Below are 56,601 nucleotides of genomic sequence, written 5' to 3'. Positions count from 1 at the left end.
GCGCGACGACCACGATCTCCTCGGCCGGGCGGCCGCGAGCGGGCGCACCGACGTGCTCGGGCCCGCGGGCCTGCTCGGCCTCCAGCGTGCCGTCGGCAACGCCGGGACCGGCGCGCTCGTCGACGAGGACCGCTCCCCGGTGCACGACGTGGTCGGCTCCGGCGGCGGCGCGCCGCTGCCCGCCGACACGCGCGCGGACATGGAAGCCCGCTTCGGCCAGGACTTCGGCGACGTGCGGGTGCACAACGACACCGCCGCGCACGAGTCCGCGCGCTCGGTCAACGCGCACGCGTACACGGTGGGCTCGAACATCGTGTTCCAGCGCGACAAGTACGACCCGTCGTCCGACGCCGGCAAGCACATGCTCGCCCACGAGCTCACCCACGTGGTCCAGCAACGCAGCGGCCCCGTCGACGGCACCGACGCCGGCGGCGGCATCCGCGTCAGCGACCCCTCCGACCGCTACGAACGCGAGGCCGTCGCCACCGCCGACCAGGTGATGTCGGCGCCGGGCACGCCGGCGGTGTCCCCGTCGGCCCCCGCCGTGCAGCGCGCCGAGGAGGCGCCCGCGGAGGAGGAGACGCCCGAGGAGCCGGCGGCCCAGACCTTCGTCCAGCGCGCCGAGGAGGAAGAGGCGGCCGAGTAGACCCCGCGGATGTGACACGGCGTTGGTCGCGCCCCGGGAGCAGGGGCTGCTGCCGAGGTCGGAGTCCGAGCCGCCGTAGCCGGCACTGCGCTCCGGACCGGAGCCGACATCGGTGCTCGCCGGGTCGGTGTCGTTCTGGTCGGGCGTGGCGTCGCTCGGGTCGGAGATCCCGTCCCGGCTCGTGTCCACATCGGACGAACCGCCGGGCTCCCAGCCGAGGCCGGCGACGGGGCGGAGCCGGAGCTGGAGCCGGAACCGCCGTAGCCCGCGTCGCCCTCCGGGCCGTCGCCGATGTCGCCGCTGGCCGGGTCGGTGTCGTTGTGGTTGGGCGTCGCGTCCTCCTGGTCCGGAACCCCGGTCCCGGTCCGGCAAGGCGGCGCGGCGCGCGGCCTCGGCCGCCGCGGCCCGCTGCAGCGCGGACTCCTCGGCCTGCCGGCGAGGCGCCTCCTGCGATTGTGCGCCATCCAGTTCTCGGTCCGCGCGGTTGCGGTTGTCAGCCCCATGCCGACCATTTACCCGAGCCCGTCGGCGTGCCAGGGTGGGCCGGTGTCCTCGATCATCGCCCTTGCGGGCAGCCCGTCGGCCGACTCGCGCACGGTGGCGCTGACCGAGCAGCTGGCCGAGTGGCTGCGCGGTCACGGCCACGCGGTCCGGGTGGTGCGGGTGCGGGACCTGCCGGCCGAGGCGCTGCTCGGCGCGGACGCCGGTGATCCGGCGATCGCGGAGGTGATCGCGGCGGTGGCCGAGGCCGACGGGGTCATCGTGGCCTCCCCGGTGTACAAGGCCGCGTACTGCGGGGTTCTGAAAGTGTTGCTGGACCTGCTGCCGCACATGGTGTTGGCCGGCAAGGTGGTGCTGCCGGTGCTCACCGGCGGCGGCCCGGTGCACATGCTGGCCCTGGACTACGCGCTGCGGCCGGTGCTGCAGGCGCTCGGCGCGCACCACGTGGTGCCGGGCGCTTTCGTGGTGGACAAGCACATCGAGCGAACCCCGGACGGCGTGCGCCTTGCGCCGGAGGCCGAACCCGGCCTGACCCGGGTGGTCGACAAGTTCTCCGCCGCGCTTACCTGAACGTCCACCCTGGAATATCCAATGTGGACGATCAGGCCGGGCCGAGCAGGAGGTCGGCCATCGCCGAGCCGAGCCATCTCTCGTAGCGGTCCCAACTCCAGCCGCGGCGGTTGACCAACCGGTCGGTCAACTCGGCCGCGGTGAGGGTCCACAGGATGTCGGCCGCGGTCTGGACATCGAGCCCGTCGCGCAGGCCGAACCGCTTGGCCACGTGACCGGCGATGCCCCGGGTGGCGGTGGCCCGTTCGGTCTCGATGGTGTCGGCGAACGTGCGCAGGTCGTGATCTCCGGTGGCGGCCTGAGCCAGCATCGCGGTGATCAGCGGGAGGACGCGCTCGCCGAGCACGCGTCCCATGACGGCGTACCGAGCCAGGCACTCGCGGCCGTCGCCGGCCTCGAGCACGGCGCGCGCGATGGGCCGTTCGGCCATGGGGATCGCCTCGTCGTCGCCGGCGAGGGTGACGTCGTAGACGGTCTTGAGCAGCACGGGTTTGCCGCCGACGAGGTTGTAGATCGTCTGCACGCTGACCCCGGCCGCCTCGGCGACGGTGGTCAGCGTCGTGCGGAGATAGCCGCGCTGGGTGAACAGGTCCCGCGCGGCGTCCAGGATGCGCCCGCGGGTCGCCGCGGTCTGCTCGTCACGCAGCCCCATCGAGTAGCGGCGGGTGCCGGCCACACAATCTCCTTGACTTTGGTTGGAATTATCTTCAAACTGATTGAACGCAATTCCATCGTATCCGAGGACGGTACCTCATGACACCTGCGGAACGCGCCGCGGCCGAGATCTTCGAGATCTTCACCTCCGGCGACTACGAGCGGATCCGGGACCTGGTCACCGACGACTTCGTCGACCACGGCGCCCCGCCCGGCCTGCCACCGGGCCCGGACGGCTACATCGGCGTGCTGCGCTTCCTCAAGGAGGTCATGCGGATCCGCTACGAGGTGCACGACGTCGTGGCCGCCGGCGACAAGGTGGCGATCCGCGCCACCGTGCACGGCGTGCACAACACCGACCACCTCGGCGTGGCGGCGACCGGGAAGCCCTACGCCATGCACACCATGCACCTTTACCGCGCTGAGGGCGACCGGCTGGCCGAGCACTGGGGCGTGCGCGACGAGCACGGCGTCCTGGTCCAGGTCGGCGCGCTGCCCGCGCCGACCCTCCCGTCACCCCTGGCCGTTCGGCACCGATAACCAGGTGGTGTGGAGAGGGGGAAGCGAGGTGACGGAGTCGCTTCTGGAGCGGGAGCCGGCGCTGGCGGTGTTGCGGGAGGCGGTCGCCGAGGCGCGCGCGGGTCAGGGTTCGGTCGTGCTGGTCAGCGGGGAGGCCGGTGTCGGGAAGTCGAGCCTGTTGCGGGCGTTTGCCGACGAGGTGCCGGTGGGGGTGCGGATGTTGCGGGGGGCGTGTGACGACCTGTTGACGGCTCGGGCGTTGGGCCCGGTGCGGGATGCGGCGGCGGGGACCGGTGGTCCACTGGAGACGGTGCTGGCGGCCGGTGGCGGGGACGGGGTGTTCGACGCGGCGTTGGCCGAGCTGTCCGGCCCGGTGCCGACGGTGCTGATCGTCGAGGACGTGCACTGGGCCGATGACGCCACGCTGGATGTGCTCGGTTACCTGGGTCGGCGGGTGGAGGGGTTGCCGGCGGTGGTGGTGGTGACCGTCCGGGACGGTGGTGCGCCGGCGGGGCATCCGGTGCACCGCTGGCTCGGCGGTCTGACCGGTGGTCGGGTGCGTCGGGTCGTGTTGGCTCCGTTGTCGGTGGCCGGGGTGGGGGAGTTGGCCGCCGATACGGGGTGGGATCCGGTGGCGCTGCATGCGTTGACCGGGGGCAATCCGTTCTTCGTCACCGAGGTGTTGGCGGCGGCGCCGGGGGAGGTGCCGGACACGGTGGCCGATGCGGTGCTGGCTCGGGTGCGGCGGTTGTCGAGGGTGTCGCAGGAGGCGTTGGCGCAGTTGGCGGTCATCCCCGGAACCGTGGACTTCGAGCTGGTCGACGCGGCACTCGGCGGCCGGCTCGACGCGTTGGCAGAGGCCGAGGAGCACGGGATCCTGCAGGTGCATCCGGGTGGGGTGGCGTTTCGGCACGAGTTGGCCCGGCAGGCGATCGAGCTGAGCCTGTCGGTGCTACGGCGGCGGGCGCTGCACCGGACGGTGATCAAGGTGTTGCGTTCCCAGGCCCGGCCGGATCCGGCTCGGCTGGTGCATCACGGGTCCCGGGCCGGCGACACCGACACGGTGCTGGCGTATGCCACGCGAGCCGGCCGGGAGTCGGCCGCGGCCGGGTCGCACCGTCAGGCGTTGGCGCACTTCGCGGCCGCGGTGCGGCATGCCGATCGGCTCGCGCCGGCCGAGCGCGCCGCCCTGCTGGACGACTATGCGTGGGAGCTGCACAACGCGCACCGTTTCGCCGAGGCGCTGGCGACGGGGGAGCGGGCGGTGACGCTCTACACCGGACTGAACGATCCGGTGGCGCTGGGTCAGGCGGGGGTGCGGCTGTCCCGGCTGTACTACCTGGCCGGCGACACGGGGCGGGCCGAGGTCGTGGCGCGGGCGGCGGTCGCGGCGCTGGAGCCGGCCGGCTCGGCGGCGGCGATCGCGTACGCGACCACGTACCACGGCGCGATCCTCGCCCTGGCCGGCGATTCCCGGGCCGAGCCGACGCTGCGGCGAGCGCGGGATCTCGCCGAGTCGGCGTCGCGGATCGACCTGGTCGAGCTGTGCCTGAACTACCAGAGCCTCGCCGAGTCCACTCTGGACACTGATGGCCGGATCGCGCTGCTGCGGCAGAGTCTGCGGCTTGCGCTGGCGCACGGGCATCACGAGCACGCCGCCCGCGGCTACACCAACCTCGCCGAGCTGCTGTACCGGCACGGCCGCCTCGCCGAGCTGGAACGCTGCCTGGCCGACGGGTTGGCCTTCACCCGGGATCGCGGATTCTGGTCGCACGCCTACAACCTCGAAGTCCACCAGTGCCTCCTTCGGATCCGCCGCGGTGACTGGACCGGTGCGGAGACCGGCCTGGCCGCGCTGGCCGAGCGGGACGAGGATCCGGGGATGCTGCGCCTCTACGCCGAACCGGTCCATGCCCGGCTTCGGGCCAGGCGCGGCTCGGCGCGGGTCGGCAAGGTGCTCGCGAAGGCCTGGCAACGGGCGCTGCGGCAACGGTCCCTGACCGCGCTGGCGCTCGCGGGCACCGCGCTGATGGAATGGGCGTGGCTGTCCGGTGAGCCGAAGCGGGCCGCCACCATGCTCGAGCAGTGGGCGCCCCATGCCGGCCGGCCCGGCGCCGAGCCGGTGACCGGCGAGCTGCTGCGCTACGCCGCCCGCGCCGGCCTCGCGGTGGCACCCGCCATCGGCTGGGAGCCGGCCGGCGACCCGTACGAGCACGCCCTCGAGCTTGCCGACACCGGTGAGACCGAGCCGACCCTCGAGGCGCTACGGATCCTCGACGATCTCGGTGCCACCGCCGCGGCCACCCTGGTCCGCCGCCGGCTGAAAACCCTTGGCGTGCGGACGATCCCCCGCGGCCCGGCGGCCAGCACCCGTGCCCACCCCGCCGGCCTGACCAACCGCCAAGCCGACGTCCTCGACCTGCTCGCCGGCGGTCTGACCAACGCCGAGATCGCCGACCGCCTCGTGCTGTCCGTCCGCACCGTCGACCACCACGTCTCCACCATCCTCAGCAAGCTGGGCGTCTCCTCCCGCCGCGAAGCCGGCGCCCTAGCAAGATCCCTGGCCACCACCTGACGCCCCGCATGCGGCTACCCCAGCGCGGGACATGCCCGGGATCGCGATCCCAGCTCTGCCCCTACCCAGCCCCCACCGCTCCACGGGGGGCGAGCCCACGTCCATTTTACCAGCGGAAACGGGGGGGAAGATCGAATTGGGTGGGGTTGTGGATGGGTGGGGTGGGTGTGGACAACTCGGGGTTCGGGGAGGCGGGGACTTGCGCGGAGTGGCGGCGTATGGCAGTGACGGCCTCGGCGACCCTGGTGTGGTCGGTGCGGTGGTTGAGCACGCAGATCCGCGCGGTGTACTGGCCCTTGACGCGGGTGCTCGACAGGAAGACCCGGCGCTCGGCGTTGACGCGGTCGAGGACCGCGGCGGTGATCTCCTCGCCGGCCCGGTGCCGGAAGGTCACGGTGGACAGTTGGGGCGGGGCGAGCACGGTGAGGTTGGGGTCGGCGGACAGCTCGCGGTGGACGTACTCGGCGAGGTCGAGCTTCTCGTCCAGCGCGGCGCGGAAGGCGTCCACGCCGTGCAGGTGCAGCGGCAGCCACAGGCGCAGCCCGCGGAAGTCGCGGGTGAGCTCGGGGCCGTAGTCGGCGAAGTCCGGCAGCTCGGTCTTCGGCATGTCCCGCAGGTACTCCGGATCGTGCCCGCTGTGCGCGTCGCGCAGCGTGTCGCCGTCGCGCACCAGCAGGCAGCCGGTGCCGAACGGCAGGAACAGTCCTTTGTGGGCATCGAGGATGACCGAGTCGGCCCGGTCGATCCCGCGCAGCCGCTGCCGCCCGCGCTCGGTGAGCTGGAAGAAACCGCCGTAGGCGGCGTCGATGTGCAGCCACAGCTTCTGCGTGGCGGCGATGTGCGCGATGGCGGCGAGCTGGTCGACGACGCCGGTGTTGGTGGTGCCGGCCGTGGCCACGACGCAGAACGGCCGGCGCCCCGCGCCCCGGTCGACGCTGATCATCGTGGTCAGCGCGGCCAAATCCATCCGCAGGTGCGGGTCGACCGGAACCACCCGCACCGCGGCGGGCGGGAAACCGGCCAGGCGCAGGGCCTTGGCGATCGAGTGGTGCGTCTGCTCGGTGACGTACACGGTGCCGCGGGCGAAGTCGGAGCCGAGCATCGCGTGCCGGGCGGTGATCATCGCCGACAGGTTGGCCATGGAGCCGCCGGTGGTCAGGATCCCGGCCGCGGACGCCGGAAGGCCGACCAGGTCGGCAAGCCAGCGCAGCAGGTCGGCCTCCAGCGCGACCAGGCCGGGCGCCGGGTACGCGATCCCGGTGTAGCGGTTGAGCACCCCGGCGAGCAGATCGGCGACGGCCGCGGCGACGATCCCGCTGCCCGGGACGAACGCCATCAGGCCGGGGTTGCCCGGGTTGACCCCCTTGGCGGCGGCCCGGTCCAGCACGCCGAGCAGCTCGGTGACCGGCCGGCCGCGCGCCGGCGGCGCCCCGCGGAGCGCGGGATCGGCGAGCAGCTCGGCCACCCCGTCGCTGTCGGTGATCGGCTCGTCGGGCAGCCGGTCCACCACCCCGACGACGTAGTCCACGGCCGCGGCCAGCAACGCGCGCAGCTCGTCCCCGGCCGGCTCCAGCGGGCGCGCCCCGACGGCGTTGCGCTGCATGGCAGTCCTCCTGGCATCGACGGATGCCAGCACTGTCCCCTTCCGGCGGGCGGTCGGACATCGGTAACGGATGCCTAATTCGGCGCGCCCCGGTCACCGATCCACCCCCGGCGGGTGGGTCCGGGCGGCCTCACCGGTTGGCCAGGGCGGCCAGGAACTCGCGCAGGGTCTGGTGGGTGGCGGGGGAGCTCCACAGCTCGAGGACCCGCGGGTCGTCCAGCGGGCGGGTGGCGTCGATGCGGTCGCGGGTGGGCCGGTGCAGCTGCTCCTTGCTCAACGCGTAGACCGCGGCGGGGGTGGTCGCCAGCCGCTCGGCCCGCAGCAGGGCCGCGGACAGCAGGTCGTCGGGCTCGACCACGTCGTGGATGAGGCCGAGGCCGCGCGCGGCGGCGGGGTCCATGACGCGGGCGGTGAGCACCAGCTCGGACGCCGCGGCGCCGACCGCGTGGCGCATGATTTCCATTGGCACGGCGGGGAAGGGGACACCGGCGGCCAGCTCGGTGAGGCCGATGGTGCCGGCCGACATCAGCCGGACGTCGCACGCGGCGGCCAGCACGCAGCCGCCGGCAAGGGCGTGCCCGTTGACGGCGGCGACCACCGGGCGGGGATGGTCGAAGAGGGCGAGCGCGGCGGTGCTCAGGGCGGGAAGGAACTCGGCGACGTAGGCCGGGCCGCCCTCGACGATGCGCTTGAGGTCCACTCCCGCGGAGAAGCACCGGCCGGCGCCGGTGAGCACCACGGCGGCCGCGCCGGCCACCCCGGCCAGGGTGTCCGGGAGCGCGCCGAGCAGCTCCAGGTCCAGGACGTTGACCGGCCCGCGGTTCAGGCGCAGCACGGCGATGCCGGCGTGGTCGGTCACCTCGATCATTGGGCGGATTGTAGGTGTGGCACCGGGACGCCGGCGGCACGGCGACGAGTTTCGTCGAATGTGGACATAGTAAGGCCGGCGAACGAAGAAACCAGGCCTGACTTTTGGTTGAAGTCTTCACAAGTCCGGTGAGCGGGGTTAGCCTTCGGCTCACCCTCCTTCCCCCCGACACACCCCCTGGCCTCGTGATTTCCGCGGCGTGAGCCGCGTTGCGAAAGGTGGCATCCCTCATGGATGACAATGGGAACGGACCTGCTCGGTTCAGCCGGCGCGACGTGTTCACGGCCTCCGCCGGGGCGGCCGCGATGATCGGCGCGGCGGGGCTGCCGGTGCTGGCCACGGCGACGCCGGCACTGGCCGACAGCGATCACGGTGACCGGCACGGGCTGCGGGTGGAGCCGCTGATCCCGGCGCGCAACCGGGGGATCATCCTGTTCAGCGTGCGGGACCGGATCGCCGCGGCCCCGGACGACAGCGGCGTGCCGTTCGGCTTCGAGCGGGTACTGGCCCGGCTGGCCGAGATGGGCTACAAGGAGATCGAGTTCGCCGGCTACAACCAGCACACGTCGATTCTCGGCCGGCAGATCACGCCGCGGGAGATCCGCAAGATCCTCGACGACAACGGGCTGATCGCCAACGGCACGCACAGAACGATCGACCCGGACACCTTCGAGCAGGAGATGGACATCGCCCAGGAACTGGGCATGCGCAACATCGGCACCGGCGCCGACCCGGTGAACAGCCCGTACAAGGCCGACTGGGACGCCGCCGCCGACGTCTGGAACGAGCTGGGCCGCCGGGCCAGGGCGCGGGACCTGCGGCTGTACACCCACAACCACGACATCGCCTACAGCTTCCTGCTGGACACCGGCCCGCTGGACGCCGACGGCAAGCCGACCCGCTCGTCCGGGCTCCGCCGGCTGGAGTACTTCTTCGGCCTTGCCGACCCGCGCTACGTGTTCTTCGAGATGGACATCTTCTGGGCCTACGTGGCCAGGTTCAAGCACCGCACCTACACCGACCGGTTCGGCCGGACGCAGACCGACCTGTTCGACCCGATCCTGACGGTCGCCCCGCGCACCAACCGGTTCCCGCTGTTCCACGCCAAGGACGGCGACCGCAACCCGAACGTCCCCAATGGACACGACATGGTCCCGCTCGGCGAGGGCGACATCAACTTCCAGCAGTTCTTCCAGACCATCGGGGAGCAGGACTTCCACCACGCCAACTGGGAGCAGGACAACGCTCCCGGCGGCACGGCGAACCCCGGGCAGTCACTGACCTTCGCCGCGCTGAGCTACACCAACATGTCCGAGCTGACCATCTACCGCCGCTGATCACCATCCGCACGGAGCACCCCATGGCACCCCGCTGGCCACCAGCGGCAACAACTCCTGGGCCAGCCAGTCCGTCGCCGTCGACCAACCCCCGCGGCCACCGCCTCTACTCGTGTTCACCTCCGTACCCGGCGGCCCGACCACCGGCCTGCTCAACCTCAACCGGGTCGAGTTCGGGGCCAGCGCCGCCTGAGATGCCATGAAGGGGCCCTTGAGGACGCCGGGCCGTCTGAAAGGGTCCCTTCGCGGCACTGCCCTACGGAACGCGGGCCATCCGCAGGAACTCGTGGATCGGTGCCGCTTGGCCGGCCGGGAAGTGGCCGACGCCGGGTAGCAGGTGGACTGTCGCATGTGGAGCGGTGGCGGTCAGCCGCCGTTGGGTGTCGGCGGAGTCGAGGACCGCGTCCTTCTCGCCGGCGATGACCAGGGTCGGCATGGTGAGCCGGCGCAGGGTGGCGTCGTCGAAGACGGGCAGGCCCCGCCGGGGGCGGAAGTGGCGCTGGACGAGTTGCATGAACTCCAGGTACTTGGCCAGTTGCGGGGTTGGAGCGGTCTCCTGTGGGCGGCCGAGGTAGAGCCGCAGCGCCGTGCGCCTGCCCCACTTTCCGAACGGTAGCAACAGGAGTACCAGGAGCAGCACGCCGTACTTCTGCCGGCCGATGCCGCCGGGGCACAGCAGGGCGAGGCGCTCGACGCGGTCGGGGCGGCGGGTGGCGTAGTCGACGGCCAGCCAGCCGCCGAGCGACGCGCCGACGATCGACACGGTCGACAGGCCGAGGCCGGCCAGCACGTCGTCGAGCCATCCGGCGTAGGCGTCCGATCCCAGCGGTGGCCGGGCGGGCGCGCTCAGCCCGGGCTCGCCGATCACGTCGACGGCGTAGACCCGGAAGTCCCGCGCCCAGGTGACCACGTCGCCCATCCACATGACGGCGTTGGTCGTCGAGCCGTGCAGGAGCAGCACCGGCGGCGCCTCCTGGGGACCGCTGACCACGACGAAGGTGTCCCCTTGGCGGGTCTGGACGTGCCGCCGCTCGTGCCGAACCGGCCAGGAGTCGAGCAGCTCCCGGTACCGCTGCTGGACCAGCCGCTCGCCCCGCTCCGAGGAGTAGATGTCGGTCATTTGCTCTCCAGCACGACGTTGACGAGCCTGAGCAGCTCCGCGCTGCTGTCCGGCCCACCGATGATGATGATCTTCATGCTGCCCCGTTCCTCGTCGTAGGTCGTCTCGACGCGGAGGCGCTCGTCGTCCTCCGGTCGGCTGTTGGCGGAGCCGAGGAGCAGGGTGCTCAGCCGGCTCATGGTGTTCGGGTCGATCGCGTCGATCAGCACGATGCTGGTCACCTCGACCCGGCGCTGCCGCCGGACCGGCTCGGGCTCGGCCACCGGGCCGCCGGTCAGTGCCTCGAGGTCCGCCCGGGAGATCCGGTACTGCTTGCCGATGCGGACCGCCTTGAGCCGCCCGTCCCGCACGTAGTTGCGCACGGTTTTGACATGCAGGCCGAGCAGGTCGGCCACCTGCTCGACCGAGTACCACTGCTCAGCCACCCTCGCTCCCTCCGTATCGTTCCGTAAGTTACTCTAACACGGTCTTCAGAGAGAGCAATAGAGGAATTTAGTGGCAATCAGAACGATCGGTGGAGGCGGATCCAGCGGTAGCCGTAGCCGTTGAGATCGATGGCGGTCAGGTCCACGCCGGTGCCGTAGTCGGCATCGGCGGCCAGGCCGAGCGGGGTGGAGTCGCCGGCCAGCCGCGGATCGAGGGAGCAGTGGCACGGGTCGGGGGACAGGTTGTGCAGGAACAGGGTTCGGCCGCGCTGGCCGGTGGCGGTGTGCACCAGCACGTGTGGTTGGCCGGAGTCGAGGACCTGGTGCTCCCCGGTGCCGATCTCCTCGCATTCCCGGCGGGTGTGCAGGATCCGTTCGAACCAGGTGAGCAGGCTGTTCGGGTCGAGCCGCTGCTCGGTGACGTTGATCTTCGGGTAACCGTACGGGCCGGCGCCGATCGGCGGCGCGATCAGCTGCTCCGGCTCGGCCCTCGAGAAGCCGGCGTTGTCGGTGTGGGACCACTGCATCGGGGTGCGGATGGCCTCGCGCTCCGGCCGGGACAGATCCTCGCCCATGCCGATCTCGTCGCCGTAGCGCAGCACCGGCGTGCCCGGCATGGTCAGCTGCAGGCTGTAGGCCATCTCGAGGCGGCGCCGGTCGCCGGCCAGCATCGGCGCCAGCCGCCGGCGGATGCCCCGGTCGTAGAGCCGCATGTCCGGCTCCGGGCCGAACGCGGCGAAGACGTCCTCCCGCTCGTCGTCGGATAATCGCCCGAGGTCGACCTCGTCGTGGTTGCGCAGGAACGTGGCCCACTGGGCATGCCGGGGCAGGTCCGGCAGGCGGTCGAGGACGGCGCGCACCGGGCCGGCGTCCTCGCGGGCCAGCGCGAGCATGATGGCCTGGTTGAGCCGGAAGGCGAACAGCATCATCATCCGGGTCGGCTCGCCGTCCCCCTCGCCGAAGTACTCCAGCAGCTCCTCGTCGCCGACGTTGGCCTCGGCAAGCAGCACGGCGTCGGCCCGCCGCCAGGACACGGTCTCGCGGATCTGCCGGAGCAGGCCGTAGTCCGGCCAGGTGGTGGGTTCGTCGGGCCGGCGCGACTCCACGAGGAACGGCGCGGCGTCGATGCGGAAGCCCGCGACGCCCAGCCGCAGCCAGTACCCGATGATCTTGTAGATCTCCGCGCGGACCTCGGGATTGTCGGTGTTGAGGTCGGGTTGCCAGCGGTAGAAGCGATGCCGGTACCAGGCGTCGGCGACCGGGTCGTGGGTCCAGGTTTCCTTCTCCACGCCGGGAAACGCGGTGCCCAGCCACCGGTCGGGCGGCTCGGTCTCCGACCAGACGTACCAGTCGCGGTACGGCGAGTCGGGGTCGGCGCGCGCCGACTGGAACCACGGGTGCTGGTCGCTGGTGTGGTTGACGACCAGGTCGAGCATGATCCGCAGACCCAGCTCGTCGGCCTGGTTGAGCAGCTCGGAGAAGTCGCCGAGGCTGCCGAACCGCGGGTCGATGGTGTAGTAGTCGGTGATGTCGTACCCGCCGTCCAGCCGCGGCGACGGGTAGATCGGGTTCAGCCAGATGGTGCCGACGCCGAGCCGGGACAGGTAGTCCAGCCGGCTGATCAGCCCGGGCAGATCGCCGATGCCGTCGCCGTTGGCATCCTGGAACATGGACACGTCCAGCGAGTAGATGACCGTGTTGCGGTACCAGCGCTCCACCGTGCACACACCGTCCCGTCGAGATGATCAGTGGCCGTCGTCATGCGTCGGCGAGGGTTACCACCTTGGGCCGCCGATTAACGGGCCGGATGGCGGGTATGCCCCAAGGCATGGCCAGCTCGCTCGATGACACCCTGATCGGCATCTACCTCAACGACCACCTTGCCGGCGCCATCGTCGGCACCGACCTGGCCAAACGCCTCGCCGCCGCGGAGCGCGACCGGCCCGGCGGGCAGGCGCTCGCGCGGCTGGCGGACGAGATCGACGAAGACCAGGCGGCGCTGCGGGACATGATGGCCGCGCTGGGGGTGCCGGTCCGGCGCTACAAGACCGTGGCCGCGTGGGCGGCGGAGAAGCTCAGCCGGCTCAAGCCCAACGGCCGGCTGCTGGCCAGGTCGCCGCTGAGCGCCGTGCTCGAGCTGGAGGCGTTGCGGCTCGGCGTGGAGGGCAAGGCCGCCGGGTGGCGCACGCTGCGCGCCAGGGCAGAGCGGGACCCGAGGCTCGACCCCGACCGGCTCGGCGAGCTGATCGACCGCGCCCACCGGCAGATCGACGAGCTGGAGCGGCTGCGCGTGCGCACCGCGGCCGAGGTGTTCGGGGGCGAGGTCGAACCCGTGCGGGGCGTGCCTCGGCCGGCGTCCGGCACAAGCTCGGCGAGCTGACCGGCCGCCGCTCCGAGAACGACAGGGTTGCGGCCGCTCAGCCCCGGCCGATCCGGGCCAGGAACGGGATCAGGGTGGTGAGGAAGTCGTTGTCGGGGCTGGCGGAGTTGGGGTCGTTGTGGGCATAGGTGTCCTGGCGGTTGACCAGGGTGAGGTGGCGGTCCGGGATGCCGGACTGGGCGGCGAGCACCCTGGCGGCGGTGAGGACGCCTTCGCCGCCGAGGGCGGCGCCGAAAGCGTAGATGGGTAGGTGGCGGCCGAGGTCGGCGCCGTGGATGGCTTTGACGCCGAGGATCTGCTGGGCGGGGTTGGCGTTTCCGGCGGCGACGGCGCCGGCGTCGATGGTCAGGCGCAGGGGGTGGTACCAGGCGCTGCCGTCGATGCCGGTGAGGCCGGTTCCGGAGATCATGGCGGCGTAGCGCTGGATCGGGGTGATCTCGCCGGCCCGGTCCCACCCGCGCGGGTCGCCGCTTGCGGCGAGGCGGCCGGCGTGCACCTGGGCCGCCCGCAGCGCCGGCGGGGAGGTCTCGGTGTCGACCGCGTAGCCGAACTGGGCCTCGTTGGTCGCGGGCACCGGCGGCTTGAGGTTGGCCGGCAGCAAGGGAAAGGCCTGCCCGAGGGACGGGCCGTTGGGGTTGATGACGGTGCCGGTCGAGCCGGTGGCGGAGAACAGCCCGAGGAACGGCGCCGGGATGCCGCCGAAGGCCAGCCACGGCGTACCGGTGCTGAGGTTCTGCAGCGCCTGGCTCGCCTGCTCGGGGGAGACCGGGGTCGGGTTGCTTCCGCCGTCGATGTAGACCAGACCGTCGAGCTTCCGCGCGCCGGGCCGGCCGTTGAAGTCCCAGGTGGCGTACGCGGTGGTGATCGATCCGCCGAGCGAGTGGCCGCCGAGGACGACCCGGCGGCCGCGCTCGGCCGCGGCGGTGACGACGCGGTGCAGGTCCTCGATCTCCACGTTCATGCCCCAGCCGCGGGCAAACGGGACGGCCGCGTCCGGGACCGGCTGGAAGTGCTCGGTGATCGCCGGGTTGACCAGCCAGCCGAGGTAGTAGTCGAAGAACTGTTGCTGCGTCACGGCGTTGCGCTTCGCGGCGTCGAGCAGCGAGTGGTCCTCGAGCCGGTTCTCCCGGCGCTCCACCGACCAGACCTGCCACCGGCAGCGGGTGCTCCGGACGATGTCCTGCGCGATCGGTTTGAAGTATCCGGCGCCGGCCGAGGTGCCGGGGTTGAGCACCAGGACGTTGCGGGCGCGCGGCGATCCCACCTCGAGCACGCCGACCCGGTCGAGGTCGTCGGGGGTGGCGGGGTCGTCGAACCCCGGCAGCCACGAGAACCTGACGTCGTCGCAGCCGTGCCGGAGGTCGTCCGGCGCGGCCACGGCGCCGGACGGTCCGACGACTCCCGGTGCCGCAAGGCCGATCGCGATGGTCAGCATGATCCGCCGGAGTCCCGTGCGCCGCATGGCTGTGACGCTATTGGCTGCAGACGGCGCCGCTCAACGACGGCCTGACGAAATTGGTCGGGCCGCCTTGTGCCGGCGCACAACGGTCACGGGATCCCGACGGCGAGGTAGGCCAGCGCCAGGTGGCGGGCGGTGGTGAGGTCCAACCCGGTCAGCTCCTCGACCCGGCGCAGGCGGTAGGAGACCGTGTTGCGGTGGACGTGCAGCGCCTCGCTGGTCGCGGCGTGGTTGTAGTCGTGGGCGACGAAGGTGCGCAGGGTGCGCAGCAGCTCGTCGTGGTCCGGGTCGGCCAGCGGGTCGACGACCCGGGACCGCAGGCGGTCCGCGATGCCCGGCTGCCGGCACAACAGGACCTCCATCAGGTGGTCCTCGACCCGGATCCGGCCACGCAACCCGACCCGGCGCCCGTATTCGGCGAGCAGCACCACGTCCTCGCGGGCGCCGCCCAGCTCGCCCGGCGCCGCCGGATTCGCCACCACCAGCAGGATGTCGGGATCCTCCCCGATATCCGCGAGGGTGAGCGGGGTGCCGGTCAGCCCGACGACCCGGCCTCCGTCGGTGACGGCCAACCGCCAACCCTGGCGCCGCAGCCGGGCGGCCACCGTGGCGTGCCGCCGCGCGGGCTGCGCCGGCAGGACGACGGCGAACGGTGCGTAGGCGGGCTCCACCCGCACGCCGAGGTGCTCGGCGAGCTCGAGCCCGCGCTGATCGAGCGGAACGCCGCCGCTGAGCCGGTCCAGCAGGTCCCGCGTCCGCCGCTCCTCCTCCGACACCAGCGCGTCCCGCTCGGCGAGGTAGGTGTCGGCGACGCCGGCGGAGATCCGGTCCACGTACTGCATCAGCAGCTCCGCCGCGTCCACCAGGGCGTCGGTCTCGTGCTCGCGGGCATGCCTGCGGATCAGGCCCCACCCGACCTGGCGTCCGACGCCGAACGCCCGGAGGAGGTCCTCGAGCCGCACCCCTTCGCTGGCCCGGGCGCGAGCCCAGTCCCGCAGCGGTTCGAAGTCCTCGTCCGTCGGCGCAACCCCGGTCGACAGCCAGCGCCACCACCGGCGCAGGTTGCGCCGAACGCCCTCGAGGACGTCGGCCTGGGAGTCGCCGGGCAGCCGGTCGAGCGCGGCCACCTCGGTGCGCAGCGCGCCGGCCATCTCCCGGCTGGCCACGTCCAGCGGTATTCGGGCGACGATCGCCGCCACCTCGGCGTAGGCCGTGCTCCGGTCTCGATCCGTCATCGCACGCTCCCGGGCTCCTTCCGACCGACCGTAGCGGTTCGCAACTTTGCATAGAGTGGCGGCAATGGACGCAAACGGCACGAGCATGCGGGCGGCGCGGTGGCACGCGGCGCTGGACGTGCGCGTCGAGGACGTTCCGGTGCCGCGTCCCGGCCCCGGCGATGTGCTCATCCGCGTCGAGCGGGCCGGGATCTGCGGCACGGATCTGGAGGAGTACGTCGCCGGGCCGGTGTCCATTCCGGTCGGTTGGCCGCATCCGATCTCCGGGCGGCAGGCGCCGCTGATCCTGGGCCACGAGCTGGTGGGGACGGTGGAGGCGGGGCCGATGGCGGGCGCCAGGGTGGTGCCGAACGTCGTTGTCGGATGTGGACGGTGCTGGTGGTGTGTCCGGCGCCAGGAGATGCTGTGCCCCAAGCTCGGCGTGCGCGGTCTCAACGACGACGGCGGGTTCGCCGAGTTCATCGTGGCCGAGGCGGACACCTGCGTGCCGGTGCCCGAGTACGTCGACCCGGACGTCGCCGCGTTCGCCGAGCCGGTGTCGGTCGCCATCCACGCGCTGTCGAAGGCCGAGCCGCTTGCCGGACGGGTCGTGGCGGTGAACGGCGCCGGGGTGATCGGTCAGCTCGTCGTCCAGCTCGCGCTGGCCGGGGGAGCGGTGGCCGTGCTCGCGGTGGACCCGGTGCGGGTCCGGCGCGAGCTGGCCAGGCACTGGGGCGCGCAGGCCTGCCCGCCGGACGAGGCGCCCGAGCGGATGGCCGCGCTGTCCGGCGGGCGCGGCGCCGACGTGGTGCTGGAGTGCTCGGGGGTGCGCGGGGCGCTGGCGTCGACGATCGAGCTGTCCCGCCCCGGCGGAACCGTCGTGGTGGTCGGCATCCACGCCGGCACGGAGCAGATTCCGTTGCTGCCGTTGGTGTTGGAGGAGCGGCACCTGGTGGGCAGCGCGGGCCACCTGTGGGATGTCGACGTCGCGTCGGCGGTGGCGCTGCTGTCCCGCGGCACGCTGGACGTCCTGCCGCTGCGCTCGGCGGTCGTCCCGCTCGCCAAGGTGGTCACCGACGGGTTCGAGCGGCTGCGCACCGACAAGGACGTGTTCAAGATCCTGGTCGACCCGTCACCGGAGGGCGTTGACGGCGCGGGCGACGACCAGCGCGACGGTCACCAGTGACACCGCGGACTGCAGCATCATGGTCAGCTTGGCCCACCGGGACAGCGGCATGACGTCGGTCGGGCTGAACGCGGTGGCGTTGGTGAACGACAGGTACAGGTAGTCGACGAACCGCGGTTCCCAGTCGGCGGGCGCCAGCGACTTCTCGGTCATCTGCACGAACTCGAAGTCGGGCAGCTCCCGGCGCCCCACCGCGCGCGCCGCCGGGCCGCCGCGGTCCAGCTCCCAGTACCACAGGGCGAACACGATCACGTTGGTCAGCCAGATCGACGCTCCCGCGCGCAGCAGCTCGGCGGCGTCGGCGCCGCCGGACCCGGTGACCAGCCAGTCGACCAGCAGGCCCACCGACCAGGCGTTGGCGATGCTGATGACGGCGATCAGGCCGAGGCTGACGCCCCGCAGCACCGCGGACTCGCGGCTGATCCGTCCCGGGTTGGCGACCAGGACTACGGCGAACAGCGCCAACTCCAGCCCCGGCAGGATCCACCCGGTCAGCCCGACCAGGTGCTCGGGCAGGCTCACCTGCAGCGCCACCGCGACCACGACCGACACCGCGGCCGGCCACCGGTGCTCCCCACGCGTCGGCCGCCGCCACGCCGGGGGAGCCTCGTCCGCCGCACTCACGCCGGCATTAGAGCCCAATCCGGTGCCGAGAACAAATCGTCACCCCCGCGCATCAGTACACATGAGACCCGAGCGTGGGAGGAGTGGTTGTGGTTCGACGAACAAGGGCACGAGCCGGCAGGATCGAGAGGGCGGTCATCCGGTCACCGGGCGGACGTGGTCAACCGGTCTGGCGTAATCATCAGGCTGCCCAGGATCTCCGCGGACCGATCGGCTTCGGCCGGTTGCTTGATCTGGACGTACACCCGGAAACCGTCGCCGGTGAGAGCTGCCTCGGTCACGGTCCACGGGCCGGGGCAGTCGCTCCGTCTGTGCACGATGGCCGGCATCGACCCGAACGTGCCGGCCTGGGCGGTGATCTTGGCGCATCCCAGGTCCACGGTCGATGTCTCCTCCGGCGGCAGCTTCGCGCTGAGATCCCGGGTGATCCCGACGAACACCCCTGGCGCGTCGCTGTCCGGCCGCCGCCAGGACGCAAGATCGCCGGACACCTCAAGGGCGGGCTGCGAGCCGTCCGTCAGACCGGCAACCGTGGGCGACCATCCGTCGTCGCGCTTCTGTCTCGCCCAATCATCGGGGAGGTCCACGGAGATCACACCGGCCGCGTCAGAGACCCGGGTCGTGTCCTTCAGGGTGAGCCAGTACCAGGTGAGCGACGCGACGGCGCCCAGCGAGCCGGCGAGGACGAAGGCCAGCGCCATCGTCACCCAGCGGCGTTGCCGGACCCGGGTCACGGGTTCGGTGACCGTGTCTACTTCGGACACACGGGTGATCTCGCATAGTCCGAAGTGGATCCGACATCGGCGGCTTTCAGCTCGGCGGCGAACGACTCGGCGTCCGGCCACCGCCGGTCGGGATTACGCTCCAGGGCGCGGAGCACCACCGCGTCGACGTCGACGCTCACCGTGGGCCGCAGGCTGCTGGGCGGGACGTCGGCGGCGCGGTCGTGGGTCGTCCCGGTGAGCAGGTGGTAGGTGAGCGCGCCGAGCCCGTACACGTCCGCGCGGAGGTCGATTCCGCCGCCGGGCACCGCCTGCTCGGGCGCCATGTAGCCCGGTGTGCCCGCACTCAGCGAGATCCCGGAGGAGTGGGCGGCTGCCTTGGCCAGCCCGAGATCCGCGAGGAGGACCCGTTCCTCGCCGCTGTGACCGCTCTGGAACAGCACGTTCGAGGGCGTGATGTCGCGGTGGATCACGCCGATGCCGTGCAGCACGGCCAACGCCCTGGCCACCTCGTTCGCGATGCGCAGCGCCTCGGGGATCGGCAGCGGCCCGCCGGCCAGGCGGTCGGCCAGCGTGCCACGGTCGGCGTAGGCCATGACGAAATAGGGCCGGCCGTCGTCCAGCTCGCCGATGTCGAAAACGCGGACGACCCGATCGGAGTCGGCTCTGCGCAGGATCCGCGCCTCCTCCACGAACCGGTCCCGGACATCGAGCGAATTGATCCAATTGTCGGCGAGCACCTTGATCGCCACGCGCGCATCGAGGTTTTCGTCTTCCGCCAGCCACACCGTCGCGAATCCGCCCGAACCCAGCCACTTCAGGACGCGATACCGGCCGATGCGTTCGAGCTGTGACACGCCCGTATCATTTCAAAGCCCATCACCGTGGAAGGACCGGACCGTGGACTCCGATGACGAGGACCGTTTGGTCGAGCGCGCCAGGCGTGGTGACCGGGCGGCGCTCGAGGCGTTGCTGGCGACCATCCGGCCGTCCGTGTTGCGGCTGTGTGGCAGGGTGCTGCCGCATCCGCACGACGCCGAGGACGCCTGCCAGGATGCTCTGCTCGCCATCGCCACGAACATCACCAGGTTCGAAGGGCGGTCCCGCTTTCGCACCTGGGTTGGCGCCGTCGCGTCCAACGGCGCCCGGCAGACCTACCGCACGCTCAAACGGCGCGCGAGCGAGCAACCCACCGGCGAGTTGCCGCCGGTCGCGGACGGCCGGACCACCAGCGTGATCGCCGGAACGCGGATTGACCTGCTGGAAGCGCTGGAACGCCTCGAGCGCGACCGGCCCGACCTGCTGGCGCCGGTCGTCCTGCGGGAAATCGGGCAGCTCGAGTACGCCGAGATCGCCGACCGGCTGAACCTGCCTATCGGCACGGTGAAATCGCAGATCCACCACGCCCGGCGGCACCTGCGCGCGACCCTCGCCGCCCAGCCCGGGTGATCGGCGATGTCCTCCCGCGCGGCCGCCACCGTCCTGTTGTGCTGCACGCTGCTGGCCACTGCCTGCGCCGCCGAACCCGAAGACCTGCCCGGCAATGCGGTCCCCCTGACCGGCAGCAGGACATTATCTCCCGCACCGCCCAAGGCCCCGGCGTGCACCGTCGAAGACGTCGTGGTCGAGGGCTCCCGGACCGACAAGCCGCGAGTCACCGTGCCAGAACAGTGTGCGCCGCCGACTACGTTGCAGGTCAAGGATGTGATTCCAGGGACCGGCCGCGAGGTCACGAGCACCTCCGGCCTCAGCCTCATCTACCTGCTGTTCACTTGGTCCGACGGCAAGGAAATCAACGTGCTGGACCGGCAATCCGGCGGCGATGATGGGGGAATCGGGATACAGAAGCTCGAGGACTCCCCGTTCCCCGACGGGTGGGAAGAGGGACTGATCGGCGCCCGACAAGGCGCTCGCCGGCTCGTGATCGTGCCACCGGACAAGGGGTACGGCCCTCAGGCGGAGCTCATGCCGCTGACCCGTGGCGACCCCGTTTGGATCAAGCCGAACGAGACGCTGGTGTATGTCATCGACCTCAAGGAGGTCTACGCGGTGTTCCCATCCGGCTGAAGCTGTTCGAAATTTCGGATGCTATGCGGCTAATCGAACAGGGAGGTACGCTCGGGCAGGCCCCGGGTGTCCCTGCTGTTCTCCTGGCTGTCATAGGGGTGAGTGCTCATGGCACGGCGTTCCCGTCGATCGTGGTTGTCCATGGTGGTCATGTCGGTGGTGGTGATGCTGGCCGCCGGCCTCGTCTCGGTGAACTCGGCGACCGTGGCCAGCGCGGCGGGCACGTTCACCAACCCGCTGGTCCAGCGCGGACCGGACCCGTGGATGCAGTACTTCAACGGGTTCTACTACCTGGCCACGACCACGTGGAACAACACCATCACGATGCGCAGGTCGCGGACGCTGGCCGGGATCGCCACCGCTCCCGAGACGGTCGTCTTCCGGCTCACCCGGCCCAACGCCGCGGGAACCATGTGGGCGCCGGAGTTCCACCTGCTCGACGGGCCCAACGGGCGGCGCTGGTACATGTACTACACGGCCGGGCGGGAGCCGTTCGACCTGAACTCCCAGCGCATTCACGTCGCGGAAAGCGCCGGCCTCGACCCGATGGGGCCGTACACGTTCAAGGCAGACATGCTCGACCCGGTGCAGAACAACACCTGGGAGCTCGACGGGAGCATCCTTCGGCTCAACGGCCGGCTCTACCTGCTCGGCACGTTCTTCAACGGCTCGCAGCCGGCGTTCATCCGCCCGCTGTCGAACCCGTGGACGGCCAGCGGCACCCGCCGGATCCTGTCCAACCCTACGTTCAGCTGGGAACGGGTCGGCGGCGCGGTCAACGAGGGCCCGGAGGTCATCCAGCGCAACGGCCGGACGTTCATCGCGTTCTCCGCCAGCCACTGCTCGACGCCGGACTACAAGCTCGGCCTGCTCACCTACAACGGCGGCGACCCGCTCAACTCCTCGTCCTGGGTGAAGTCGCCCCAGCCGATCTTCACGCGCAACGACGCCGCCCGCGTCTTCGGCCCCGGCCACAACGGGTTCTTCAAGTCACCCGACGGCACAGAGGACTGGATCGTCTACCACGCCACCAGCACGCCCGGCGGCTGCGACCTGAACCGCAGCACCCGCGCCCAGAAGATCACCTGGAATGCCGACGGCACCCCCAACTTCGGCCGACCGGTCGCCCTCGGCACCCCCCTCCCCGCACCCTCGGGCGAACCGGCCGAGTAGCTACCCGAGCCGGCTGCTCGCCTCGCGAAGCAGGTCGTCGACGCGCCGGGTGTCCGGCAACCCGGCGCGTTGCATCAGCGCCTTCGCCCGCGCCAGCAACGGTTGCGCGACCTCCGCCGCCTCGCGCGCGTCGAGTTCGGTCGGGTGCCCGTCGCGCAACAGGCCGGCCACCCGGGGATCGTCCAGCGCCGCCGATCCCAGGTACCGCAGGCACCGTGCCTCGCCGTGCGCGTCTCCGATGTGGACGAACAACGTGATTGCCCATTGCCACAAGGGCACAGCCCCGAGCGGCAGGCCCAGCTGATAGGCGAGGACCACCCCCTGCAGCTCGACCGCCTGGGCCTTGCTACCGAGGTCGCCCCGGTCGTCGGCCATTCGCTCCGCCAGCCGCAGGTAGTCGAGCGCCTCGTCCGGCAGGTCCCGCCGCATGCACAGCGCACCGAGGGCGATCAGCGCGGCGGTGACATCGGTGCGGTCCTCGGGTTTCCGCGTCACCACAATGCGCTCTAGCTGGCCCTTGGCTCGCAGCACTGCCATCTCGTCCGAACCGAGCATGGCCAGCCAGGCCCGTTCGACCTGCTGCCGCACGGCCAGCTCGGCGGCCGCCGGACCGCTGACCCGGCTCGCGTACTCCGCCGCGACGTCGAGCATCCGGCCCGCCTGGGCACGCCGGCCGGCCATCCGGTGTGCGATCGCCATCCGGATCGCCGCCGAGCCGGCCAGATCAAGTCGGCCGGCCCGCTCGGCCAGCTCGCGCACGGCGTCGTTGACCGCGAGAAGGCCCTCGGACAGCTGCTCCCGCACGTACCACACCTCGAGCGCACGCGCGATGCTCGCCAGGTCGTCGATCACCAGTTCCAGCAGGCGCTCGTCGCGGTAGCCGTCGGTGTCGAACAACGGCCGCAGGCTTGGCTCGGCGTCACCGAACCAGTCCGTGGCGATCGCGTCGGAGGTGAGCCGGGCCGCCCAGCGGGTGACCTGTTGCGCGTAATGACGCACCAGAGCCGGCACCGCCTCCCGCGCGCGTGCCCCGCGATCCTCCTCGGTGGTCGTGGCGCCAAGCGTGCGCCGGACCTCCACAGGCAGCCGGTAGCGGCCGTCGGATTCCTCCACCAGGTTGCGGATGCGCAGCTCCTCCAACGGATCACCGGACACTTTCCCGCGTGCGGTCAGGACTGCCGAGATCGCGTCCCTCGTGCGCGCGGTGACCGGCAGCTCGGCGAGCACGTGCAGCAACCACAACGCATCGGCGGACAGCCCGGCCCGGACATCGTCGACACTCGGCTCGGCCGGCCAGATCCGCACAGTGCTGTGTGGAACGAGCGTGCCGAGCGTCGACTCGCCGGCGATGATCAACCACCGCGGTCCGGCGGGTGGCTTCATCCGGATCACCGGCTCGACGTCCTCGGGTGCCGCGGCGTTGTCGAGCAGGACGATGTCGTACCGCCCGCTGGCCCACCCGGCCGGACGCGGGTTTGACCGGCCGTGCAGGTCGTACCGGATGATCCTGTTGGGCTCCACGCGTCCGGAGTCGATGAGCCTGGCGATGACGGCGCCGGCGACGGTCGAGGTGCCTACCCCGCGCGGGCCGGCGACGACGAGCATCCCGGTGTCGCGCACCAGTTCCAGGCCCCGTTCGACTTCGGGATCCCTGCCGTGCAGGGCGGTGGGCCGGCGCCAGGGGGACGGTCCCAGCGCTATCGGCGGCGGGGTCGTGGCGGAGGAGCGGTATCGCCAGCTCCGCACCAGGAGGGCCAGCGTGGTCACGGGTGCCAGCACGACCAGGATCAGCAGCCCGAACAGGGCCGCAGCCCGGCTGAACCCCCCGGGCTGGGAACCGAGCGCGTCTCCGGCGGTCGACAGGACCAGCCAGCAGATGAGGGCAACCAGGACGTACCGGAGGCCCCTGACGGAGTGGGGTTCGAATAGCCCGCCCTCCCTGCCGGTGGCGGGGCGCTTGGCCGGGGCATCGTCGGGGTCGGCCTGGCGGAAGGCCGGGGCGGCGTCGGCGAGGGCGACGAGAAGCCTGCGGGCGAAGGCGCCGTCCGGGGAGTGCGCCGGAAGGCGGAAGTTGGGCGCCGCGTCGGCGAGGGCCACGAGGAGCCCGGGTGGCTTACGTCCGTCGCGCATCGTCGCCTCCCTTGGCCTCATCCTGCGCGCCGGGAAGCAGCCCGAGCGTGTAACCCGCCACCTTCTTCACCGCAATCGGCGCCGCGGCCCCGATGCCCACCGCGACAAGAGCGTTCGGGATGTAACCCGCCTGCGCCGCGGCGGCGGTCACCACGGTGGCAATGATGAAGTGCAGCAGGGTCGCAATCCAGTACGGTCCCGCTCCAGGGCCGTACGGTTCTCGCCACGGCCACCCCTTGGCGTGCTGAGAAGCTTCCAGGAGAACCAGCGCCCGGTTCATCGCGGCGCCCGCGAGCCCCCACAAGGCGTACTGCCACATGCGCAGACCGTACCCGCTGGCATCGGCCGAGTGTTCAACGGTTGAAGCGGCCACGCTTCTCCATTCGAATTGCGCAATGCCAGTGTGCCGCAAACCAGCGAGCGTAGGGCTCCGGGCAGGATCCTCATCCTGACGATCACCGTTGTCGTTCTCGTGATCCTGATCCTCATCGCGATCCTCTAGCTGATCACCTGCAGGATCGGGCGGTTGCCGGCGTTGGTGCGGCTGTCGAGGGACACGGCGAGTCCGGTCGTGGGCTGGGCGAGCGCAATCGTGGCGATGCAGTCGCCGGCGTGCTGGGCCTGCACGTGTGCGGTCACGTCGAGCGGGACCAGCGCGACCACGTCGAGCAGCGCCTGCGGGGAGCCGATCTCCCCGTCCCACCAGTTGTCGTACGCTGCGTCGGCAGCCTTGTAGGCGTTGGCCGTCAGATGATCCAATCCCGTCGCCACGGCCGAGGCCAGCCCGGCGTCGCCGGTCAGCCCGGTGCCGGCATCGCGTAGGCGGCGGCCATCGTGCGTAGCGGGTAAAACTGGCGGTCATGCGCCCCGAGACGCTGCCGAGCGGCAGGTCCGGCCACAGCCCGCCGGCGCCCGGCGCCATCGTCGAGCGATACTGGTCGGCGGTCGATCCGGTCTGGGTCAGCTTGGTCGCACACGGCTCGGTGGACGGGTCATAGCCCGTCCCCACCAGGAATCCCGCTCACCGTGCCGGAGCGTGTCATACTCGTCGGCTGCCGACGCAGGCCGGATTCCCGTCCCCAGCAGTAAAGCCGCCGCGCCTCCACCGGCTTCGGCCCGCAGAACCGTGCGTCTCGTCCACGTCATTCGGTCACGGTAGGGGTGGTTTCGGAGGGTGCACAAGCGGCCGTCGGGCTGGGATTCGTTGTTGGGTGGTGGTTTCTTGCTTTCGGCCGTTTCCCGGCTGCGTCGGAACGCCGGGGTGGTCCCGTTGTGCTTGCTGGGCACGGCGTTCCGCGGCACGACTGTGGACAGGCGCCCCGTGTACCGATTGCGGGGCAGCCCTGTCCACAGCCGTGCACCGGAGTCGGTTTCCCTCGGCTAGTGTCGCGCGTCATTAATTCATTGACATTGTGGGACGATGGGTATGCCATCTCTGCACTGGAACTGAGCGATGCGGATCGGGTTGCGTTGGCGTCGTGGACGAGGTCGTGCACGCAATCGGCTGGCCGTGCTGAACGGGCTCGGATCGTGTTGGCCGTCGCCGATGGTGCTGGCACCTCGGCTGCGGCACGGCAGGTCGGAGTGTCGCGTCCGACGGTGATCAAGTGGCGCGACCGGTTCGCCGCGGATGGGCTGGCCGGCTTGGAGGACGGGGCGCGGACTGGCCGCCCCAAGAAGATCGATGACGCCGCGATCATCGCGGCCACGCTGGAGCCTCCGCCGGAGAAACTGGGAGTGACGCACTGGTCCTCGCGGCTGCTGGGCAAGCACCTGGGCATCGGGGACGCCACCGTGGCGCGGGCGTGGCGCAAGTACCAGGTCAAGCCGTGGCGACGAGAGACGTTCAAGTTCTCCACCGACCCCGAGCTGGAGGCCAAGGTCCGTGATGTTGTCGGGCTCTATCTCTACCCACCGCAGAACGCGATCGTGGTGTGCGTGGACGAGAAGTCCCAGATCCAAGCGCTGAACCGCACCGCACCGATCCTGCCGCTGCGGCCCGGGCTGCCAGAGAAGGCGACCCACGACTACAAGCGCAACGGCACCACCACGCTGTTCGCCGCTCTCGAGGTCGCCACCGGCAAGGTGACCGACCAGTGCTACGACCGGCACGGCAAGGCTGAGTTCCTCGACTTCCTCAAGAAGGTCGCCAAGGCCTACCCGCGTCGCGAGCTCCACGTCGTGCTGGACAACTACCACACCCACAAGCACGACGACATCAACCGCTGGCTGGCCAAGAACCGCCGCGTGACCTTGCACTTCACGCCCACCAGCGGCTCTTGGCTGAACCTCGTCGAGGTCTTCGGGATCATCACCCGCCAAACAATCCGACGCGGATCCTTCGACTCCGTCAAGCAACTCGTCGGCGCAATCCGCACCTCATCAACGGTTGGAACGACCGACGCCACCCCTTCACCTGGACCAAGACCGCCGACGAGATCCTCCCGCACGCCACCCGTAAACGAGATTCAGACGCGCGACGCTAGCCTTCATTAATCGTCGATAAAGATCTCTTCGATCTTCAGGTTGAACAGCCTGGCAAGGCGGAAGGCGACTGGGAGGCTTGGGTCGAACTTCCCTTTCTCGATTGCGTTGACCGTCTGTCTTGACACGCTGATACGTTGGGCCAGGTCTGCCTGGGTCCAGTTGCGTTCAGTCCGAAGGTCCTTGAGGCGGTTCTTCATCGGTACCGGAGGTTTCCAACGGCGATGGCGGTCACGTAGACGACTGCCAGTAGCGCGGAGGAGATTCCGGCGTCGTCGAAGGCGATTAGGTCGGCTTGGTCAGCGGCGACATAGGCGAATCCGACGACATACCCCACTCCGAGGGTGACCGCCAGCGCATCCTGCATGATCTTTCGCTGCAACTCATCGATTCCTCGGAGAAAGCGGGCGTGCGCGACGATCCATCCGATGCCAACGGCAAGGTTGGCGGCAACGGCGGCCCAGCTCGCCACCGGCTGCGAATCCCACAGGAAGTTGGGGCCGAAGGTGGCCAAGGCAAAGGTTGCTACCCAGGCGAGCGTCCAGAGGGCAAGTCGAGCGGGTCCCGCGGTCGAGTCCTGATGGCTGTCCCCGGTCTGGTCTTGTGCTTGCATGAGCCGTCCTTTCCATTGCGAGATGTCAAATACACTTGACACGATACTGACCTGGCTGCGCTGAGATGTCAAGTTCACTTGACAGTGGATGGCCGGCCAGGGGCAAGGCCGCATGGGACTGCCGCCAGGTCCGCCTCACAGCGCTTCCCCCGCAGCACCATCTGGACCTCGTTGGGTCGGTCACGCGTATTGCCCGCGAGCGACCGGTCCGCCCCACCCCTCGCCGGGAGCCTGGCGACCTACCTCGCTGGCTTGGATGCCCGGACGGATCGGGCAGCGCTGTGACGGTTTCGATGCGGGGTGATGTCCGCGGGTGACGGCTTCCGCTACATGTTGAAGTCCGTAGCCGCCGAAGACGGCGCCCGTGATCAGTGTCAATGAATTAATGACGCGCGACACTAGTTGAGCCGGTCACTAGGCAATGACCTGGCAGGTGTGGGTGCGCCTTGGGTGGGGCTGGTGGCGAGGTGGGGTCGCACGCCTGTGGACAGGTGCCCCGTCCACACTCGCGGGGCCCGCCCTGCCCACAGGCGCGCTCACCTTGAAAAGACCTTTTCCAAAATTTCTTGTGAAGAAAAGAAAATTAGAACGGTGGAGGATCCGGGTCCCACTCGCTCGGCGCGGTGACCGGCTCGGGCTCCACCACGTGCGTCAACCCCAAGGGGCTGGTCCACTCCAGCCGGTCCCGGCCAAACTTACGCACCCGCCACCCACCCTCGTGTTTGGCGCGGTGGTGCCGCCGGCACAGGCACTGGCAGTTCTGGTCACAGGTGGCGCCGGTTGGCCAGGGGATGCGGTGGTCGACGTCGCACTGGCGGGCGCGGCGGGTGCAGCCGGGGTAGCGGCAGGTGCGGTCGCGCACTTGCACAAAAGTCTTCAACGATTCCGGTGGTGTGTAGCTCGGCGCGGTGAGATCGACCATGGCGCCGGTGTGGGGGTCGGTGCGCAGCCACCGCCACGACGTGGCCTCGGCCGCCAACTCCCGGGCCGCCTGGGCGGTCACGGGCAGCCCGTCGACCTCCGCCGGGTGTGCCGCGGCGGTGCCGGGGGCGGGCATCGTCAGGTGAACCTCCACCGCCCGGTTGCTCGTGTCATTGCCGAACAACAAATCTAGGGCGATGTCGGCCTCGATGTGCTGCAGTGTGCGGGGTTCGTTGCCCAGCGCCTTCAATGCTCGGGCTCGGTCGGCGATGACCGCGTGGGCGGTGGCGATGTGCTCTGCCGTGTGGTGGATGGTCAGCGCCGCCATCCCCGGTTCGGTGGGGTAGGCATCGACCCGCCGCCCGCGGACCCGTTCCGTGCGGCGTTCCTCGGCGCCCTCCGGGTCCACCGCCAACACTGCCTTGGCCAGGGTGTTGCGTAGCTGGGTGGGGGTTTGCTGGCCGGCTTTGTCCAGCACCTGGGCTTCGACGGCCAGGGCGTGGTCGTCGGACAACTCGGCCACCGCGTCGGCGATCAGCTGGGCCTTGTACTCCTCGATCCACCCCTGATCCAACGCCACCAGGGTTTGCGGCAGCCGGTCAACCAGAGCCCTCGCGAACTTCAGCCGGCGTCGGGCGGCGCGGTCGGAGAGGTGCAGCTGGGTGGCCACCTCCAGGTAGGCGAACTCATCACCCTCGGTGGCAGCGGCGTAGGCGGCCAACTGGCGCAACTGCACCGCCTGGTAGTGACCAATCAGGACACCGGCCAACGCCGCATCCCCGAGGAGATCCCGAGGCTCGGTCGCGGGCTGGTGGTCCTGGATGACGAGCACACCGACACGCTAGCCGACCCCACCGACAATTCCGGGCCGTCAACGGCTTGATCAACAAAATTGGGGAAGATCTTTTAGCGTGAGTTCACCTTCGGGGCCGACAGCCGACTCTGGTGATCATGAGTGAAGCCCTTGGTCGACATTCCTCTTGCGACAGTGGACGATCACACCAAGGGCTTCGGTGATCAGTGTGCACGGTACCGGTGCTGCCGGCGCATGGGGGACCAGCTCACCCGCTTCCGTCAAGGGTTCTACCAGTGCCTGTCTCGGCGGGCGGATGCGTTGTTCGAGCTGTGCGACGCGGTGTTGTGCGCTGAGGGCGCGGTCCGATCGCTGCCGGAGTTGTCCCTGGTGGGGGAGCATCGCCGGACCGCTCCCCCGCGGCTTTCGGCGCGCCCGCACCACAATCGGCTCAGCAGCCGGCGCGCCGAAACCCACTCGGCCGGGTCCGGGACGCCGCGCAGGACACTCCAACCAACGACCAGCCCCGCGCCACGACGTGCACATTGTGCCAGCCCAGACACCCAGAAACCCCGCAACCACAAAGCATCCAAGTCGAACACCCTACGACCCCGCCGAACGGGTTGAAACTCAAGCTCGGGGAGCGCGGCGTTCTGATGCCGTCAACGTTGCGTAAGAGTGCGGGCGGTGGCGTCAAGGTCTCGTGAGGGGCGGGCGTGGGGTCGGGCTGCGGGTGCAGGGTTCGGATGTGGGACTGTCAGGAGGGTGGGTCCTGGGACTGGAAGGGGACCTACAGATGGCCGATCTGGGTGCGGCGTGTTGTTGATCGCTGGGGCGCGGGAGAACGGCCGGACCGAGCAGCGGATGCGCGAGCTCGTCGCGGCCAACACCACCGGTCGCGGCTTCGGCTTTGTCGGTGAGCCGGGGGTGAACGTGCTCACGCTCAACCTCGCCGCGCAGCCGCACGGCAAGGGGCACACTGAGTGGCGTGAGCAGGGGAGAGTTGCGGATCTACCTCGGCGCCGCGCCCGGCGTCGGCAAGACGTACGCGATGCTCGGCGAGGCGCACCGCCGGCTCGAGCGCGGCACCGACGTGGTCGTCGGCTTCGTCGAGACCCACGGCCGGGCCAAGACCGCCGCCCTGCTCGACGGCCTGGAGATCCTCCCGCGCCGGCGCCTCGAGTACCGCGGGCACGAGTTCACCGAGATGGACGTCGACGCCGTGCTCGCGCGCAAACCCGAGGTCGCGATCGTCGACGAGCTGGCCCACACCAACGTGTCCGGCTCCCGCAACGCCAAGCGGTGGCAGGACATCGAGGAGCTGCTCGACGCCGGCATCGACGTGCTGTCCACGGTGAACGTCCAGCACCTGGAGAGCCTCAACGACGTCGTCGAGCGGATCACCGGGGCACATCAGCACGAGACCGTGCCCGACGAGATCGTGCGCCGGGCCGAGCAGATCGAGTTGGTCGACATCACCCCGGAGGCCCTGCGCCGCCGGCTCGCCCACGGCAACGTCTACCCGGCGCACCGCGTCGACGCCGCCCTTGCCAACTACTTCCGGCCGGGAAACCTGACCGCGCTGCGCGAGCTGGCCCTGCTGTGGGTGGCCGACCAGGTCGACGTGGCCCTGCAGCGGTACCGCACCGAGAAGCAGATCACCGACACCTGGGAGGCCCGCGAGCGGGTCGTGGTCGCGATCACCGGCGGGCCGGAGAGCGAGACCCTGATCCGCAGGGCGCGGCGGGTCGCCGCCCGCGCCGGCGCCGAGCTGATGGTGCTGCACGTCCTGCGCGGCGACGGGTTGGCCGGCGTCGGGCCGCAGGGCATCGCCCGGCTCCGCACGCTCGCCGACGACGTCGGGGCCACCTTCCACACGGTGGTCGGCGACGACGTGCCGACCGCCCTGCTCGACTTCGCCCGTGGCGCCAACGCCACCCAGCTGGTCCTCGGCACCTCCCGCAGGTCCCGCTGGGCCCGGCTGGTCGACGAGGGCATCGGATCGGCCGTTGTGCGGGCGTCCGGGCCGATCGACGTGCACATGGTCACCCATGATGAGGCCGGTCGGGGTCGGCGCCTGCGGTTCGGCCGCAGCCCGCTCATCCGGGCGCGGCAACTGGTCGGCTGGGCCCTTGCCGCCGCGGCCCCGGCGCTGATGACCGTGATCGGCGTGCTGCTGCGCGACCACGTGAGCATGTCCACCGACGTGGTGGGCTACTTCCTGGTTGTAGTACTGATCGCGGTCATCGGCGGCCTCGGCCCGGCGCTCCTCGCGGCGGCAATTTCCGCGGGACTGCTCAACTTCTTCTTCACCGAGCCCTACTACTCGCTGCAGGTGGCACACAGCGAGAACGTGATCACCCTGGTCGTCATGGCGATCGTCGCCGTGCTGGTCGCCCTCGTCGTGGACAGCTCGGCCCGCCGCGGCGAGCTGGCCGCGCGGGCCCGAACCGAGGCCGCCCTGCTCGCCTCCTACGCGCGCACCGTGCTCACCCATCCGCGGCCGCTTGACCGGTTGCTGACCCAGGTGCGGGAGAACTTCGGCATGTCCTCGGTGGCGCTGCTGGAACGCCGGGACGGGGACTGGCATCAGGTGACCTGCGTTGGCGCGCCCGGCTGCCGCATGCCCGACGAGGCCGATGTGGACGTTCCGGTCACCGACGACGTGCACCTGGCGCTGCGCGGCCGGATCCTGCCCGCCGCCGATCGCGTCGTGCTCGAGGCGGCCGCCGGGCAGGCGCTGCTCACGTTGCGCCAGCAGCGGACCGCCCTGCGGGCCGCCGAGGCCACCAGGCGCGCCGAGGCCACCCAGCTGCGCACCGCCCTGCTCTCGGCCGTCGGGCACGACCTGCGCACCCCGCTCACCTCGATCAAGGCCGCGGTCGGCAGCCTGCGCGCACCCGATCTTCGACTGTCTGCTGAGGATCGATCCGAGTTGCTTGCCACCATCGAGGAATCCACCGACCGGCTCACCAGCCTGGTGAACAACCTGCTCGACTCGTCCCGAATCGCCGCAGGCGCCGTGCAGCCCGTGCTGCGACCGGTCGGATACGACGAGGTCGTTGCGCACGCTCTGTCCGGAGTGGACGGTAAGGTGCGGATCTCCGTCGACGTCGACGAGCACCTGCCGCACGTCGTGGCCGACCCCGGCCTGCTGGAGCGCGTCGTGGCCAACGTGGTGGACAACGCGCTGCGGCACGGCGTGCTCGCCCCGCCCCGTCCGGTCGATGTGGACGGTGACGGCCGGATCGCCCCGGACGAGCCGGTGATCGCGATCCGGGCCAGCGCCTACGGCGACCGGGTGGAGCTGCGCGTGGTCGACCACGGCCGGGGACTGTCCAAGAAGGCGATCGACACCGTGTTCACCCCGTTCCAACGGCTCGGCGACCGGGACGCCACCCCGGGCGTGGGCCTCGGCCTTTCGGTGGCCAAGGGCTTCGTCGACGCCATGGGTGGCGCCATCCGCGCCGAGCACACCCCCGGCGGCGGTCTGACCATCGTGATCTCCCTGCCCGCCGAGAAGAGCGCGGTATGAACACGGTGCTGATCGTTGACGACGAACCCCAGATCCTGCGTACCCTGCGGATCAACCTCACCGCCCGCGGCTACCGGGTGATCACCGCCGTGGACGGCGCCACCGCCGTGCGCGCCGCCGCCGAGGCCAAGCCCGACGTGATCATCCTCGACCTCGGCCTGCCCGACATCCACGGCACCACCGTGATCGAACGCGTCCGCGGCTGGAGCGGCGTGCCGATCATCGTGCTGTCCGCCCTGGGTGACTCGGCGGACAAGGTCACCGCCCTCGACGCTGGCGCCGACGACTACGTCACCAAACCCTTCGGCATGGACGAGCTCCTCGCCCGCCTGCGCGCCGCCGTGCGCAGGGCGACCGAGCTCGCGCCCGCGGACGGCGACGCCGTCGTCGAAACCGAGCACTTCACCGTGGATCTGGCGGCCAAGAAGGTGCACCGCGACGGCGCCGAGGTCCACCTCACGCCCACGCAGTGGGGCATCCTGGAGACCCTGGTCCGCAACCGCGGCAAGCTCGTGCCGCAGAAGCAGCTGCTGCGCGAGGTGTGGGGGCCGGGCTACGACACGCAGACCCACTACCTGCGTGTCTACTTGGGACAGCTGCGGCGCAAGCTCGAGCCCGATCCGTCCCGGCCCCGCTATCTGATCACCGAGGCCGGCATGGGGTACCGCTTCGAGCTCTGATCGCGGTGTGCGGCCGGAGTCAGTGCCGGGGTCGAATCGAATGCCTGGTTGTCTCGAGGGCGCGGATGAGGCCGGCAAGGCCGAGCTTGAGGCCGTCCTGCTCGGCGGGGGTCATGGTCTCGAACAGCTCGGCGTGGTAGGTGTGGAAGTGCTGGGCGATGCGCCTTGCGATGCCCCGGCCGCGTGGGGTGAGGCGCAGGCGGTAGTAGCGGCGGTTGGTCGCGTCGCGCTCGCGGGACAGCCATTCGCGCCGTTCCAGGGCGGCGGCAAGGCGGCTGACCGTGCTCTTCTCGAGGCCGAGGCGGTCGGCAAGCTCCTGTTGGGACAGTGGGCCCGCGTCGGCCAGCTCGGCGAGGGCGAACAGCTCCGAAAGGGACAGGCGCACGCCGCCGTGCTCGTGGGATTCGAGCAGGCCGCCGGCGCGGACCAGCGCGCGGAGGAGCCGGCGCAGCCAGTCGTCCGGGAAGGTCCCGGAGTCCACAGTTGTGTCGTACAACTATCCGTCCTATCATCGGTCGCCAGAGTTGTATCGTACAACTACGAAGGGGTTGCGACATGCCGTCTCTGCACCATGCGCGGGCGCACAAGGCGGGCGCCTTCCGCCACCCGGCCGCCTATGACCGGCTCGCCCGGCGGGCTCGCCGCCTGCACGCGCGGGTGGTCGCCGACGTGGCCGCCGCCGGGTTGGCCGACGGCGCCCGGGTGCTCGACGCCGGGACCGGGCCGGGGCGGGTGCCGCTGGCGATCGCCGCCGCCCGGCCGGGGTTGCGCGTCGAGGGCATCGACCTGTCCGGGGAGATGATCGAGCATGCCCGGCGGCTGGCGGTCGACGCCGGCGTGCGGGACCGGGTCGGCTTCACCGTGTCCGACGTCGCCGACCTGAGCTATCCGGACGGCACGTTCGACCTGATCGTGTCGACGCTGAGCCAGCACCACTGGGCCGACGTCGGGGGCGGGATCCGGGAGCTGCGGCGCGTGGTCAAGCCCACCGGGCAGATCTGGATCTACGACATCCGGTTCGCGCTGCGCAGGGCCGAAGCCGCCGCCCGCGCCGTGTCGCCGCGGTGCGACGTTGGGAAGGAGGTCGTCCGGACGGGGCCGCTGTCGCTCGGGCTGATCGCCCGGTTGACGATCCGGCCGACGGGCTGACGTCGGACAGGCAGCCGGAGTGATGAATCGGTTCGGCTGCCGCTATTCGGTCCATTGACTGGATAGTTCGGGTCGAACTAGGGTCGACTTACTTATCCGGTTCAGTAAGAGTAAGCGAGCGCGACGATGAGGATGCGCATCGCCACGGCGCTGGCCGCGGTGACCCTGCTGGCCGCCGGCGGAGCCGCTCCGGTGGCCGCCGAACCCGAGGCCGGAGCCGGCTTCGTCACCAGGCACGGCAAGGACTTCCGGCTCGACGGCAAGCCCTTCCGGTTCGCCGGCTCCAACAACTACTACCTGATGTACAAGTCGCCGCTGATGGTCGACGACGTGTTCGCCGACGCAAGGGCCGCGGGGTTCACCGTGCTGCGCACCTGGGGCTTCCTCGACATCGGCAACCAGGACGGGTCCAACTCGGTGCGCGGCAAGCAGGAGGGCGTCTACTTCCAGTACTGGGACGGGGACTCGCCGGCCTACAACGACGGCCCGGACGGGCTGCAGAAGCTGGACTACGTGCTCGCCTCGGCCCGGCGGCACGGGATCAGGCTGGTCATTCCGCTGACCAACAACTGGAACGACTTCGGCGGCATGGACCAGTACGTGCGCTGGGCCGGCGGGCAGTTCCACGACGACTTCTACACCAACCCGGTGATCCGCGGCTGGTACCAGGACTGGATCAGCCACGTGCTCAACCGGGTCAACTCGCTGACCGGCGTGGCGTACAGGGACGATCCGACGGTCATGGCGTGGGAGCTCGGCAACGAGCCGAGGTGCCTGTCCGCCGGCGCCTACCCGCGCTCGCCGAACTGCACCACCGCCACCCTGACGAGCTGGGCCGACCAGATCAGCCGGCACATCAAGACGGTGGACCCGAACCACCTGGTCGGCGTCGGCGACGAGGGCTTCTTCTGCGACGACCCGGCGCACGAGGACTGGACCCGCACCTGCGGCGAGGGCGTGGACACGATCGCGTTCGCCCGGCTGCCGGCGATCGACATGATGTCGTTCCACATCTACCCGGCGGCCTGGGGCAAGGACCTCCCGTGGACCTTCGACTGGATCCGCCGGCACGTCCGGGAGGCCGACCGGGTCGGCAAACCGGCGTTCTGGGGCGAGTTCGGCTGGCTGGACAAGGCCACCCGCAACACCGTCTACAAGGCCTGGACCGACCTGTTCGACCAGGAGGGCGGCGACGGCTGGCTGTACTGGATCCTGTCCGGCGTGCAGGACGACGGCACGCTCTACCCGGACTTCGACGGGTTCACCGTGTACTGCCCGACCCCGGTCTGCCAGACGCTGACCAACGCCGGCGAGGAGCTGACCGGCGCGCAGCGCTCCCGGCCACCGGTCGCCGATCACGACGGCGCGGTGGTGGAGTTCAACCGGCCGGCGACGCTCATCCCCGCGTCGAACGACGTCGCCTACCGCACCTACCTCAAGCCGGCGACAGTCGACTTGGATCCCGCCGCGGCGGGCCGGCAGGCCACGGTGACCGTGCCCGGTGGAGTGTTCACAGTGGACGGTTCGGGTGTCGTCACGTTCACGCCGGCCGACGGATTCGTCGGCAAGGCGGTCGCTCGGTACACCATTCGGGACGCGGCGGGCCGAGTGTCCAATGTGGCCGATCTGATCGTGACGGTGAAGCCGGATCCCTCGGCGGACATTCCGCTGGCGACGTTCGAGACCGGCACCGAGGGCTGGGCGCCGGGCAACTGGCTGCCCGACGCCGGGGTGGTCAGCCAGACCGCCGACTTCCACCCCCAGGGCTCGTTCGGCCTGCACCTGGACGTCACCGCCGGGCACTGGTTCGGCGTCACGTTCGCCGAGCCGCTCAACCTGTCCGCCAAGTCGCAGATCGTCTACGAGCTGCGCACCGGGGCGAACGGCACCCCCGTCGCGCTGGCCATGCAGACCGGTCCGTCGTTCACCTGGTGCCAGAGCTCGTTCCCGTTCATCCAGCCCGACACCACCACGACCATCACCGTCGATCTGCTGAGTGATTTCTCGTGTGGCAGCGAGGTTCTGGGCGACGTGCGGGTCTTGTACCTATTCCTCAACCCCGGCTCGTATGACATCGACAACGTCCGCGCCAGGTAATCCAGGGAGGTGGCTCATGCGACTGCGCCACCGGCTGGCTGTGCCGCTGGGCCGGCGCCGAGGCCATGGCCGACGCCGTCGACCTGTCCCTGCTCCGCCCCCGCCTGCCCGCGGCCTCGTGACCTAGGCCGGCGTGTCGCCCGGTTGGGTGTCGGCCGGTTCGGGGAGTTGGTGGAGCACACCGGTGGCGGGCCGGTTGTCGGGTGGGTTGCGGGCGAGCTGGATGCTGATGTGCTCGGCGGTGGTCGGGCGGCCGAGGTGGAAGCCCTGGCCGAGGTCGCAGCCGAGGGTGGTCAGCCGGTGGGCCTGGGCGGGTGTCTCGATGCCCTCCGCGGTCACCGTCAGGTCGAGGTCGTGGCTCAGGGAGATCAGGGCCGGCAGGATCGTGCTGTTGGAGTGGCCGGTGCTCGGGTCGTCGATGCCCTGCAGGAAGTTCGGGGCGAGCTTGACGGCGTGCACCGGCAGGTCGGCGAGGTAGGCCAGGGACGAGTAGCCGGTGCCGAAGTCGTCGATGGCGAGCTGGATGCCGGAGCGGGCGAGGACGCGCAGGCTGTGCGCGGCGGTGTCGCCGGTGTCGACGATCGCGCTCTCGGTGATCTCCAGTTGCAGCCGGTGCGGGCGCAGACCGGTGCGGCCGAGCGTGGCCATGATGGCGGCCGGCAGGTCCGGATCGCGGAGCTGGGCGACCGAGAGGTTGACGCTGATCAGGATCGGGTCGTGCTCGCGCTGCCAGACGACCGCCTGCCGGCAGGCCTGCTCCAGCAGGAACAGGCCGAGCTGCGTGATCAGCCCGGTGCTCTCGGCGAGCGGGATGAAATGGGCCGGGCCGATCAGCCCGTGGATCGGGTGCTGCCAGCGGGCAAGCGCCTCGACGCCGACGATGCGCCGGTCGGCGAGCCGGACAAGGGGCTGGTAGGCCACGGTGAACTCGCCGCGGGCCAGCGCCGCCGGCATGGCCGCGGTCATCGCGTGCCGGTGCACCTCGCTGGCGTAGCTGCCCGGGTCGAAGGTGGTCCACCGGCCGCGGTAGTGGTTCTTGGCCCAGCCCAGGGTGATCTCGGCGGTGCGTAACAGCTCCTCGGGATCGATGTCGCCGGCCGCGTGCTCCACGATGCCGGCGCTGGCCGAGATCGCCAGGCGATGCCCGTTGAGGTTGACCGGCTCGCGCAGCGCGCGCAGCACGTGGTCGGCCACCTTGGCCACGTCGTCCGTGCCGGTGGTGTTCTTGACCACGATGGCGAACTCGTCCCGGCCGAGGTGAGCCAGGAAATCTCCGGACCGGTTGGCGATCGCGCGCAGCCGGCGCGCGACGGCCCGCAGCAGCCGGTCCCCGTTGTCGTGCCCGAGGTTGTCGTTGACCGCCTTGAAGCGGTCCAGGTTGATCAGACACATGCCCAGCCGGGCGCCGTTCGGCGAGTCGGTCATCACCTCGCTGAGCCAGCTGGTGAGCCGGGCACGGTTGGGCAGGCCGGTCAGCTGCTCGCACAGCAGGGCGCGCTGCAGCCGGAGCTGGAGCATCTTCTGCCGGTCGCGCCAGGCCACCCGCTCGGCCCGGTTGATGTCCTCGGCCGCGGCGAGCGCGACCCTGCGCATCGACTCGGTGTAACCGGCGGCGAGCTGGCCGAGCAGCGCGGGCAACCGGGCCGGCACCTCCCGGTGGGTCGGGCCGAGCGCGGCGACGAGCCGCTCGCCGAGCAGCGTGAGGGTGGCGCCGAGCGCCTCCGGCGAGGAGATCTGGGCGGCGACCAGCCCGGCGCCGACCCGGTACCCCACCCCGGCGTCGAACGGATCCGCGTCCAGCGCCGCGGCCAGCTGACGCAGCGAATCGTCGAGGACGGTCTTGATCTCCTCGGAACCGCCCGGCACGAAGGCGGTCTGCACCACCGCCTTGAGCCAGGTCCGCACCAGGTGGCCGTGCTCTCCGGCGACGGCGTCCTGGTGACCAGCCGTATCGCGCTGGGCCTCGTGGTGTGGCCCTGTCGGTTCACTCATCTGGCCTGATGACCTCACAGGGCTGCTCCGGCCCCCAGCTGACGAGGTCAATTATGTGGTCTTGACGGGTCTGGAGGCTAGGAGGACGCCGTGCCGCCCGCGTGATCAGGGCTTGTGTGCGACGGCGGCCAGCATTTCCGGTCGAGGTTCGGCGTCCACCTCGTCCGGGTCGGGATGCCAGTCGGAGATCGGCACGATGCCCGGTTCGACCAGCTCCAAGCCGTCCAGCAGGTCCGCGACCTGCTCCGCCGTGCGCAGGTGCAGCGGGGTCGGGGTCCGCTTGTACACCTTGTGCAGGGAATCGATCTCCTCGTCGAGCTCCGGCACCGGCGTGCCGTGCGACAGCACGATGTAGCTGCCGCGCACGGTGGCGTCGCGCAGCTGGGCCAGGATGCCGCCCGGGTCGTCGGCGTCGGGGAGAAAGTGCAGCACCGCCACCAGGAGCACCGCAACCGGCTCGGCGAAGTCCAGCAGCTCCGTCACGTCCGGGTGGTTGAGGATGTCGGCGGGACGGCGGATGTCCGCCTCCACCACCTCGACGCGCGGGTACTCCGCAAGCATCGCCCTGCTGTGCGCGACCGCGACCGGATCGATGTCCACGTACATCACGCGGGCCTCCGGTGCGGCCCGCAGCGCGATCTCGTGCACGTTGCCCAGGGTCGGTATGCCCGAGCCGATATCCAGGAACTGGGTGATCCCGGCCTTGACCAGCCACCGCACCGCCCGGCCGAGAAATGCGCGGTTGGCGTGGGCGACCCGGCGCGCTCCGGGCATCATCTGTTCGACCCGCTCGACGTTCTCCCGGTCGACCGCGAAATTGTGAAAGCCGCCCAGCGCGTAGTCGTACATCCGCGCCGCGTTGGGGACGGTCACGTCGATGCCTTCCGGCACCCAGTCCGGTAATTCCATTCCGCGCTCCTCGCCGCTACTCAGCGCACGCATCGTAGCGCCGGCCGTCACGGCGTCGTCGTGCCGGCCGTTCGCGTTCCGGCTGGCGGCGCTGAGCAGGTCGTCGAGCACCCGGCGGCCCCGACTGATTATCAAGCGGACAACGGGTACCGGCCCAGCCACGCCGTCCCGGTGTACTCCTTCATGGTGATCTCGACCCGGGTGAAGTCGGTCTTGTCGAGGAAGCCGGGCCGCAGCACTTCGTCGTGGAGCGTGTGCGTGAGCAGGATGGCAAGGTCGACCGCCTCGTCCTCGGCGATCGCCGCGCGCAGCACGTCGCTGTCCACGAGGCGGTGCAGGTCGACGATCAGGTCCCCGGTGAACCCGAGCGGGCCGTTGCCCAGCAGGCCCGTGCCGATGGCCATGCGCAGCCGCATGCGGTCCCGGTAGCGGGTGTTGTCGCGGGCGAGGCGCTCGGACAGCGCGGAGACGAGCACGGGCACGATCCGGGAGGAGTCGGCGCCGACCGGGAGGAAGACCACCTTGGAGTCACCGGCGACCGCGCTTTCCATGTCCCGCTGGCGAAATCCGAGGTCGGCGACGACCAGGCCGACCAGGTGGTCGAGGCGGTGCTGCAGGTCGTCACGGTCGTGCGCGCCGCGCCGGCCGAAGCCGACCATGTCGACGACGAAACCGATGCGCGGCGTGAACCCTTCCGGTACCGGTGCATGCTCGGGTGGTGGCGCGGACGGCTGCCCGACGACGTTGTGCTGGCCGGCCACGACGTTGCCGCCGACATTGCCGCCGACCTTGATCTCGTTGTGCATGTCGCTCATTTCGTTCGGCCCGGTCGGGCGGCGGCCAGGTCGGCGCCCACCCGGTTGCCGCTGCCGGCAACCACGTTGCCGCCGACGGATCCTCCGATTTGGACGCTGTTGTTGACGACCGTGGCGGCCTGCTGGTCGAACGAGGCGGGGGAGTAGCCGGCCGTGCGCATCATCCGGCTGACCGCGAGGACCAACCGACTCTCCATCATCTTGAGGTAGCGGTCGATGTCGGCCAGCTGGAAGTAGTTGTGCACGACGCGATCGGCGGCCAGCTCGCGCAGGGTGGTCGACACGCCGTACATGTCCGGGCTGATCGCGCCGCGATTGCGCGGCAGCGGTCGGATGCACGACAGCGTGTGCTGGATCCGGCCGAAGATCGACACGGGCAGCCGCGACAGGTCGAGCAGGGCCATTCCGGCCGGGCGCAGCGGCGAGCGCGGCAGCTGGTCGATCTCGCGGTACCGCTTCTTCAGCGGGCGCAACACGCACGGCGTCCACTCGACGTACAGGGCGCCGCGGCCGACCGCGACGTGGATGAACACCGACACGACCAGGTCACGGTCCCAGGTCTCGACCTGGTAGCACTGGTAGTACCTGGCCCACTCCAACGGGTCGAGCTTGATCGCCTGCGCGCGTTCCCTGCGGACCAGGGTGTAGGGCGCAAGTCCGGGGGCGCGCAGGAAGTCCGCGGCCGCCGGCTCGTTGAGGTGGTCGATGAGCTCGTCCGCGGAGACGATCACCAGCTCGCTGACGGCCAGCTCGCGCAGCCTGCGTCCGGGCGCCAGCGAGGCCGCCGCGCGCAGCGACTCGATCTCGTCGTGGATTCCCGCGTACAGCGAGTCGGTGGTCAGCTCGGCCGTGGGTTCGGCGTCGGGCAGCCGCTCCAGTGGGACCGCGATCGACCACGGGTCCTCCGGCACGCCCGCGCCCACGAATGGTTTGAAGTCCCGGTAGACGATCAGCGGCACCGGTCCGCCCGGCATCCGCTGCGGCTCGTCGGTGGCCGAGTTGGCGATCGTGGACCGCGGGTTCAGGTAGCGCGCGAGCTGGGCGAGGAACCGGTCCGGGCTGAACTGAAAAACCGATCGCTCCGCAAGCGGGGGAGCGGCCGTGCGGTTGAGCCGGTTCGGCCAGAAGCGCTCGTTGAGGTGCTTCCACACCACGAGGCGGTCGGCGAGCAGCACTCCGAGCATTGCCACGATGATCGCCAGACCGCCCGCGACGGAGCCACCCGACTCCGCGGCATAGACGTAGCCGTAGTCGTCGTAGCTGGGCCCGGGATCGACCAGGTCTTCCAGCGCGGCGAGCAGGTCCTTGCCGAACACCAGGAGGAGGCCGATCGCCAACGCGCCGCCGACCAGGTACAACGTCGGTGCGGCCGACTGCCCGGATCCCTTGAGCACGCGGGCAAGCGCCGGCATGCTGCACAGCACCGCCACCACGAGCCAGATGCCGAGCAGCTCGACCGGCGCCACCAGCAGGAAGCCGATCAGCAGGAGGATCAGCGCGATGTCCCGGAGCTTGCGCCGGGTCCGGGCGGCAACGGCCTCCCCGAGCACCTCGCCCGCGCCCACCCCTGGAGAGGCGGGCACCGGGCGGGTGTCTTCGACGAGGTACTCGCGGATGGCCTTGTTGGTGTAGTCGGGATCCATGTGCATCGCGGCGCACAGGTACCGGGTGGTGTCGTCGCGGGCCGGCGGCGCGGCGCCGTTGCCGTGCGCCGGGATCCCACGGGGCGGCGTAAAGTCGTCCACACTCATCTCTCAGTTGCCTCACGGAGTTGCGTTGTCGAGCATGACGTCGAGAATGTCCTGGGTCTGCGGCCAGATCGGGACCGGCGACGACGCGTAGACGAAGTATTCGTATCCCAGCGCCAGCCAGTAGATCGAACGCACGTGCCGGCGGCCTTCCGAGGTGTCGTACTCGAACTCCCAGTCGACCGCCGAATACCCGCGTACGGTCGTCCGTTCCAGCCGAATGGACACGAACGCGGTCTTGTTCGCCGAGAACTGCTGCTGGTAGTCGACGTGCACGCCGTAGGAATCCGAAACCGAGGTTTCGGAACCGCCGTAACGCAGGAATCGCCCGGTCCCACCGGGATCGTCGGCCTGCATCGCGGCCGGTCCCGGTGCGCGTTTCGTCGGCCAGCCGGCGGGAATATGGGTCGTCATTCCGTTCGGCCCGCTGACCCGCTCGAAGTCGCCGCGCAGGGCCGGGCCGCTCGGCGGCGCCGAACCGGTGGTCGACGGTAGGATCGGTACCGTCTCGGTAATTGTTTCCCGCGGTGCCGGCGCTTGTGCGGTGACCACCGCGAAGGCATCCTGGGGTGGCGTTTCCCGGTCCATTGCGGTCAGCCCGGTAAACACCGCGCCGCACACCACGAGAAGCCCTCCCGCGGCTGCCAATGCAACGAGGGGCGAACTCGGCTGGGTCACGATCTACCACCTAGGTTGTTGCGCCACAAGGATTTACGGGTACCATTCGGCTGCTTGGTTGGAACAGCGGAAGGCAAACCAATGCACCGACAAGGGGCCGATCCCGCCGCCCTGCATCGAATTGCCGTGGACCTGCACGCCGACGCGATCAACGCGTTGAGCGTCACGAGGGACAATGAGCTCGAAATCACCAGCGTGCGGCAGCTGCGCATCCTGGAGGACGCCGCGCGACAAATAGTGTCGATGCGGCTCGACGATGTGAAAATCAACGATGCGGCTGCCTGGATGCTCGAGCGGGCGGCCGCCGCCCGGCGCTGGGCCTGGGTGAACCCGCCGGTCGCCGTGGCACTGGGAATTCTCGCCGTGCTAATAGGAGTCGGGTCGGCGGTGCTCGGTGCGGCAATGGGCAACCTCGTCCCGGCTGTGCTCGGCGCGGTGGCGGGCAGCGCGCTACTGGGAATGGTCGTGCTGAGGCACCGCCGCGAGAGCTGGCGCATCCGCGCGGAGCAAGTCGCGCCAATGATCATGCGGCCCGGACTGTAACATCCGGACGGCATGCGTACGGCCGGCATCACAACCGGAACGATCGCTCCGCCACGGCAAGACGTTTCACTGTCCTGGGCCTCGGTCCCGCGGTCTCGACCGAATTGTTGACAATTCCTGTCGCGGGCTTGCCCGGTTCGACCTCGAACGCCGGGCCGGCCCTCCCTGGCTATCCACTGTGGACAGTGGGTCGACCTGCCCATATGAACGTTACGCGCGGCGCACGGCCTCCTCGGCGACGTGGCAGGCGCTGAACCTGCCGGCGTCACCGGTCTGGCGCGGTGGGGGAGGGTCGTGGCGGCAGCGGGGTTGGGCTAGCCAGCAGCGGAGGTTGGAGTGGCAGCCGGGGGTGGGGTGAGGGGGGAGGGTGGCTCGCCGGTGAGCATGCGGCGGCGGGCGAGCCGGCCGCGGGCGGACCGGTCGGCGGCGGGGACGGCGGAGAGCTAGGGCCTGGGTGTAGGGGTGTGACGGGGTGTCGTGGATGGTGGCGGTGTCGCCGATCCCGGCGATGCGGCCGAGGTACATGCACGGCGCGACCCGGGCACGTCTGGCCAGCAAGTAGGCTGCGAGGATGAGCGTCCGGCGAGTGCTCACCCTGCTCACTACCATCGTCGGCGTGCTGGCGCTGGCCTCTCCCGCGGTGGCCGCCGCCGATCCGGTGTGGCGCCCAGGAACTCCGCCGCTGACCACGCCGTGGACCCATCTTGTGGGACCGGACAACGCGCTGCCGGAGTACCCGCGGCCGCAGCTGGCCCGCCAGCGCTGGCAGAACCTCAACGGGGTGTGGGAGTTCGCCGGCGCGGCCGCGGGCGAGGCGCCGCCGTTCGGGCGCCCGCTGGCCGAGCGCGTGCTGGTGCCGTACCCGATCGAGTCGGCGCTGTCCGGAATCCAGCGGCGCGAGGACCGGATGTGGTACCGCCGCACGTTCCTCGTGCCGCGCCAGTGGCGCGTGGGCCGGGATGCCCGGCTGCGGCTCAACTTCGGCGCCGTCGACTACGACGCGGTGGTGTGGGTCAACGGCCGGCAGGTGACCACCCACCGCGGCGGGTACGACTCGTTCAGTGTGGACGTCACCGACGCGCTCACCCCGACCGGGCCGCAGGAGCTGATCGTCGGGGTCACCGACCTGACCGACGCCACCTGGCAGCCGATCGGCAAGCAGCGCAACGTTCCCGACCGCGGGATCTTCTACACGTCCAGCTCCGGGATCTGGCAGACCGTGTGGCTGGAACCGGTGGCGCCGGCCAACATCACCGCGCTGGACCAGACCCCGGACGTGGCCGGCGCCGCGCTGGGGCTGACCGTGCGCACCAGCGGCGACACCGCCGGCCTGACCGTGGAGGCGATCGCGTTCGACGGCAGCCGGGCCGTCGGCCGGGTCACCGGCGCGCCGGGCGCGCGGCTGCGGGTTCCGGTGCCCGACGCCAAGCTGTGGTCGCCGGATTCCCCGTTCCTGTACGACCTTCGGGTGCGCCTGCTGCGCGGCGGCCGGGTCGTCGACGAGGTCGGCTCCTACTTCGGCATGCGGGCGATCGGCACCGCGCGCGGCGCCGACGGCCGGCTCCGGATGACGCTCAACGGCCGGATCCTGTTCCATATGTCCACATTGGACCAAGGGTTCTGGCCGGACGGCATCCACACCGCCCCCACCGACGAGGCGCTGCGGTTCGACCTCGAGCAGCACAAGGTGCTCGGCTTCAACACCGTGCGCAAGCACATCAAGGTAGAGCCGGACCGCTGGTACTACCACGCCGACCGGCTTGGCCTGCTGGTGTGGCAGGACATGCCGGCCATGCGGCTGTCCGACCAGCCCCCGCCGCCGGACGCCCGCGCGCAGTTCGAGCGCGAGCTGCGCACCATGGTGGACAAGCACTCCGGCTTCCCGTCGATCGTGGTCTGGGTGCCGTTCAACGAGGGCTGGGGCGAGTGGGACCGCGCCGAGACCGGGCGCATCGCCGACGAGGTCAAGGCCGCCGATCCGAGCCGGCTGGTCGACGCGCACAGCGGCGTCAACTGCTGTCTGTCCAAAGGCGACTCGGGGCGCGGCGACATCCTCGACCACCACCAGTACGTCGGGCCCGCGTCGCCCGTGCCAACCGCCACCCGGGTCTCCGCGGACGGCGAGCACGGCGGCCTCGGCCTCGAGGTCGACGGCCACATGTGGTTCGGCGAGGGGCATGCCTACGAGATGGCGCCCGACCCGGCCACGCTGACCCGCCGCTACGTGGAGAACCAGCGCGACGTGCTGACCACCGCGCAGCGCTGCGGGATCAGCGCCGCGGTCTACACCCAGATCACCGACGTCGAGCATGAGGTCAACGGCTTCTTCACCTACGACCGCCAGGTCCGCAAGCTGGACTTCGACCAGGTCCGCGCCGTCAATGAGGCGATCATCCGGAGCGCGGACGGATCGGGCGGCGGCCCGGCGCCCGGCCCCGGCACGCCGGGCGCCGACGGGATCGCCTACTACCCGTTCAGCGAGGGCGCCGGCACGGTCACCGCGGACGCCGTCGGCGACCACGACGCCACCCTGACCGGCGGGGCGAGCTGGACCGAGGGCCATCCCGGGCCCGGGATCCAGTTCAACGGCAGCACGTCCACAGTGGACACCGGAGCCGGGATCCTCGACACCGCGGGCAACTACACCGTGGCCGCCTGGGTGAAGCTGGACAGCCTCGGCGGGTTCGCCACGGCGGTGAGCCGGGACGGGCCGGCGAACAGCGCGTTCTTCCTGCAGTACTCCGGCGCCGACAACCGGTTCGCGTTCAGCTTCACCGGCGTGCGGGCGCTGGCCCCGGCCGCTCCGGAGACCGGCCGCTGGTACCACCTCGTCGGCGTGCGGGACGTCGCGGCCGGCTCACTCACCCTCTACGTCGACGGCCAGCCGGCCGGCGCCGCCAACGCCTGCGACGGCGACCCCGGCACCGGCAACACGGTGATCGGCCGGGCGAAGTTCGCCGGAAACCCGGTGGACTTCTGGCGCGGCGCCATCGACCAGGTGCACCTGTTCGACCGCGCGCTGCCCGCCGCCGAGGTCGCCGCGCTGTACGCATCCGGCCGCTGACCTGCGAGTAGCCGCCTGAGGTGTACGGCCGGCCGGACGGGATACCCGGCAGGTATGACGGACACCGCTGAGTTGAGCGAGTTCGTGCTCGCCCGGCTGGACGAGGACGAGCAACGGTTCAAGGACGGGGAGCTGCCGCACCTCGACGAGGCCGAGCGACGCGGCCGGATCCGGATCATGCGCACCGACGACGGCCGCGGGCTCCTGCTCGCCGCCGACCCGGTCCCGGCGCGGGAAGAGCGCGCTCCCGTCCCGTTCCCGGAGAAGGTCTCCTTCCTGCGCCACGAGGCGCAGGTCGAGCAGGACGCGGACATGCTCGGCCTGGTCGCCTCGGTGTATGACACCCATCCCGACTGGCGGGAAGAGTGGCGGGCGTAAGTCCGCAATGGACACATCGGTGAGTGGCTGGGGCCGGTCGGCGCTCACCGCGATGCGCGGGTGGCCGCGCCGGACGTGATCGTGCCGCGCGCCAGCATGCCGAGCTCGGCCAGCAGGCCGGCGGACATGGCCAGGCAGGCGACCGTCACGCCGGGCAGCGCCGTGCGGCTGAGCGCACCGACGAAGCCGGTGAGCGCGATCAGGTGGACGCCGGCGGCGGCCACCAGCGACCGGGTTCGGTGCCGGGCCATCACCGAGCCGCGCAGGTGGGCCCGGAGCACCCACAGCACCGGCACGGGCAGCAGCAGCGGCGCCGCCCGCAACCCGAGGTCGGCCGGTCCGGACGGGACGGCGAGCAGCCCGGTCAGGTAGTGCCGGGCCAGGCCGCTCCACACCACCACGGCGAACAGCCCGGCGAACCCGGTGATCAACAACAGGGTGAGCCGGCGCGGACCCCGGTCGCCGGGATTGGCGCGCCGCGCCCTGGCGGACACCGACTCCCAGTCGCTGGCCGGTGAGCAGAACAGCATGGCCAGCTCGTAGAGCGCCGGCCAGACCACGAGGGACGGTCCGGCCTGCGCCGAGTGCGCGATGCCGACGGTGGTGACCAGCATCGGCACCATGAACAGCAGCCGCGCCGTGGACAGGTGCGCGTGCTGGCGAACCAGCGCACGGCGTGGCTCGGCGCGGGGCGCCGGATCCGGCGCCGGCAGCCGGCGCACCGCGACGGCAAGCACCGCGGTCTCGATGAGCGCCCCGGCCGACAGGGCCGCCCCGCCGACCGCGGCGCCGGACGCCGGGAACACGCCGACACCCACCCAGGCCAGCGCCCCCGAACCGGCGATCCTGACGATCCCCGCCGGCACGATCATGCCGGTGCGGGCCGCGCCGATCAGCCGGCCGTGCAGGTAGCGGCGCAGCGCGACGCCGACCGAGTTGGGCACGAGGCCGAGCAGGCCGGCACGCACCGCGCCGGTGAGATCCGGCTGCCCGCCGACCATGATCGCGGCCACCGGGAGCGCGGCCGCCGCCAGCAGGATCAGGGCGCCGAGGCAGCCGATCAGCACGGCGTAGCGCCACAGCCGCGGCAGCGGATGGCGGTCCTGTTCGGTCACCACCAACGGCGTGACGGCCAGCGCCGGCGTGTTGACCACGACCAGCACGGCGAGGCAGACGCCGAGCGCGGCCAGTTCGCGCGCGCCGTTCGCCGACCGGGACGCCGCGGCGTACACCAGTGGTATCTCCACCACCAGCGTGGAGGCGCCGAACGCGGTCGGCGACCAGGCGCGCAACAGGGACCGGACCGCGGTGCTCACGCGCCCGATTACCCAAGATCGGCGCCGGCACGCGGCGATCGCACCGTCCTTACTCGCCGATCGGGTTGATCCGCAGGTCGTAGCCGGCGTACAGCTCGGGCAGCACGGTCGCCACCGCCAGGCCGCCGGGCGTGGTCGGGGTGGGCCGGGCCAACGCGATCACGTGCGCCACGTCGAGGGAGACCTGCGGCGCGCGCTGGCGCAGGTCGAGCACGTCGGCGTAGGTCAGCTCGAGCGGTTCGATGGCCGGTAATCGGCCGATGTGCTTGGCGATGCCGGGACAGATGCGGTCGGCGGCGTCCAGGCAGGTCACCGGCGCGTAGAGCTTCTGCCTCAGGTTCGGGGCGGAGGCGATGATCGCCGACATGCTCCGGCTCGAGGCGAGTGCCGCTAGGGCGGTCGTGTCCAGCAGGAGGCCGCCTGGTGTGGACGTGGTCACGAGCTGGCTCGCCCCCGGCGGGAGTGCTTGGTGGGCTCGCGGGTCAGCCATGCCTCCGCGGCCGCCCGCTCCTCCGGCGTGGCAACGAACCCGAACTGCTCGTGCAGGTACTCCTCGGTCTGCGCGGCGATCTCCGCCCACTCGGCGCGGGTGCGTTGGGCGCCGACCAGCCTGGCGACGTAGCGGCCGATCGTGGTGCCGTTCTCAGCCGCCAGCTGGGTCAGCCGAGCATGGGTCTGCTCGTCAACTTTGATCATCTTCGCGGCCACACGGAGACGGTACACCATCGGTAAACCAGCCGCCCGTCGAGTCCGCGCTCGGTTGGGTGATCAGGCCACGGTGCAGGGGGTTCCGTTGAGGGTGAAGGAGGTGGGTTTGGCGGTGTTGCCGGTGTGGGTGGCTTGGAAGCCGAAGCCGCTGACGGTGCCGCCGTTGGGGTTGATCATTGCGTTGAAGCTGGTGTTGCGGGCGGTGATGTGGCCTGTGGTGGGGGTGTAGGTGGCGTTCCAGCCGGAGGTGATGGTTTGGCCGGTGGGCAGGGTGAAGGTCAGTGTCCAGCCGTTGATGGGGGTGGTGCTGGTGTTGGTGAGGGTGAAGGTGGATGTCAGGCCGGTGTTCCAGGCGTTGAGGTCGTCGCGGACGGTGCAGCCACCCGGCGGCGGGTTACCGGTCGTCGTCGTGGTGGTCGTGGTCGAGGTCGGCGGGATGGAGGTGCTCAGGCCGAAGAAGTCGATGGCCATCCTGGCCTGGCCGCCGAGCGGCAGGTTGTGCCCGACGTTCTCCAGCCTGATCGCCTCGACCGGCGCCTGGACGCCGGTGCCGCCGTAGCGGGTGCGGGTCCAGCCGGACTGCGGGGTGTCGGTGAACGACGGGGTCTGGCTGACACCGAGCACGTTGGTCCACTGCTTGAGCTGCTCGCCGAAGTTGGGGAAGCGCAGGGTGGTGTCCGCGGTGCCGTGCCAGATTTGCATGCGCGGGCGCGGTCCGGTGTAGCCGGGGTTCATCGCGCGGGCGGCGTCGCCCCACTGCTGCGCGGTCCGGATGATGGTGCCGTTGGCGCAGTCGCTGTTCCACTCGTTCGGCGGGGTGGTGGCGAAGCAGGTGGCCGGCACGCCCATGAACGCCGCGCCCGCCTTGAACACGTCCGGGTAGTCGCCGAGCAGGACGTTGGTCATCATGGCGCCGGAGGACGCGCCGGTGACGTACACCCGGTTCGGGTCGCCGTTGCGGTTGGCCACCGTCCAGTCGATCATCGACTTGATGCCCACCGGGTCGCTGCCTCCATTGCGGCGCAACGCTTGTGCGGTGTACACGTCGAAGCACCGGCTGCTCCGGGTGGCGGTCGGGTAGATCACGATGAAGCCGAACTGGTCGGCCAGCCGGGCGAACTCGGTTCCGCTGAAGAAGACCGGACCGGATCCGGTGCAGTAGTGCACGGCCACCAGGATGGGCGCCCGCGGCGTCACCACCCGGTCCGGCACGTAGATGTGCATCTGCAGACCGCTCGGGTTGTTGCCGAAGTTGGTGACCTGGACCAGCGACGCGGCCGCGGCCGGTGGGGGCGCCAGCGCGGTCAGGGTGACGCCGATCAGCAGCGCGACCGCCCCCAGGCAGGCTAGGACTGCTTTCCTCATCATTGAGATCTCCCTCGAGCAGGACAAGGGTCTGAAACAGTTCGCATTGTGTTCCGGAACGTTTCAGAAAGCAACCGGCAGCTCACGAGCGGTAGTTCGCCGCGACAAGAGGTCGACCAGCGGCCAACCGCTTGACCCCATTGGCGAGGCAACCCTACGGTCGATGAAAACTATCGGCACCACTCCGAAACTTTCGGATGGCGGCCGGCGGTGCGGATCTCATGGAGGCAGCCCATGAGCGGACGATCATCCATTCTCGGCCTGGCCATCGTGGGAGTCCTCACGGCGGCCCTGCTCACCACGTCGCATGTGATCGGAACCCTCGGCGCCGGCACCTCCGGGCCGACCGGCGTCGAGATCGCCCCGGACGTCCGCACCGGACACTGGGTCAACACCTGGACGGCCATGCCGCAGCTGACCGAGCCGGGCAACATGCCGCCCCCGCCGTTCACCGGGGACAATGTGGTGCTGGCCGACAGCACGCTGCGGCAGACCATCCGCGTGTCGCTCGGCGGGCCCGTGCTGCGGCTGCGCTTCTCCAACGCCTTCGGCGGCGCGGCGCTGCCGATCACCGCGGTCACGGTCGCGCTCCCGGCCGGCGGGCAGGCCGGCGTCAGCGCGATCGAGGCCGGCACCGCGCGCCCGGTCACCTTCTCCGGCCGGTCCTCGGTGGTCATCCCGGTCGGGGCGCAGATGGTGTCCGACCCGCTCACCTTCCCCGTTGCGGCCCGCGCCAACCTGACCGTCACCACCTACCTGGCCGAGGGCCAGAGGTCGACCAACATCACTTCGCACCCCGGCTCCCGGACCACCTCCCACCTGCTGGCCGGCAACCACGTCGACGCCGTGGACCTGCCCGGCGCCACCCCCACCAACCACTGGTACTTCCTCAGCGGCGTCGAGGTGCCGGCCAAGCGCACCACGGCCGGCGCCGTCATGCTCGGTGACTCGCTGACCGACGGCCGCGGCTCCACCACCAACGGGAACAACCGCTGGCCCGACCAGCTGCTCGACCGGCTGCAGGCGCACCCGGCCACGGCCGACATCGCCATCCTGAACCAGGCCGCCGGCGGCAACCGGGTGCTCAACGACGGCCTCGGCCCCAACGCGCTGGCCCGGCTCGACCGGGATGTCCTGGCGCAGAGCGGAGTGCAGTGGCTGATCGTCTTCGAAGGCGTCAACGACATCGGCACCGCGCCGGCCACCGAGGCCGCCCAGCGGCAGGTCGCCGAGGACCTGATCGCCGCGTACGAGCAGATCATCGTCCGCACCCACGCCCACGGCATCCGGGTCTACGGCGCCACCCTGCTGCCCTTCGGCGGCAACACCGGCTACGACGACGCCGCCGGGCTCCGCGAGGCCACCCGGCAGACCGTCAACGATTGGATCCGCACCAGCCACCGGTTCGACGCCGTGATCGACTTCGACGCGGTCACCCGCGACCCCGCCAACCCCCGCCAACTCCTTGCCACCGTGGACGAAGGAGACCACCTGCACCTGAACCCGTTCGGCTACAAGGTCCTCGCCGACGCCGTCCCGGCCCACCTGTTCCGGCGGTAACCTCACCCGCCGAACCCAGGCTTGTCGTGCTCGGCGCCGCCGGGCTGGTCGCCGCGATCATGTACAAGGTGGCCAGGCCCGGCCCCGACGGAGTGCTCGGGACCCTGGGCTGGATCGGCCTCGGCGTCACCCCGCTGTTCGTGGTCGCGGTGTGGCTGTCCGGCAAGCGGCCGGAGCATCCGCAGACCCGGCGGCTGCTGCTGCTCGCCGCCACGCTGGCGGTCGGCGCCGGCCTCGAGCAGCCGATCCGAGACACGCTGGCCAGCCGCGGTCCCGGGCACTGGCTCGCGTGGGCGAACCTGTTCGCGCAGTACACCGGGCTGCTGGCGATGATCGCCGCGGTGCTGCTGCTGGCGTCCTACCCGGACGGTGTGGTCGAGCGGCGCTGGCAGCGGGTGGTGCTGCGGCTGACCTGGCTGCACCTGCTGCTGCCGCCGCTGTTGCTGCTGAGCAGCCCGAACCTGGTGATCGACCGGTACCTGTTCGATCCCGCCCCGCAGGTGCCCAGCCCGCTCGCGGTGCCCTGGCTGGACTGGCTCGCGCCGCCGCTGCAGTTCCTCGCCGAGGGGTTCTACGGCGGTTTCGTCGTGGTTCCCGTGCTGTTCGTCCGCTACTTCCAGGCCGGACCCGAGCAGCGGGCGCGGATGCGGCTGCTGGTCTACGTCGCCGGGACGATCATCCCGTTCTACGTCCTGCAGAACGCGCTGGCCAGCGCGGTCGGTCAGCCGTACCCGGTGTGGCTGCGCCTGTTCAACGGGCTGACGATCGTCCTGATGCTGATGATCCCGGCGACCATCGTGATCGGGATCGTCCGGCACCGGCTGTTCGACATCGACCTGGTGGTCCGTCGGTCGGTGGTGTACGGCGTGCTGACGATCGGTATCGCGGTCGTCTACATCGGACTGGCCGCGGCCCCCGGGCTGGCGGTCAGCGACGTGATCCCGGTCCCGCTTGCGGTGCTGGTGGCGGTCGTCGCGGCCGCGGCTTTCCAGCCGCTGCGCCGCCGGCTGGAACGCCTCGCCGACCGGCTGGTGTTCGGTGAGCGGGTGAACCGCTACCAGCTGCTCACCGCGTTCGGCGCGAGCCTCGAGCAGACCGTGGAGCTGCACGACCTGCTGCCTCGCCTGGCCGAGACCGTCCGAATAGGACTGGCCGCCCGGTGGGTGCGGGTGACGCTGCCGGCGGCGAGCGCGGTGGCCGGCGAGCCGTCCGGCGAGCCGACGCTGCGGGTCCCGCTCGAGCGCGGCGGCGAGGTCATCGGCCACATCGAGTGCGCAAAGGACGACGGCTACGCCGGCGAGGACCGCGAGCTGCTGGCCACGCTCGCCGGGCAGGCCGCGACCGCGATCGCCAACCTGCAGCTCACCGCCGCGCTCGCCGAGCGGGTCGACGAGCTGGACCGGTCAAGGGCCCGGATCATCACCGCGCAGGACACCGAGCGGCGGCGCATCGAGCGCAACATCCACGACGGCGCCCAGCAGCAGGTCGTCGCGCTGATCATGAAGCTGCGGCTGGCCCGCAACCAGATCGGCCGCGGCGACCGGTCCGCCGACGAGGTGCTCGACGAGCTGGCCGCCGACGCCCGGGAGCTGCTGGCCGACCTGCGCGAGCTGGCGCACGGCATCCACCCGCCGGTACTCAGCGACCAGGGCCTGGTGGCCGCCGTGGCGGCGCGCGCCGACCGGCTGCCGCTGGAGGTGCTGGTCCGCGCCGACTCCACGGTGGACGAACGGCGGCTGGGTGCCGAGGTGGAGGGCGCCGCGTACTTCGTCATCTGCGAGGCGCTGACCAACGTCGTCAAGCATTCCGCCGCCCGCACCGCGGAGGTCGATTTGTCCACACAGGACGGACAACTGGTGGTACACGTGCACGACGACGGCGTCGGCCTCGCCACGACCACGACCGCGACCAACGGCCACGGGCTGACCAACCTGCGGGACCGGGTGGAGGCGCTCGGTGGCAGGCTGCGGGTGAACAGCGAACCCGGCGCGGGCACCAGCGTGCACGCCGAGCTACCGGTGAGAGCCGAGCATGGCTGACCGACTCCGCGTGGTGATCGCCGAGGACAACTACCTCGTCCGCGAGGGCACCCGCCGGCTGCTCGAGGACTCCGGCGAGGTCGACGTGCTGGCCGCGGTCGGCAACGCCGAGGAGCTGTGCGACGCCGTGCGTCGGCTGCGGCCCGACGCCGTGCTCACCGACATCCGGATGCCGCCCGGCCACCACATGGAGGGCATCGACGCCGCGCACGCGATCCACGCCGAGCACCCCGGCGTCGGGGTGGCCGTGCTGTCCCAGCACACCGACGAGAGCTACGCGTTCGCCTTGCTGCGCAACGGAACCGCCGGACTGGCCTACCTGCTCAAGGATCGGCTCGGCGACCTTGAGGACCTGATCCGCGCGCTGCGCGAGGTAGCCAGGGGCGGCTCGGTGATCGACCCGCTCGTGGTCGAGGCGCTCGTCGCCCGCCGCACCCGCGGCGCCCACTCCCCGCTGGCCGCGCTGACCTCCCGCGAGCTCGACGTGCTGCGCGAGATGGCCCAGGGCAAGACCAACGCCGGCGTCGAGCAGGCGCTGAACCTGTCCGCCTCGACGGTGGAGAAGCACGTCAACTCCATCTTCGGCAAGCTGGGCCTGGCCGACGAGCCCGTGCACCGTCGGGTCGCCGCGGTGCTGGCCTTTCTGCGCGAACGCCCCGGCACTACCGCCGAGTGATGATCTCGCGCGCCAGGTCGACGATGGGCCGGATGCCGGTGTCGTAGTTGCTGAGGATCACCACGGTCCAGCCCTCCTCAAGAAACACGTCGAGGTTGTTCGCCCGGCCGGGGCCGCTGCCGGAATGCCCGACGACGCGGTGGTGAGTCACGATGCCGTCCACGTGGCCGTAGCCGTAGAACACGATCTGGCCCGGTGTGGCCGGCACGGCGGGGGACGAGCCGACGACCACCTTGCCGCTCGTGAGGGCGTGGGTGAACGCGGGGCTCAACAACTTTCCGCCGTGCAGCGCGGTGGCGAAGCGGAGCAGATCCGGCGCCGAGGCGAACGCCCCACCGGCGGGACTGCCGATGAACGGGAAGAACGGCGTCGTGACGAAGTCGGCACGGTCGCCGGCGGGTTGGGTCGCGTACTCGCGGGCGATGCCGCCGGCGGCGAGGACCTGGGGCTTGGTGAAGAAGTCCGCTCCGGTCATGCCGGCCGGGCCGAAGATGTGCCGGCGCACGTAGTCGTAATAGGACAGTCCGGAGACCGCGGCCACGATCGCGCCGACCACGACGTAGGCGTCGTTGCTGTAGTCGAAGCGCGAGCCCGGGGTGAACCGCAACGGCCGCGTGCGCAGGTACGCCAGGGTGCCGTTCCAGACCTCGTCGACGGTGTCCCACTCGAACTGGTCCGGTGGCCGCTCGGTGGTGAGCGCCGGCCGGCCGACGCCCGAGGTGTGGGTGAGCAGTTGGTGGACCGTGGCCTGGGCCACGTCCGCCGGGAACCCGTCGAGGTAAGTGCCGAGCGGCTCGTGGAAGGCGACCCGGCCCTGCTGGGCGAGCTGCCCGATCGCCACGGCGGTGAGGCATTTGGTCACCGAGGCGAGGTCGAAGGCGGTGTCCGGCCGGTTGGCCACGGCCCGGTCCCGGTTGGCCATCCCGTGGGATCGGGCCAGCACCGGCCGGCCCCGGTGGGCCAGCAGGACGGTTCCGGAGAACTGGTCGGCCGCGGCCCGCCGCGCGACGAAACGGTCGAACCGGCCATCGGGCAACAGGTCCCGGGGAATACGGCCGGCCGAGGCGGGTTCGGCGGCGGCGAGCAACCCGCCCGCGGCGACGGGTGCGGTGCCGAGCAGGCCGAGCGTCGACCGTCGCGATCGGACTGTCATCGATCTCTCCTCACGTGGTCAGCGACTCGTAGACGGCCGTGACGATCTCGCCCTGCGCGGCGCCGGCGCGTGCCTGCACCGCGAAGGCCTCGTCGAGGGATCGGACGGCCTGGTTCATGAACTCCGCGAACACGACCAGCGTCCCGCCCGGCAGGACGATGTACCCGGCCATCGCCTTGTGCACGGCGGCGCCGCTCGCGGCGGTCCCGGTCTTGGCGAAGACCCGGCCGGCGGCGGGCGAGTCGGGCTCGACGTCGGTCAGCGTGCCGTCCCGACCCATGATCGCCATCGACCGGCGATAGTCGGGGAAGTACCGCTGCCGCGCCATGTGGCGCAGGAACTGGACGAAGAAGTCCGAGGTGTGGCCGCCGTTGGACGGATCGTCCGGGTCGAGGCCGGCCCGCTCGATCAGCGCCCGCTGGAACCCTTCGCCGGTCGCCTTGGCGGTGTGCGGGTCGCGACCGGCGATCGCGCCCACCAGGTAGGGAAAGTAGACGGTGTGCACATTGGAGCTGAGCTTGAGCATGACCTTGACCTGCTCCGAGAGCGGCGGCGAGACCTGCTCGGCCAGCCTGTTCCGCCGCTGGTCCGTTGTGGACAATTGGTCGTCCGCGACGTCGACGCCTTCCTCGCGCAGTGCCTGCGTGAAGGCGATCTCGGCGAAGCGGACCGGATCGGGAACGTAGTACGGGCGCAGCACGGGTTGTCCGCCCAGCGGGACGTCGCCGGTGAGCCGCACGGTGTGCGTACCGTCCGGGTTGGCCGACACCGTGGTGAAGGTCAGGGGCCGGGCCCGCTGGCCGGTCGGGATCGTCGTGACGTCGTTGAGCACATCCACGTACTCGGTGCGCGGCGACACGAGCAGCCCGGCGGGCGCACCGGCCCGGCCGCCCGGGGTCACCACGACGTCGACGATGTTGTCGTTGAGCATCATGGGGGACACCGGGATCGGCGTGAATCCGTTGGCGATCTCCTCCCGGCCCTGACGGAACAGCGAGGCGTCCACCAGCACCCGCCCCGCGACGCGCCGGACTCCGCGGCGGGCCACCTGGCGGGCGAGCTCCCGGAGTTGCCGCAGCGCATCTCCGGGTATCGGGCCCGTGGCGGTTCCGTAGGAGTGGTCCGGGTTCGGCAGGGCGATCGTGCCGTCCGGCCGGATCCGGGGACCGAGCAGCAGATCCCCGCCGGCCACCAGGATCAGGTGTCCATTGAGGACTCCACGGCTGACCGGGCCGGTGCGGTGCACCCGGGTGCGGAACCGGTAGCCGGGGCCGAGGGCGGAGAATGCCGATCCCGCGATGAAGACCTTGATGGCCGACGCGGCGACGAACCGGTGGTCCGGGTTCAGCGCGTACACCGGCTCGTCGGTGTCGTGTACATGGAACCGCATTCCCCAGCGCGAGCCGGCGAACTCGGGCCGGCCGGTGATTTCCTGAATCCGGGCGTCCAGCCCGGGTTCGGCGCGGGCCGTGCCGGCAGCTGACAGTAAGCCGCCGGCGGCGATCGGGGCGGCGCCGAGCATGCCGAGCACGGACCGGCGGGTCGGTTGATGACGCATGGTGGCCAGGTCTACCCGGGGTGTGGTTGCGCCACGGTTACAGCACGCTGTAAC

51 protein-coding genes and 2 pseudogenes (1 of these 53 only partly in view) are annotated in these 56,601 nt (G+C 70.8%); 23 read left to right on the top strand and 30 right to left on the bottom strand.

Annotated features, from left to right (window positions below):
- A protein-coding gene (locus tag VGX25_RS03650) for a DUF4157 domain-containing protein (protein WP_326916134.1) crosses the window boundary here: on the top strand, positions 1-646 show its 3' portion. 65 nt of this gene lie to the left of the window's left edge; only the last 646 of its 711 coding nucleotides appear in the window; its start codon lies beyond the left edge, outside the window; its stop codon occupies positions 644-646.
- 291 nt (positions 647-937) lie between these two features.
- On the top strand, positions 938-1,717 hold the full coding sequence (ssuE, locus tag VGX25_RS03645) for an NADPH-dependent FMN reductase (protein WP_326916133.1): 780 nt from the start codon (positions 938-940) through the stop codon (positions 1,715-1,717).
- Positions 1,718-1,748: 31 nt separating this feature from the next.
- Here the strand turns inward: ssuE and VGX25_RS03640 are convergent, their stop codons facing one another.
- Positions 1,749-2,393, bottom strand: a complete 645-nt coding sequence (locus VGX25_RS03640; protein ID WP_326916132.1) for a helix-turn-helix domain-containing protein — start codon at positions 2,391-2,393, stop codon at positions 1,749-1,751.
- A 77-nt stretch (positions 2,394-2,470) separates the two neighbouring features.
- Between VGX25_RS03640 and VGX25_RS03635 the strand changes: the two genes are divergently transcribed.
- Both VGX25_RS03635 and VGX25_RS03630 read left to right on the top strand, forming a co-directional pair.
- Positions 2,471-2,911 (top strand): ester cyclase, encoded by a 441-nt coding sequence (locus tag VGX25_RS03635; protein WP_326916131.1) that lies wholly within the window; start codon positions 2,471-2,473, stop codon positions 2,909-2,911.
- A gap of 28 nt (positions 2,912-2,939) precedes the next feature.
- Positions 2,940-5,465, top strand: a complete 2,526-nt coding sequence (locus tag VGX25_RS03630; protein WP_326916130.1) for an ATP-binding protein — start codon at positions 2,940-2,942, stop codon at positions 5,463-5,465.
- Between the two features lie 106 nt (positions 5,466-5,571).
- Here the strand turns inward: VGX25_RS03630 and VGX25_RS03625 are convergent, their stop codons facing one another.
- Entirely contained in the window at positions 5,572-7,068 is a 1,497-nt protein-coding gene (locus VGX25_RS03625) for a pyridoxal phosphate-dependent decarboxylase family protein (RefSeq protein ID WP_326916129.1), read from the bottom strand.
- A 130-nt stretch (positions 7,069-7,198) separates the two neighbouring features.
- Positions 7,199-7,936, bottom strand: coding sequence for an enoyl-CoA hydratase/isomerase family protein (locus VGX25_RS03620; RefSeq protein WP_326916128.1), 738 nt, complete (start codon positions 7,934-7,936; stop codon positions 7,199-7,201).
- Between the two features lie 230 nt (positions 7,937-8,166).
- Between VGX25_RS03620 and VGX25_RS03615 the strand changes: the two genes are divergently transcribed.
- Complete coding sequence (locus VGX25_RS03615; RefSeq protein WP_326916127.1) at positions 8,167-9,273, top strand: sugar phosphate isomerase/epimerase; 1,107 nt, start codon at positions 8,167-8,169, stop codon at positions 9,271-9,273.
- A 256-nt stretch (positions 9,274-9,529) separates the two neighbouring features.
- Here VGX25_RS03615 and VGX25_RS03610 read toward each other — a convergent pair whose 3' ends face one another.
- The 3 genes from VGX25_RS03610 to VGX25_RS03600 form a co-directional block, all read right to left on the bottom strand.
- Positions 9,530-10,393: an alpha/beta fold hydrolase gene (locus tag VGX25_RS03610; RefSeq protein WP_326916126.1), complete on the bottom strand. Its 864-nt coding sequence runs from the start codon at positions 10,391-10,393 to the stop codon at positions 9,530-9,532.
- Positions 10,390-10,818, bottom strand: coding sequence for a helix-turn-helix domain-containing protein (locus VGX25_RS03605; RefSeq protein WP_326916125.1), 429 nt, complete (start codon positions 10,816-10,818; stop codon positions 10,390-10,392). Before VGX25_RS03605 ends, VGX25_RS03610 begins: the two co-directional genes overlap by 4 nt.
- 77 nt (positions 10,819-10,895) lie before the next feature.
- Positions 10,896-12,536, bottom strand: coding sequence for an alpha-amylase family protein (locus tag VGX25_RS03600; protein ID WP_326916124.1), 1,641 nt, complete (start codon positions 12,534-12,536; stop codon positions 10,896-10,898).
- 110 nt (positions 12,537-12,646) lie between these two features.
- Between VGX25_RS03600 and VGX25_RS03595 the strand changes: the two genes are divergently transcribed.
- Positions 12,647-13,198 carry a hypothetical protein gene (locus VGX25_RS03595; protein ID WP_326916123.1) on the top strand — a complete coding sequence of 184 codons (552 nt, stop codon included), beginning with the start codon at positions 12,647-12,649 and terminating at the stop codon, positions 13,196-13,198.
- A 37-nt stretch (positions 13,199-13,235) separates the two neighbouring features.
- On the opposite strand, the gene VGX25_RS03590 is transcribed toward VGX25_RS03595, so the two are convergent.
- A complete protein-coding gene (locus VGX25_RS03590) occupies positions 13,236-14,660 on the bottom strand; it encodes a hypothetical protein (RefSeq protein WP_326916122.1) in 1,425 nt (474 codons plus the stop codon).
- Positions 14,661-14,746: 86 nt separating this feature from the next.
- A complete protein-coding gene (locus tag VGX25_RS03585; RefSeq protein ID WP_326916121.1) occupies positions 14,747-15,892 on the bottom strand; it encodes a helix-turn-helix domain-containing protein in 1,146 nt (381 codons plus the stop codon).
- A 64-nt stretch (positions 15,893-15,956) separates the two neighbouring features.
- Here VGX25_RS03585 and VGX25_RS03580 point away from each other — a divergent pair, with 64 nt between their 5' ends.
- The gene (locus VGX25_RS03580; RefSeq protein ID WP_326916120.1) at positions 15,957-17,057 is read left to right on the top strand and encodes a zinc-binding dehydrogenase; all 1,101 of its coding nucleotides are present in this window, start codon (positions 15,957-15,959) and stop codon (positions 17,055-17,057) included.
- Here the strand turns inward: VGX25_RS03580 and VGX25_RS03575 are convergent.
- The 3 genes from VGX25_RS03575 to VGX25_RS03565 all read right to left on the bottom strand — a co-directional run bounded on the left by VGX25_RS03575 (position 17,004) and on the right by VGX25_RS03565 (position 19,260).
- Entirely contained in the window at positions 17,004-17,681 is a 678-nt protein-coding gene (locus VGX25_RS03575) for a hypothetical protein (protein WP_326916119.1), read from the bottom strand. The two genes, VGX25_RS03580 and VGX25_RS03575, sit on opposite strands and share 54 nt — an antisense overlap.
- A 143-nt stretch (positions 17,682-17,824) precedes the next feature.
- Complete coding sequence (locus tag VGX25_RS03570; RefSeq protein WP_326916118.1) at positions 17,825-18,445, bottom strand: hypothetical protein; 621 nt, start codon at positions 18,443-18,445, stop codon at positions 17,825-17,827.
- A complete protein-coding gene (locus VGX25_RS03565; protein ID WP_326916117.1) occupies positions 18,433-19,260 on the bottom strand; it encodes a serine/threonine-protein kinase in 828 nt (275 codons plus the stop codon). Before VGX25_RS03565 ends, VGX25_RS03570 begins: the two co-directional genes overlap by 13 nt.
- A gap of 43 nt (positions 19,261-19,303) precedes the next feature.
- On the opposite strand from VGX25_RS03565, the gene VGX25_RS03560 reads away from it, so the two are divergent.
- From VGX25_RS03560 to VGX25_RS03550, 3 genes are all read left to right on the top strand, one after another.
- Positions 19,304-19,852, top strand: a complete 549-nt coding sequence (locus VGX25_RS03560; protein ID WP_326916116.1) for an RNA polymerase sigma factor — start codon at positions 19,304-19,306, stop codon at positions 19,850-19,852.
- A 6-nt stretch (positions 19,853-19,858) separates the two neighbouring features.
- Entirely contained in the window at positions 19,859-20,470 is a 612-nt protein-coding gene (locus VGX25_RS03555; protein ID WP_326916115.1) for an FKBP-type peptidyl-prolyl cis-trans isomerase, read from the top strand.
- 108 nt (positions 20,471-20,578) lie between these two features.
- Complete coding sequence (locus tag VGX25_RS03550) at positions 20,579-21,643, top strand: glycoside hydrolase family 43 protein (RefSeq protein WP_326916114.1); 1,065 nt, start codon at positions 20,579-20,581, stop codon at positions 21,641-21,643.
- On the opposite strand, the gene VGX25_RS03545 is transcribed toward VGX25_RS03550, so the two are convergent.
- From VGX25_RS03545 to VGX25_RS03535, 3 genes are all read right to left on the bottom strand, one after another.
- Entirely contained in the window at positions 21,644-23,773 is a 2,130-nt protein-coding gene (locus tag VGX25_RS03545; RefSeq protein ID WP_326916113.1) for a hypothetical protein, read from the bottom strand.
- On the bottom strand, positions 23,757-24,146 hold the full coding sequence (locus VGX25_RS03540; RefSeq protein ID WP_326916112.1) for a hypothetical protein: 390 nt from the start codon (positions 24,144-24,146) through the stop codon (positions 23,757-23,759). Before VGX25_RS03540 ends, VGX25_RS03545 begins: the two co-directional genes overlap by 17 nt.
- A 125-nt stretch (positions 24,147-24,271) precedes the next feature.
- Positions 24,272-24,574, bottom strand: a complete 303-nt coding sequence (locus tag VGX25_RS03535; RefSeq protein ID WP_326916139.1) for a hypothetical protein — start codon at positions 24,572-24,574, stop codon at positions 24,272-24,274.
- 59 nt (positions 24,575-24,633) lie between these two features.
- Between VGX25_RS03535 and VGX25_RS03530 the strand changes: the two genes are divergently transcribed.
- Together VGX25_RS03530 and VGX25_RS03525 are read left to right on the top strand one after the other, a co-directional pair.
- Positions 24,634-24,771, top strand: a complete 138-nt coding sequence (locus VGX25_RS03530; RefSeq protein ID WP_326916111.1) for a hypothetical protein — start codon at positions 24,634-24,636, stop codon at positions 24,769-24,771.
- 433 nt (positions 24,772-25,204) lie between these two features.
- Positions 25,205-26,259: pseudogene (locus tag VGX25_RS03525) on the top strand (IS630 family transposase).
- Positions 26,260-26,265: 6 nt separating this feature from the next.
- Here the strand turns inward: VGX25_RS03525 and VGX25_RS03520 are convergent.
- The 3 genes from VGX25_RS03520 to VGX25_RS03510 all read right to left on the bottom strand — a co-directional run bounded on the left by VGX25_RS03520 (position 26,266) and on the right by VGX25_RS03510 (position 28,623).
- On the bottom strand, positions 26,266-26,457 hold the full coding sequence (locus VGX25_RS03520) for a helix-turn-helix transcriptional regulator (RefSeq protein ID WP_326916110.1): 192 nt from the start codon (positions 26,455-26,457) through the stop codon (positions 26,266-26,268).
- Complete coding sequence (locus tag VGX25_RS03515; protein WP_326916109.1) at positions 26,454-26,870, bottom strand: hypothetical protein; 417 nt, start codon at positions 26,868-26,870, stop codon at positions 26,454-26,456. The genes VGX25_RS03520 and VGX25_RS03515 overlap by 4 nt, the downstream gene beginning before the upstream one ends.
- 583 nt (positions 26,871-27,453) lie before the next feature.
- Positions 27,454-28,623 carry an HNH endonuclease signature motif containing protein gene (locus tag VGX25_RS03510; protein ID WP_326916108.1) on the bottom strand — a complete coding sequence of 390 codons (1,170 nt, stop codon included), beginning with the start codon at positions 28,621-28,623 and terminating at the stop codon, positions 27,454-27,456.
- A 639-nt stretch (positions 28,624-29,262) separates the two neighbouring features.
- Between VGX25_RS03510 and VGX25_RS03505 the strand changes: the two are divergent.
- The 3 genes and pseudogenes from VGX25_RS03505 to VGX25_RS03495 all read left to right on the top strand — a co-directional run.
- Positions 29,263-29,526, top strand: a pseudogene (locus tag VGX25_RS03505) (potassium-transporting ATPase subunit C); the annotation flags it as partial.
- A 46-nt stretch (positions 29,527-29,572) separates the two neighbouring features.
- Positions 29,573-32,119 (top strand): sensor histidine kinase KdpD, encoded by a 2,547-nt coding sequence (locus VGX25_RS03500; protein WP_326916107.1) that lies wholly within the window; start codon positions 29,573-29,575, stop codon positions 32,117-32,119.
- Positions 32,116-32,799 (top strand): response regulator, encoded by a 684-nt coding sequence (locus VGX25_RS03495; RefSeq protein WP_326916106.1) that lies wholly within the window; start codon positions 32,116-32,118, stop codon positions 32,797-32,799. Before VGX25_RS03500 ends, VGX25_RS03495 begins: the two co-directional genes overlap by 4 nt.
- A 19-nt stretch (positions 32,800-32,818) precedes the next feature.
- Here VGX25_RS03495 and VGX25_RS03490 read toward each other — a convergent pair whose 3' ends face one another.
- A complete protein-coding gene (locus VGX25_RS03490; protein WP_326916105.1) occupies positions 32,819-33,295 on the bottom strand; it encodes a MarR family transcriptional regulator in 477 nt (158 codons plus the stop codon).
- 59 nt (positions 33,296-33,354) lie between these two features.
- On the opposite strand from VGX25_RS03490, the gene VGX25_RS03485 reads away from it, so the two are divergent.
- Positions 33,355-33,948: a class I SAM-dependent methyltransferase gene (locus tag VGX25_RS03485; protein WP_326916104.1), complete on the top strand. Its 594-nt coding sequence runs from the start codon at positions 33,355-33,357 to the stop codon at positions 33,946-33,948.
- Positions 33,949-34,074: 126 nt separating this feature from the next.
- Positions 34,075-36,045: a cellulase family glycosylhydrolase gene (locus tag VGX25_RS03480; protein WP_326916103.1), complete on the top strand. Its 1,971-nt coding sequence runs from the start codon at positions 34,075-34,077 to the stop codon at positions 36,043-36,045.
- A gap of 123 nt (positions 36,046-36,168) precedes the next feature.
- On the opposite strand, the gene VGX25_RS03475 is transcribed toward VGX25_RS03480, so the two are convergent.
- The 5 genes from VGX25_RS03475 to VGX25_RS03455 all read right to left on the bottom strand — a co-directional run bounded on the left by VGX25_RS03475 (position 36,169) and on the right by VGX25_RS03455 (position 42,187).
- Positions 36,169-38,037 (bottom strand): bifunctional diguanylate cyclase/phosphodiesterase, encoded by a 1,869-nt coding sequence (locus VGX25_RS03475; RefSeq protein ID WP_326916102.1) that lies wholly within the window; start codon positions 38,035-38,037, stop codon positions 36,169-36,171.
- Between the two features lie 105 nt (positions 38,038-38,142).
- Positions 38,143-39,081 carry an SAM-dependent methyltransferase gene (locus VGX25_RS03470; RefSeq protein ID WP_326916101.1) on the bottom strand — a complete coding sequence of 313 codons (939 nt, stop codon included), beginning with the start codon at positions 39,079-39,081 and terminating at the stop codon, positions 38,143-38,145.
- Positions 39,078-39,752, bottom strand: coding sequence for a hypothetical protein (locus VGX25_RS03465; RefSeq protein WP_326916100.1), 675 nt, complete (start codon positions 39,750-39,752; stop codon positions 39,078-39,080). The genes VGX25_RS03470 and VGX25_RS03465 overlap by 4 nt, the downstream gene beginning before the upstream one ends.
- Before the next feature lie 5 nt (positions 39,753-39,757).
- Positions 39,758-41,512: a hypothetical protein gene (locus VGX25_RS03460; RefSeq protein WP_326916099.1), complete on the bottom strand. Its 1,755-nt coding sequence runs from the start codon at positions 41,510-41,512 to the stop codon at positions 39,758-39,760.
- A gap of 12 nt (positions 41,513-41,524) precedes the next feature.
- Positions 41,525-42,187 carry a hypothetical protein gene (locus VGX25_RS03455; RefSeq protein ID WP_326916098.1) on the bottom strand — a complete coding sequence of 221 codons (663 nt, stop codon included), beginning with the start codon at positions 42,185-42,187 and terminating at the stop codon, positions 41,525-41,527.
- Between the two features lie 126 nt (positions 42,188-42,313).
- Here VGX25_RS03455 and VGX25_RS03450 point away from each other — a divergent pair, with 126 nt between their 5' ends.
- Positions 42,314-42,730 (top strand): hypothetical protein, encoded by a 417-nt coding sequence (locus VGX25_RS03450; RefSeq protein WP_326916097.1) that lies wholly within the window; start codon positions 42,314-42,316, stop codon positions 42,728-42,730.
- Between the two features lie 210 nt (positions 42,731-42,940).
- On the opposite strand, the gene VGX25_RS35595 is transcribed toward VGX25_RS03450, so the two are convergent.
- Positions 42,941-43,255: a hypothetical protein gene (locus tag VGX25_RS35595; RefSeq protein ID WP_414635709.1), complete on the bottom strand. Its 315-nt coding sequence runs from the start codon at positions 43,253-43,255 to the stop codon at positions 42,941-42,943.
- A 46-nt stretch (positions 43,256-43,301) separates the two neighbouring features.
- Here VGX25_RS35595 and VGX25_RS03445 point away from each other — a divergent pair, with 46 nt between their 5' ends.
- Both VGX25_RS03445 and VGX25_RS03440 read left to right on the top strand, forming a co-directional pair.
- Positions 43,302-45,794: a LamG-like jellyroll fold domain-containing protein gene (locus tag VGX25_RS03445; protein ID WP_326916096.1), complete on the top strand. Its 2,493-nt coding sequence runs from the start codon at positions 43,302-43,304 to the stop codon at positions 45,792-45,794.
- 54 nt (positions 45,795-45,848) lie between these two features.
- Positions 45,849-46,172, top strand: coding sequence for a hypothetical protein (locus tag VGX25_RS03440; protein WP_326916095.1), 324 nt, complete (start codon positions 45,849-45,851; stop codon positions 46,170-46,172).
- 44 nt (positions 46,173-46,216) lie between these two features.
- Here VGX25_RS03440 and VGX25_RS03435 read toward each other — a convergent pair whose 3' ends face one another.
- The 4 genes from VGX25_RS03435 to VGX25_RS03420 are packed head-to-tail and all read right to left on the bottom strand — an operon-like array spanning position 46,217 to position 49,564.
- Complete coding sequence (locus VGX25_RS03435) at positions 46,217-47,488, bottom strand: hypothetical protein (protein WP_326916094.1); 1,272 nt, start codon at positions 47,486-47,488, stop codon at positions 46,217-46,219.
- Positions 47,489-47,537: 49 nt separating this feature from the next.
- On the bottom strand, positions 47,538-47,927 hold the full coding sequence (locus tag VGX25_RS03430) for a hypothetical protein (RefSeq protein ID WP_326916093.1): 390 nt from the start codon (positions 47,925-47,927) through the stop codon (positions 47,538-47,540).
- Positions 47,924-48,196, bottom strand: a complete 273-nt coding sequence (locus tag VGX25_RS03425; protein ID WP_326916092.1) for a hypothetical protein — start codon at positions 48,194-48,196, stop codon at positions 47,924-47,926. The genes VGX25_RS03430 and VGX25_RS03425 overlap by 4 nt, the downstream gene beginning before the upstream one ends.
- Positions 48,197-48,256: 60 nt before the next feature.
- On the bottom strand, positions 48,257-49,564 hold the full coding sequence (locus VGX25_RS03420) for a PHB depolymerase family esterase (RefSeq protein ID WP_326916091.1): 1,308 nt from the start codon (positions 49,562-49,564) through the stop codon (positions 48,257-48,259).
- Between the two features lie 231 nt (positions 49,565-49,795).
- Between VGX25_RS03420 and VGX25_RS03415 the strand changes: the two genes are divergently transcribed.
- Genes VGX25_RS03415 through VGX25_RS03405 form a run of 3 tightly spaced genes read left to right on the top strand, consistent with a single transcriptional unit; the run spans position 49,796 to position 53,836 of the window.
- The gene (locus VGX25_RS03415) at positions 49,796-51,121 is read left to right on the top strand and encodes an SGNH/GDSL hydrolase family protein (RefSeq protein ID WP_326916090.1); all 1,326 of its coding nucleotides are present in this window, start codon (positions 49,796-49,798) and stop codon (positions 51,119-51,121) included.
- Positions 51,122-51,147: 26 nt separating this feature from the next.
- Positions 51,148-53,160 carry a GAF domain-containing sensor histidine kinase gene (locus tag VGX25_RS03410; protein WP_326916089.1) on the top strand — a complete coding sequence of 671 codons (2,013 nt, stop codon included), beginning with the start codon at positions 51,148-51,150 and terminating at the stop codon, positions 53,158-53,160.
- Positions 53,153-53,836: a response regulator transcription factor gene (locus VGX25_RS03405; protein WP_326916088.1), complete on the top strand. Its 684-nt coding sequence runs from the start codon at positions 53,153-53,155 to the stop codon at positions 53,834-53,836. The genes VGX25_RS03410 and VGX25_RS03405 overlap by 8 nt, the downstream gene beginning before the upstream one ends.
- Here VGX25_RS03405 and VGX25_RS03400 read toward each other — a convergent pair.
- Together VGX25_RS03400 and dacB are read right to left on the bottom strand one after the other, a co-directional pair.
- The gene (locus VGX25_RS03400; protein ID WP_326916087.1) at positions 53,823-54,989 is read right to left on the bottom strand and encodes a serine hydrolase domain-containing protein; all 1,167 of its coding nucleotides are present in this window, start codon (positions 54,987-54,989) and stop codon (positions 53,823-53,825) included. The two genes, VGX25_RS03405 and VGX25_RS03400, sit on opposite strands and share 14 nt — an antisense overlap.
- 10 nt (positions 54,990-54,999) lie before the next feature.
- Entirely contained in the window at positions 55,000-56,547 is a 1,548-nt protein-coding gene (dacB, locus tag VGX25_RS03395) for a D-alanyl-D-alanine carboxypeptidase/D-alanyl-D-alanine endopeptidase (protein WP_326916086.1), read from the bottom strand.
- Positions 56,548-56,601: the final 54 nt, after the last annotated feature.

Source organism: Actinophytocola sp., assembly GCF_035942955.1.
Lineage (GTDB): Bacteria > Actinomycetota > Actinomycetes > Mycobacteriales > Pseudonocardiaceae > DASYTH01.
Note: the sequence above shows the minus strand (reverse complement) of the source record. Positions and strands in the feature narration are given on the sequence as shown.

What these genes read in the sequence shown, in the direction of transcription:
- VGX25_RS03545 (WP_326916113.1), bottom strand. Translation starts at nt 23,773, where the DNA reads ATGCGCGACGGACGTAAGCCACCCGGGCTCCTCGTGGCCCTCGCCGAC.
- VGX25_RS03420 (WP_326916091.1), bottom strand. Translation starts at nt 49,564, where the DNA reads ATGATGAGGAAAGCAGTCCTAGCCTGCCTGGGGGCGGTCGCGCTGCTG.
- VGX25_RS03530 (WP_326916111.1), top strand. Translation starts at nt 24,634, where the DNA reads ATGCGCCCCGAGACGCTGCCGAGCGGCAGGTCCGGCCACAGCCCGCCG.
- VGX25_RS03480 (WP_326916103.1), top strand. Translation starts at nt 34,075, where the DNA reads ATGAGGATGCGCATCGCCACGGCGCTGGCCGCGGTGACCCTGCTGGCC.
- VGX25_RS03580 (WP_326916120.1), top strand. Translation starts at nt 15,957, where the DNA reads ATGGACGCAAACGGCACGAGCATGCGGGCGGCGCGGTGGCACGCGGCG.
- VGX25_RS03590 (WP_326916122.1), bottom strand. Translation starts at nt 14,660, where the DNA reads ATGCGGCGCACGGGACTCCGGCGGATCATGCTGACCATCGCGATCGGC.
- VGX25_RS03415 (WP_326916090.1), top strand. Translation starts at nt 49,796, where the DNA reads ATGAGCGGACGATCATCCATTCTCGGCCTGGCCATCGTGGGAGTCCTC.
- VGX25_RS03550 (WP_326916114.1), top strand. Translation starts at nt 20,579, where the DNA reads ATGGCACGGCGTTCCCGTCGATCGTGGTTGTCCATGGTGGTCATGTCG.
- VGX25_RS03620 (WP_326916128.1), bottom strand. Translation starts at nt 7,936, where the DNA reads ATGATCGAGGTGACCGACCACGCCGGCATCGCCGTGCTGCGCCTGAAC.
- VGX25_RS03555 (WP_326916115.1), top strand. Translation starts at nt 19,859, where the DNA reads ATGTCCTCCCGCGCGGCCGCCACCGTCCTGTTGTGCTGCACGCTGCTG.
- VGX25_RS03610 (WP_326916126.1), bottom strand. Translation starts at nt 10,393, where the DNA reads ATGACCGACATCTACTCCTCGGAGCGGGGCGAGCGGCTGGTCCAGCAG.
- VGX25_RS03485 (WP_326916104.1), top strand. Translation starts at nt 33,355, where the DNA reads ATGCCGTCTCTGCACCATGCGCGGGCGCACAAGGCGGGCGCCTTCCGC.
- VGX25_RS03615 (WP_326916127.1), top strand. Translation starts at nt 8,167, where the DNA reads ATGGATGACAATGGGAACGGACCTGCTCGGTTCAGCCGGCGCGACGTG.
- VGX25_RS03460 (WP_326916099.1), bottom strand. Translation starts at nt 41,512, where the DNA reads ATGAGTGTGGACGACTTTACGCCGCCCCGTGGGATCCCGGCGCACGGC.
- VGX25_RS03515 (WP_326916109.1), bottom strand. Translation starts at nt 26,870, where the DNA reads ATGCAAGCACAAGACCAGACCGGGGACAGCCATCAGGACTCGACCGCG.
- VGX25_RS03495 (WP_326916106.1), top strand. Translation starts at nt 32,116, where the DNA reads ATGAACACGGTGCTGATCGTTGACGACGAACCCCAGATCCTGCGTACC.
- VGX25_RS03440 (WP_326916095.1), top strand. Translation starts at nt 45,849, where the DNA reads ATGACGGACACCGCTGAGTTGAGCGAGTTCGTGCTCGCCCGGCTGGAC.
- VGX25_RS35595 (WP_414635709.1), bottom strand. Translation starts at nt 43,255, where the DNA reads ATGTACCTCGGCCGCATCGCCGGGATCGGCGACACCGCCACCATCCAC.
- VGX25_RS03445 (WP_326916096.1), top strand. Translation starts at nt 43,302, where the DNA reads ATGAGCGTCCGGCGAGTGCTCACCCTGCTCACTACCATCGTCGGCGTG.
- VGX25_RS03405 (WP_326916088.1), top strand. Translation starts at nt 53,153, where the DNA reads ATGGCTGACCGACTCCGCGTGGTGATCGCCGAGGACAACTACCTCGTC.
- VGX25_RS03520 (WP_326916110.1), bottom strand. Translation starts at nt 26,457, where the DNA reads ATGAAGAACCGCCTCAAGGACCTTCGGACTGAACGCAACTGGACCCAG.
- VGX25_RS03400 (WP_326916087.1), bottom strand. Translation starts at nt 54,989, where the DNA reads ATGACAGTCCGATCGCGACGGTCGACGCTCGGCCTGCTCGGCACCGCA.
- ssuE (WP_326916133.1), top strand. Translation starts at nt 938, where the DNA reads ATGTCGCCGCTGGCCGGGTCGGTGTCGTTGTGGTTGGGCGTCGCGTCC.
- VGX25_RS03625 (WP_326916129.1), bottom strand. Translation starts at nt 7,068, where the DNA reads ATGCAGCGCAACGCCGTCGGGGCGCGCCCGCTGGAGCCGGCCGGGGAC.
- VGX25_RS03475 (WP_326916102.1), bottom strand. Translation starts at nt 38,037, where the DNA reads ATGAGTGAACCGACAGGGCCACACCACGAGGCCCAGCGCGATACGGCT.
- VGX25_RS03585 (WP_326916121.1), bottom strand. Translation starts at nt 15,892, where the DNA reads ATGACGGATCGAGACCGGAGCACGGCCTACGCCGAGGTGGCGGCGATC.
- VGX25_RS03635 (WP_326916131.1), top strand. Translation starts at nt 2,471, where the DNA reads ATGACACCTGCGGAACGCGCCGCGGCCGAGATCTTCGAGATCTTCACC.
- VGX25_RS03465 (WP_326916100.1), bottom strand. Translation starts at nt 39,752, where the DNA reads ATGCACAACGAGATCAAGGTCGGCGGCAATGTCGGCGGCAACGTCGTG.
- VGX25_RS03595 (WP_326916123.1), top strand. Translation starts at nt 12,647, where the DNA reads ATGGCCAGCTCGCTCGATGACACCCTGATCGGCATCTACCTCAACGAC.
- dacB (WP_326916086.1), bottom strand. Translation starts at nt 56,547, where the DNA reads ATGCGTCATCAACCGACCCGCCGGTCCGTGCTCGGCATGCTCGGCGCC.